The sequence below is a fragment of the uncultured Streptococcus sp. genome, assembly GCF_963528215.1.
GTDB lineage: Bacteria > Bacillota > Bacilli > Lactobacillales > Streptococcaceae > Streptococcus.
Genome location: NZ_CAURVL010000010.1, coordinates 1 through 57671, shown reverse-complemented (window position 1 = coordinate 57671; position 57671 = coordinate 1). Strand labels below are relative to the sequence as shown.

At 41.6% G+C, this 57671-nt stretch carries 47 protein-coding genes and 2 pseudogenes (1 of these 49 running past the window's edge); 8 read left to right on the top strand and 41 right to left on the bottom strand.

What is annotated here, in order from left to right; genetic code table 11:
• The 4 genes in view from RWS24_RS05965 to RWS24_RS05950 are tightly spaced (at most 35 nt apart) and all read right to left on the bottom strand, a layout consistent with a single transcriptional unit that may run on beyond the window.
• A protein-coding gene (locus RWS24_RS05965; protein ID WP_314366106.1) for an L-threonylcarbamoyladenylate synthase crosses the window boundary here: on the bottom strand, nucleotides 1–411 show its 5' portion. Its footprint begins 180 nt before the window's first position; only the first 411 of its 591 coding nucleotides appear in the window; the start codon lies at nucleotides 409–411; its stop codon lies off the left edge, out of view.
• Entirely contained in the window at nucleotides 404–1234 is an 831-nt protein-coding gene (prmC, locus tag RWS24_RS05960; protein ID WP_314366105.1) for a peptide chain release factor N(5)-glutamine methyltransferase, read from the bottom strand. Before prmC ends, RWS24_RS05965 begins: the two co-directional genes overlap by 8 nt.
• Nucleotides 1234–2313 (bottom strand): peptide chain release factor 1, encoded by a 1080-nt coding sequence (gene prfA / locus RWS24_RS05955; protein WP_002895522.1) that lies wholly within the window; start codon nucleotides 2311–2313, stop codon nucleotides 1234–1236. Before prfA ends, prmC begins: the two co-directional genes overlap by 1 nt.
• A 35-nt stretch (nucleotides 2314–2348) precedes the next feature.
• Nucleotides 2349–2921, bottom strand: coding sequence for a thymidine kinase (locus RWS24_RS05950; protein ID WP_314366104.1), 573 nt, complete (start codon nucleotides 2919–2921; stop codon nucleotides 2349–2351).
• 105 nt (nucleotides 2922–3026) lie between these two features.
• Between RWS24_RS05950 and RWS24_RS05945 the strand changes: the two genes are divergently transcribed.
• Nucleotides 3027–3227, top strand: a complete 201-nt coding sequence (locus RWS24_RS05945; RefSeq protein ID WP_260468138.1) for a 4-oxalocrotonate tautomerase — start codon at nucleotides 3027–3029, stop codon at nucleotides 3225–3227.
• A gap of 47 nt (nucleotides 3228–3274) precedes the next feature.
• Here the strand turns inward: RWS24_RS05945 and RWS24_RS05940 are convergent, their stop codons facing one another.
• From RWS24_RS05940 to RWS24_RS05925, 4 genes are read right to left on the bottom strand one after another with little or no spacing between them, the layout of a single operon-like run.
• Nucleotides 3275–4681 carry a glycoside hydrolase family 1 protein gene (locus RWS24_RS05940; protein ID WP_314366103.1) on the bottom strand — a complete coding sequence of 469 codons (1407 nt, stop codon included), beginning with the start codon at nucleotides 4679–4681 and terminating at the stop codon, nucleotides 3275–3277.
• Nucleotides 4678–5985 carry a PTS sugar transporter subunit IIC gene (locus tag RWS24_RS05935; protein ID WP_002915238.1) on the bottom strand — a complete coding sequence of 436 codons (1308 nt, stop codon included), beginning with the start codon at nucleotides 5983–5985 and terminating at the stop codon, nucleotides 4678–4680. The genes RWS24_RS05940 and RWS24_RS05935 overlap by 4 nt, the downstream gene beginning before the upstream one ends.
• 13 nt (nucleotides 5986–5998) lie before the next feature.
• A complete protein-coding gene (locus RWS24_RS05930; protein ID WP_002909758.1) occupies nucleotides 5999–6289 on the bottom strand; it encodes a PTS sugar transporter subunit IIB in 291 nt (96 codons plus the stop codon).
• Nucleotides 6286–6618, bottom strand: a complete 333-nt coding sequence (locus RWS24_RS05925; RefSeq protein ID WP_002895529.1) for a PTS lactose/cellobiose transporter subunit IIA — start codon at nucleotides 6616–6618, stop codon at nucleotides 6286–6288. Before RWS24_RS05925 ends, RWS24_RS05930 begins: the two co-directional genes overlap by 4 nt.
• A gap of 372 nt (nucleotides 6619–6990) precedes the next feature.
• Here RWS24_RS05925 and RWS24_RS05920 point away from each other — a divergent pair, with 372 nt between their 5' ends.
• The 3 genes from RWS24_RS05920 to RWS24_RS05910 all read left to right on the top strand — a co-directional run bounded on the left by RWS24_RS05920 (nucleotide 6991) and on the right by RWS24_RS05910 (nucleotide 10974).
• The gene (locus RWS24_RS05920) at nucleotides 6991–7428 is read left to right on the top strand and encodes a DUF3284 domain-containing protein (RefSeq protein ID WP_125331080.1); all 438 of its coding nucleotides are present in this window, start codon (nucleotides 6991–6993) and stop codon (nucleotides 7426–7428) included.
• A gap of 83 nt (nucleotides 7429–7511) precedes the next feature.
• Nucleotides 7512–9473 (top strand): family 20 glycosylhydrolase, encoded by a 1962-nt coding sequence (locus RWS24_RS05915; protein WP_314366102.1) that lies wholly within the window; start codon nucleotides 7512–7514, stop codon nucleotides 9471–9473.
• Nucleotides 9474–9588: 115 nt separating this feature from the next.
• The gene (locus tag RWS24_RS05910; protein ID WP_314366101.1) at nucleotides 9589–10974 is read left to right on the top strand and encodes an MATE family efflux transporter; all 1386 of its coding nucleotides are present in this window, start codon (nucleotides 9589–9591) and stop codon (nucleotides 10972–10974) included.
• Nucleotides 10975–11084: 110 nt separating this feature from the next.
• Here RWS24_RS05910 and RWS24_RS05905 read toward each other — a convergent pair whose 3' ends face one another.
• From RWS24_RS05905 to nox, 15 genes are all read right to left on the bottom strand, one after another.
• A complete protein-coding gene (locus RWS24_RS05905; RefSeq protein WP_314366100.1) occupies nucleotides 11085–13685 on the bottom strand; it encodes a PRD domain-containing protein in 2601 nt (866 codons plus the stop codon).
• Nucleotides 13686–13928: 243 nt separating this feature from the next.
• Complete coding sequence (locus tag RWS24_RS05900; protein WP_314366099.1) at nucleotides 13929–15188, bottom strand: dihydrolipoamide acetyltransferase family protein; 1260 nt, start codon at nucleotides 15186–15188, stop codon at nucleotides 13929–13931.
• A 13-nt stretch (nucleotides 15189–15201) separates the two neighbouring features.
• Nucleotides 15202–16233 (bottom strand): alpha-ketoacid dehydrogenase subunit beta, encoded by a 1032-nt coding sequence (locus tag RWS24_RS05895; RefSeq protein ID WP_111675830.1) that lies wholly within the window; start codon nucleotides 16231–16233, stop codon nucleotides 15202–15204.
• A gap of 18 nt (nucleotides 16234–16251) precedes the next feature.
• Nucleotides 16252–17325 carry a thiamine pyrophosphate-dependent dehydrogenase E1 component subunit alpha gene (locus RWS24_RS05890; RefSeq protein WP_314366098.1) on the bottom strand — a complete coding sequence of 358 codons (1074 nt, stop codon included), beginning with the start codon at nucleotides 17323–17325 and terminating at the stop codon, nucleotides 16252–16254.
• A gap of 15 nt (nucleotides 17326–17340) precedes the next feature.
• Nucleotides 17341–18681: a dihydrolipoyl dehydrogenase gene (gene lpdA, locus RWS24_RS05885; protein ID WP_314366097.1), complete on the bottom strand. Its 1341-nt coding sequence runs from the start codon at nucleotides 18679–18681 to the stop codon at nucleotides 17341–17343.
• 206 nt (nucleotides 18682–18887) lie between these two features.
• Nucleotides 18888–21131 (bottom strand): ATP-dependent Clp protease ATP-binding subunit, encoded by a 2244-nt coding sequence (locus tag RWS24_RS05880; RefSeq protein WP_314366096.1) that lies wholly within the window; start codon nucleotides 21129–21131, stop codon nucleotides 18888–18890.
• 228 nt (nucleotides 21132–21359) lie between these two features.
• Entirely contained in the window at nucleotides 21360–22703 is a 1344-nt protein-coding gene (locus RWS24_RS05875; RefSeq protein WP_314366095.1) for an MATE family efflux transporter, read from the bottom strand.
• A 114-nt stretch (nucleotides 22704–22817) separates the two neighbouring features.
• A complete protein-coding gene (locus tag RWS24_RS05870) occupies nucleotides 22818–23399 on the bottom strand; it encodes a xanthine phosphoribosyltransferase (RefSeq protein WP_314366094.1) in 582 nt (193 codons plus the stop codon).
• Between the two features lie 65 nt (nucleotides 23400–23464).
• The gene (locus tag RWS24_RS05865; RefSeq protein ID WP_023916215.1) at nucleotides 23465–23653 is read right to left on the bottom strand and encodes a twin-arginine translocase TatA/TatE family subunit; all 189 of its coding nucleotides are present in this window, start codon (nucleotides 23651–23653) and stop codon (nucleotides 23465–23467) included.
• Nucleotides 23653–24369: a twin-arginine translocase subunit TatC gene (gene tatC / locus RWS24_RS05860; protein ID WP_314366093.1), complete on the bottom strand. Its 717-nt coding sequence runs from the start codon at nucleotides 24367–24369 to the stop codon at nucleotides 23653–23655. Before tatC ends, RWS24_RS05865 begins: the two co-directional genes overlap by 1 nt.
• A 4-nt stretch (nucleotides 24370–24373) precedes the next feature.
• Nucleotides 24374–26062, bottom strand: coding sequence for an FTR1 family protein (locus tag RWS24_RS05855; RefSeq protein ID WP_314366092.1), 1689 nt, complete (start codon nucleotides 26060–26062; stop codon nucleotides 24374–24376).
• Complete coding sequence (gene efeB, locus RWS24_RS05850) at nucleotides 26040–27248, bottom strand: iron uptake transporter deferrochelatase/peroxidase subunit (protein WP_314366091.1); 1209 nt, start codon at nucleotides 27246–27248, stop codon at nucleotides 26040–26042. Before efeB ends, RWS24_RS05855 begins: the two co-directional genes overlap by 23 nt.
• Before the next feature lie 4 nt (nucleotides 27249–27252).
• Nucleotides 27253–28125 (bottom strand): iron uptake system protein EfeO, encoded by an 873-nt coding sequence (efeO, locus tag RWS24_RS05845; RefSeq protein WP_314366090.1) that lies wholly within the window; start codon nucleotides 28123–28125, stop codon nucleotides 27253–27255.
• Nucleotides 28126–28243: 118 nt separating this feature from the next.
• On the bottom strand, nucleotides 28244–29800 hold the full coding sequence (locus RWS24_RS05840; protein ID WP_314366089.1) for a chloride channel protein: 1557 nt from the start codon (nucleotides 29798–29800) through the stop codon (nucleotides 28244–28246).
• Nucleotides 29801–29949: 149 nt separating this feature from the next.
• Nucleotides 29950–31326 (bottom strand): H2O-forming NADH oxidase, encoded by a 1377-nt coding sequence (nox, locus tag RWS24_RS05835; RefSeq protein ID WP_314366088.1) that lies wholly within the window; start codon nucleotides 31324–31326, stop codon nucleotides 29950–29952.
• 258 nt (nucleotides 31327–31584) lie between these two features.
• Between nox and RWS24_RS05830 the strand changes: the two genes are divergently transcribed.
• The 3 genes from RWS24_RS05830 (at nucleotide 31585) to RWS24_RS05820 (ending at nucleotide 34556) form a co-directional block, all read left to right on the top strand.
• Complete coding sequence (locus RWS24_RS05830; protein ID WP_314366087.1) at nucleotides 31585–32520, top strand: FAD:protein FMN transferase; 936 nt, start codon at nucleotides 31585–31587, stop codon at nucleotides 32518–32520.
• Between the two features lie 168 nt (nucleotides 32521–32688).
• Nucleotides 32689–33294 (top strand): NADPH-dependent FMN reductase, encoded by a 606-nt coding sequence (locus RWS24_RS05825; protein WP_002906610.1) that lies wholly within the window; start codon nucleotides 32689–32691, stop codon nucleotides 33292–33294.
• 17 nt (nucleotides 33295–33311) lie between these two features.
• Entirely contained in the window at nucleotides 33312–34556 is a 1245-nt protein-coding gene (locus tag RWS24_RS05820; protein ID WP_002895552.1) for an NAD(P)H-dependent oxidoreductase, read from the top strand.
• Between the two features lie 203 nt (nucleotides 34557–34759).
• On the opposite strand, the gene sdbB is transcribed toward RWS24_RS05820, so the two are convergent.
• The 17 genes from sdbB to RWS24_RS05735 form a co-directional block, all read right to left on the bottom strand.
• Nucleotides 34760–35335, bottom strand: coding sequence for a thiol-disulfide oxidoreductase-associated lipoprotein SdbB (gene sdbB / locus RWS24_RS05815; protein WP_314366086.1), 576 nt, complete (start codon nucleotides 35333–35335; stop codon nucleotides 34760–34762).
• Nucleotides 35336–35350: 15 nt separating this feature from the next.
• Nucleotides 35351–36058: a thiol-disulfide oxidoreductase-associated membrane protein CcdA2 gene (gene ccdA2 / locus RWS24_RS05810; protein WP_002913575.1), complete on the bottom strand. Its 708-nt coding sequence runs from the start codon at nucleotides 36056–36058 to the stop codon at nucleotides 35351–35353.
• 220 nt (nucleotides 36059–36278) lie between these two features.
• Entirely contained in the window at nucleotides 36279–37982 is a 1704-nt protein-coding gene (locus tag RWS24_RS05805) for a sensor histidine kinase (RefSeq protein ID WP_314366085.1), read from the bottom strand.
• Nucleotides 37979–38713, bottom strand: coding sequence for a response regulator (locus RWS24_RS05800; protein WP_314366084.1), 735 nt, complete (start codon nucleotides 38711–38713; stop codon nucleotides 37979–37981). The genes RWS24_RS05805 and RWS24_RS05800 overlap by 4 nt, the downstream gene beginning before the upstream one ends.
• 59 nt (nucleotides 38714–38772) lie before the next feature.
• On the bottom strand, nucleotides 38773–39882 hold the full coding sequence (gene msrB / locus RWS24_RS05795; RefSeq protein WP_314366083.1) for a peptide-methionine (R)-S-oxide reductase MsrB: 1110 nt from the start codon (nucleotides 39880–39882) through the stop codon (nucleotides 38773–38775).
• Nucleotides 39883–39897: 15 nt separating this feature from the next.
• Nucleotides 39898–40461: a redoxin family protein gene (locus RWS24_RS05790; RefSeq protein WP_314366082.1), complete on the bottom strand. Its 564-nt coding sequence runs from the start codon at nucleotides 40459–40461 to the stop codon at nucleotides 39898–39900.
• Nucleotides 40462–40531: 70 nt separating this feature from the next.
• On the bottom strand, nucleotides 40532–40852 hold the full coding sequence (locus tag RWS24_RS05785; protein WP_268686685.1) for a hypothetical protein: 321 nt from the start codon (nucleotides 40850–40852) through the stop codon (nucleotides 40532–40534).
• A 27-nt stretch (nucleotides 40853–40879) separates the two neighbouring features.
• Nucleotides 40880–41590: a thiol-disulfide oxidoreductase-associated membrane protein CcdA2 gene (gene ccdA2 / locus RWS24_RS05780; RefSeq protein ID WP_314366081.1), complete on the bottom strand. Its 711-nt coding sequence runs from the start codon at nucleotides 41588–41590 to the stop codon at nucleotides 40880–40882.
• 156 nt (nucleotides 41591–41746) lie between these two features.
• Nucleotides 41747–43075 (bottom strand): branched-chain amino acid transport system II carrier protein, encoded by a 1329-nt coding sequence (gene brnQ / locus RWS24_RS05775; protein ID WP_314366080.1) that lies wholly within the window; start codon nucleotides 43073–43075, stop codon nucleotides 41747–41749.
• A 402-nt stretch (nucleotides 43076–43477) separates the two neighbouring features.
• Nucleotides 43478–44032: a GNAT family N-acetyltransferase gene (locus tag RWS24_RS05770; protein WP_314366079.1), complete on the bottom strand. Its 555-nt coding sequence runs from the start codon at nucleotides 44030–44032 to the stop codon at nucleotides 43478–43480.
• 56 nt (nucleotides 44033–44088) lie between these two features.
• Complete coding sequence (locus tag RWS24_RS05765) at nucleotides 44089–45867, bottom strand: ABC transporter ATP-binding protein (RefSeq protein ID WP_314366078.1); 1779 nt, start codon at nucleotides 45865–45867, stop codon at nucleotides 44089–44091.
• 13 nt (nucleotides 45868–45880) lie between these two features.
• A complete protein-coding gene (locus RWS24_RS05760) occupies nucleotides 45881–47617 on the bottom strand; it encodes an ABC transporter ATP-binding protein (RefSeq protein WP_314366077.1) in 1737 nt (578 codons plus the stop codon).
• Between the two features lie 132 nt (nucleotides 47618–47749).
• Nucleotides 47750–47968, bottom strand: coding sequence for a hypothetical protein (locus RWS24_RS05755; RefSeq protein ID WP_314366076.1), 219 nt, complete (start codon nucleotides 47966–47968; stop codon nucleotides 47750–47752).
• Nucleotides 47969–47990: 22 nt separating this feature from the next.
• Nucleotides 47991–48146, bottom strand: a complete 156-nt coding sequence (locus RWS24_RS05750; protein ID WP_314366075.1) for a hypothetical protein — start codon at nucleotides 48144–48146, stop codon at nucleotides 47991–47993.
• 211 nt (nucleotides 48147–48357) lie between these two features.
• Nucleotides 48358–53922, bottom strand: a complete 5565-nt coding sequence (locus tag RWS24_RS05745) for a ZmpA/ZmpB/ZmpC family metallo-endopeptidase (RefSeq protein ID WP_314366074.1) — start codon at nucleotides 53920–53922, stop codon at nucleotides 48358–48360.
• Nucleotides 53923–54264: 342 nt separating this feature from the next.
• Entirely contained in the window at nucleotides 54265–55476 is a 1212-nt protein-coding gene (locus RWS24_RS05740; protein ID WP_314366073.1) for a tyrosine-type recombinase/integrase, read from the bottom strand.
• Nucleotides 55469–55720 (bottom strand): DUF3173 family protein, encoded by a 252-nt coding sequence (locus RWS24_RS05735; RefSeq protein WP_314366072.1) that lies wholly within the window; start codon nucleotides 55718–55720, stop codon nucleotides 55469–55471. The genes RWS24_RS05740 and RWS24_RS05735 overlap by 8 nt, the downstream gene beginning before the upstream one ends.
• A 354-nt stretch (nucleotides 55721–56074) precedes the next feature.
• Between RWS24_RS05735 and RWS24_RS05730 the strand changes: the two are divergent.
• Nucleotides 56075–56759: pseudogene (locus RWS24_RS05730) on the top strand (transposase); the annotation flags it as partial.
• Nucleotides 56760–56876: 117 nt separating this feature from the next.
• On the opposite strand, the pseudogene tnpA reads toward RWS24_RS05730, so the two are convergent.
• Nucleotides 56877–57302: pseudogene (gene tnpA / locus RWS24_RS05725) on the bottom strand (IS200/IS605 family transposase).
• Nucleotides 57303–57671: the final 369 nt, after the last annotated feature.

Below are 57671 nucleotides of genomic sequence, written 5' to 3'. Positions count from 1 at the left end.
AGTTCCACTGGCTTTTCCAGAAAGATTGGCGGATGGACCAATCAAGGGACCGTACTTGCTAATCAAGTCCAGGGTAACTGGATGTTTAGGAATCCGAAAGCCCACAGTTTCCATACCTGAGTTTATCCAAGCAGGCACTCGGTCATTGGCTTTGAGGATAATAGTCAGCGGTCCAGGCAGAAAGGTTTGATAGAGTTGCTCCAGATAACTGGGCTGATTCTTGGAAAAGGCATAAATCTCTTCCAAGCTAGCCACATTGAGATTAAGAGCCTTGTCACGAGGTCTTCGTTTTAATTCGTAGACTCGTTCAACCGCCTTTTGATTCAAAGCCTGAGCAAAGAGGCCATAAACAGTTTCTGTCGGCAAGACAACCGCTTCGCCTGCTGCCAGAGTCTTTTCTATCTTATCCATTGTCAACCGCCACCATTCTATCTTTGCCGAATTGATCTTTCAGAACTCGGATTCGTTTGTGTGGGAAGGATTGTTTCAGTAACTCCCTGACACCATCTCCTTGCTTGTAACCAATTTCCAGATAGATTTTTCCTTTTGCTGTCAGATATTCCCCTGCCTGCCCTGCTATTTTCCGATAGACAGCATAGCCATCTTCCTCAGCAAAGAGGGCCATATGAGGCTCTGAGGTCAGAACGTTAAGTCCAACTTCGTCTTTATCTGCTTCTGAAATATAGGGTGGGTTGGAGACGACGATGTCAAATTTTCCTTGGATAGCATCCAAGCAATCAGATTGGACAAAAGCAAGGTTAAGGCCGCAAGACTGAGCGTTTTCTGCTGCCAAGGCAAGAGCATGGCCCGAGAGATCAGAAGCAGTAATCTGCCAGTCTGGACGGCTGTTTGCCAGTGCAAGAGCAATGGCTCCGCTACCAGTCCCTATATCCAAGACAGACAGAGAACTTTCAGGATTTTCTGACAAAATCAGCTCCACTAGCTCTTCGGTCTCAGGCCTTGGAATCAACACCCGCTCGTCTACCTTGAGAGTCAAACCGTGAAAATCACTGCTACCAATGATATACTGGGCAGGCTTATGAGCAAGCAGCTGCTCTTGAATCGCTTTTAGGTGGTCACGGTCTTTTTGACTTACTTCTGCCCTAAGTTTGAGAACAAAGTCGGTAAAGGAGAGCTTATTGAGAGCCCGATAAACGAAAGACAGACTTTCCGCTTCTTCTCCTGCTGCTACTAGCTCCTGCTCTAACTCCGCCAAATATTGAGCCATTACCATTATTTATTCAGCTCTTCTAGTTTTTGTGTTTGGTCATAGAGAACCAGAGCATCAACGACTTCATCCAGTTTGCCGGCTAAAATCGTGTCCAGTTTTTGCAGAGTCAATCCGATACGGTGGTCTGTCACCCGGTTTTGTGGGAAATTATAGGTACGAATCCGCTCTGAGCGATCACCTGTACCAATCGTAGACTTGCGCTCCGCATCCTGCTCATCTTGAGCGATTTGAGCGAAATGGTCTGCCACACGAGCTCGGATGATTTTCATAGCCTTATCCCGGTTCTTCTGCTGGGTACGTTCTTCCTGCATTTCGACCTTGATATTGGTTGGCAGATGGACAATACGAACCGCAGTTGCAACCTTATTGACGTTCTGTCCGCCGGCACCTGAAGCGTGGTAGATGTCCACCCGCAAATCTTTAGGATCAATGTCGTATTCTACTTCTTCAATTTCTGGCATAACCAAGACAGTTGCCGTAGAGGTGTGAACGCGACCTTGGCTTTCGGTTACAGGAACCCGCTGTACGCGGTGAGCGCCAGATTCATACTTAAGCTTTGAGTAGACCGACTGCCCCGAAACCATAGCAACCACTTCCTTGATCCCACCTACACCATTGTAAGAAGCTTCCATAACTTCGAAGCGCCAGCCTTGGCTTTCAGCATATTTTTGATACATCTGCAAGAGATCTCCTGCAAACAACTGAGCCTCATCTCCTCCTGCAGCTCCGCGGATTTCAAGGATAATATTCTTGTCGTCATTTGGATCTTTCGGTAAAAGAAGGATTTTTAGTTTTTCCTCGTATTCTTCTTTTTCAGCCTTAGCATCTTTTAGTTCTTGCTTGGCCATTTCCTCCAAGTCCGCATCACCAGAGGCGTCTTTTATCATTTCTTCAGCGTCTGTGATGTTTTGCAGGACTTTTTTATACTCACGGTATGCCGTCACTGTATCTCGGGTGCTGGCTTCTTCCTTAGAAAGCTCCATAAAACGCTTGGTATCACTAACTACATCAGGGTCGCTTAGGAGTTCACCAAGTTCTTCGTAGCGATCTTCCACCGCTTGTAACTGTTCATAGATGTTCATAGATTTTTCATCATCTCCTTTTTTCTATCGTTAGATTATTTAATGTCAGGGTTAAAATAGTGCTTGCGGCAGACTGAGATATAGGTCTCGTGGCCGCCAATTTTAATCTGCTCTCCGTCATAAACCGGCTTTCCGTTATCAGTCCGTAAAACCATGGTGGCCTTACGAGAGCAATATTGGCAAATGGTTTTAATCTCCTCAATCTTGTCAGCTAAAAGCAAGAGGTGTTTGGAGCCTTCAAAGAGTTCATTGCGAAAATCATTTTTCAGACCAAAAGCCATCACCGGAACATCTAGCTCATCCACCACTCTAGCCAAATCATAGACATGATGGCGTTTCAAGAACTGAGCCTCATCAATCAAAACGCAATAAGGCTTTTCAGACAACTGCTGGATATAGCCAAAAATATCCGTCTGGTCTTCAATAGCTATAGCATTCCGCTTCATACCGATACGACTAGAAACGACACCAAAACCGTCTCGGGTATCAACAGCCGAGGTCATGATAACTACGCTCTTGCCTTGTTCTTCATAATTGTGGGCGACTTTTAAAATCTCAATGGTCTTGCCCGAATTCATCGTGCCATATTTGTAGTATAACTGAGCCATAATTTAAATCTTTGCTAATTCACTATCTCCATTTTTACTTCACATTATTTTACCATAATTCACTACTCTTTAAAACCTCATTTGTGATAAAATAATGATAAAGAAATAAAGGAGGCAGAAAATATGCCATTTGTTAGAATTGATTTATTTGAAGGTCGTACTCTGGAGCAGAAAAAAGCTCTCGCCAAGGAAGTAACTGAAGCTGTTATCAGAAATACAGGCGCACCTCAGTCTGCTGTCCATGTCATCATTAACGACATGCCAGAAGGAACCTACTTCCCACAAGGTCAAATGCGAGAAAAATAAAAAAGAAAAGTCAGCAGTTTATATCCCTATAAACTGCTGACTTTTTTCTATGAATAGGTTCTACTGTTTTCTCTTTTGCTCTCAAATTCTTTAATTAATTTTTGATACCAGTAAAAACTATCTTTTCGAATCCGCTCTAGACTACCACCTTCTTCCTCATCACGGTCTACATAAACAAATCCATAACGCTTGCCATAGCCGTTGAGCCATGAAAGTAAATCTGTGAAAGACCACGTATAATAGCCGATGACTTGGCAACCATCTTCTATGGCGTTTTGTACAGCTGTAATATGCTTATCAAGATATTCAATCCGATATGGGTCATGTATCTTTCTATCTTCCGTTAAGGTATCATACTCTCCTAGCCCATTTTCAGTTATCATAATCGGGATGTCATATCTACTGGTAATCCGCCGTAAAGCAATTCGCAAACCAATTGGATCTATTTCCCACTCCCAGCTAGTACGCTCTAAGTGTTCATTTGGCACATGCTTAAACTGGTCCGGCTCACCAGCTTCAGCATTCGGAACATTAGCAGCAAAAGTATGAGATTGGTAATAGTTGACACCAACGAAATCTGGACGGCCTGCTTTTAAAATATCTAAATCTCCTTCTCGGATATCTAATTCTATACCGAATTGATTTTTCAAATAAGCTAAGGCTGTCTTTGGATAACGTCCCAATAGATAAGCATCCATCCAGTACCAAACATTAACATCCAAAGATTTCTCCATGGCTAGAACATTTTCTGGCTGATTATCCAGAGCATAGAGGACAGGAAAAGCAAAGCTTGGACCGATTTGACCTTTTATTTTTAAATCATGGAATCGTTTGATAATCGTCGCATTAGCCAAGTTGACAATGTGATTGACTTGATGCATTCGCTTGATGTCTTTAATCCCTGGTGGGAAATAGCCATCTCTGTAGCCGAGTCCAACAAAGACATTTTGCTCGTTAAGTCCTATCCAATACTTTACTCGATCTCCAAAGTTTTCAAAGAGAACCTCTACATAATACAGGAAATCATTGATTATCTTTCTGGATTCCCAGCCTCCATACTCATCTTGCAGTACTTGAGGCAAATCCCAGTGATAGATCGTGATAATGGGTTCGATATTATATTTGAGAAGTTCATCAATCAGATTTGAATAAAACTCAATACCTTTCTGGTTAACCTCTCCTCGTCCCTCAGGTAAAATACGGGTCCAGGCAATAGAAAATCGATAAGCTTTCAGACCCATTTCGGCCATCAGTTTAACATCTTCTTTGTAGCGATGATAATGATCCACTGCCACATCGCCTGTAGTGTTTTTAAAGGTCCTATTAGGCTGGCGGACAAAGGTGTCCCAGATAGACAGACTCTTACCATCTTCATCCCAAGATCCTTCAACTTGATAGGCTGCTGAAGCCGATCCCCAGAGAAAGTCTCTAGAAAATTTTGTTACATCAATCAAGCTGCTGCACCTCCTTTGGCTTCTATTGCTTCCGCTTCAGCTTCTTGCTTAACCAATTGCTCTTCGTATTTTTTGAAGAATGGATAGTAGATTAACATAGCTGGTAAAATCAAGATATAGTCCCAAACAAAGTTTTGCCAACGAAGGGTGGTCAGATAGTTACTAAAGCCCATTGGCAACTGAGCGCTGACAACAATCCAAGCTGGAATGATAAAGCCTGTTTTGTAAGCAAAATAAGTCAAAATCATCATAATAGGCACATTGAGTACATAAGGGATACAAAGAATTGGGTTGAACATAATTGGCATACCAAATGTTACTGGCTCGTTGATACCAAACCACCCAGGAATGAGTGAAATCTTTGATACGGCACTAATTTGTTTGGATTTTGAACGTAAGCCCATCAAGACCAGGGCCCATGTATTTCCTGTACCACCAACCAAGGCCATGGAAGTGTAGAGTAAGACTGGGAAGAATTGCATTGGCTGACCGTTCGCATGAAGAGCAGCATTGGTTGTTGCCGCTTGAATCCCAAGCGGAGAAATGATTGGAATAATGATGAGGGTACCATGAATACCGAAGCACCAAAGAATCAGCGCTAACATACAAAGCATCACAATACCTGGAACAGATGATACAGCGCCAAGCGGTGCACGCAAGAGAGCCATAAAACCAGACGGAACATTATAAGCTCCTGCTGTCAAGGCTCCAATTCCAACATTCAGCAAGAGGAAGAGAGTGATGGAGAAGAATACCGGCAGAATAGAGCCGAAACTATCTTGCAGGAACTGCGGCACAACATCTGGCATCTTTATTTTAATATCTTTTTCATAACAGAATTTTTCAATCTGTACGACGACAAAGACAATAAAGAAGCTGATAAACATACCTTGTGAGCCGAGGTAGTCTAATTGCAGGCCGGAGAATTCTTCAGTATCAACAAAAGCTCCTGCCACAAGCATGAAAGTAACTGCTGTATCAACAGCTGCCATAATAGGGGATTTTAATTTCAAATTCTTAGCATAATGATAAGCAAAGAAGATAGCAACCCAGATAGAAATAAAATCCATTGAATAACGGAAAGGCAAGGTCAATGTATTATACACTGCATCCCCTGTTTTGAACCAACCTAGAGCAGTTTCATTTCCAATTGCAGCTAAGACTTGAAATAAGGAACCTACGGTAATCAATCCCAAGAGAGAGCCCAATCCAGCTTGTAAAGACTGTATAAACACATTGTTGGCCAGTTTATAACCAATTTCCTGGAGCTTGGTCATGAATTTACTGTTAAAGAATTTTTCCATCAGAAAAACCTCCTTAAGATATTGCTTTAATTAATTGAAAGATATTCTTACAATCTCCCATTGCATAATCCATAGCTGGGATGGTGGCAACAGGTTTTGAAACTGTCTCTTTGACAGAATCAAGTTTATAAGAAACCTGAGGACCTAATAAAATTACGTCATAGTCCTGAGCATAATCTTGATAGTCCATCAATCCGACCGCTTTGATATCGAGGTCAATACCTTGGTCATTTGCATATTGCTCCATTTTTTTCATCAGGATGCTCGTGGACATACCAGCTGCACATATTAATAAGATTTTCATTGTCTTTCTCCTTCTCTATTGGAATACAGCTCAATCATCTCAGTGATAAGGTCAATGGCCAAGAGACTCGTCATAAAATGATCTTGTGCATGAACAAGCAGTATACTCAACTGATGACCGTTTCCTTGTGCTTCTTCCTGCAATAAATCTGTTTGGGAATGATGGGCCTTTAAAATTACACTATTTGCCTCATCCATTAATTCCTTAGCTGCATCAAATTCTGCTAGTTTTGCTTTTTTAAGTGCTTCAAAAGCTAAGGATCGGGCTGCACCAGAATTGGCAATTAAGGACATGGCAATAATCTCCGCTGAACTATTCCATTCTTCCATACAAACTCCTCCTTTCAATTTGACTTCTTACCCAAAGTTTACTATAGCTCTATTCTACTGTCAAAAGCGTTTATATTGTCTTAATATACAGTTTTCTAGCTTAGTGTATCCATTTTCAAATGCCATTCATACTCAATTTATTATAAAAAATTTAAAGCAGCAGTTTCTTACGTGCTCTACCTCTGGTACTTTGCTATTTTTAAGTAATTCCTTTAATATATTTTAGAACCTATCGTAAAATTAGTGTATAAAAATTAATCGTTTTTTATGATAATGTATAACACAAAGCTAAAGAGTATAAAAATTTATTAAAATCCGTCTCTTTTTCCTCAGGGGGTTACTTTCCACAAGAGCTTATTATATACTTAATTTATGAAGATTATTAGAGAACTCCAAGTCACTTCAGATGAATTTTATGACTTCTTGGAAAGCGAGTTTCTGAATCAAATCAATCAAACTGACAATCAAACAAAAAAGATAGATAGGTTAAAGAAAGGACTTCGTTACTCAAAATTGTCAGACAATGTCTATACCAAGACTGATTATGAGATTCTGGACTATCGTCGCCATGAAACCTACGTCATTCAAATCTCGTCCCACAGTGAAAAAACGATTACTTCCTACAAGACCAAGCCTTGCTCAAAAGGGCTTGAGGTTACGCTAGAACAAGAACAAAATAAATTAACAAAAAATTCAAAAAGCAAGCTCATCAAGTGGATGGGAGAGCTTCTCTACTTTGGTCGCCTTTCGGAAAATCTCTATAAGATTCAAGGGGAAATTGAGAAGGCTAGAAAAGCGAAAACTCAGTAAAAGGCAAATCCGATCCATACCTTCTTTTCTGCGCCCAAATTTTTTATGACTCGCAGATATTCAGATAGTTCAAGGAGTAGATCATGAAACAAGGCATCACACCTCAATATTGGAAACAAGAAAACAGCGGTCGCTATTTCACTAAAGAAACTCAAATATTCAGCCCTCTTCCTATTTTGACCGAAACTTTACGGGCTTATCCAATAGCAAGAAATGATAGACAACTAGCTTTCCCTGCTATTCATTTCGTAGAAGAGATTTCCTTAGAAGTCGGACAAGAGGTCATGCAGTCCTTTTCGCTTCCCTATCCATCCAACCCTGAAGCGCACATCGTAAAGGTTGCTCAAAACGGTATTTTCGTTTATGCCTTATCCCAGCGTGGCTTATTTTATGGGGCTATTTCAATTATCCAAATGTTGCAGGATGGCTACTTGCCTTATGGCTTGGCCTACGACGAACCCGTCTGTTCCGAGCGTGGCCTCAAGGTCTTTTTACCGTCTCGTAAGAATATGGATTTCTTCAAGCAATTTGTGGATATGCTTGCTTTCTTCAAGTACAATACCCTCATGATTGAAATCGGCGGTGCTATGGAATATAAAAAACACCCTAAAATTAATCAAGAGTGGATTAAATATTGTGCTGATATGGCTGAATACTCTGGCAAGACCAAAGAAATCCAAGACTATACCTTCCCTTGGTACAAGAATGCCATTCACATGGAAAATGGTGATGGGGAGTTTCTAAGTCAAAATGATGTGAAAAATCTGGTCCTCTACTGTAAGGAACGATTTTTTGAAGTGATTCCTGAAGTGCCATCCCTCGGTCACTGCGATTATTTGATGCTTGGCCACCCAGAAATTGCAGAAATCCCTGAAGATCCTTATCCAGACACTTACTGCCCATCAAATCCTGCCTCTTATGAACTCCTCTTTGATGTTCTGGATGAAATCATTGAGGTCTTTGAACCAGAAGTCATCAATATCGGGCATGATGAATACTATTCAATTGCCATGTGTGAGCGTTGCAAAGGGAAGGCTGGAGCTGATATCTTTGCAGAGGACATTATCAAGATTTATGACCACCTCAAGCAGAAAAATGTCCGAACCATGATTTGGGGAGACAAGTTACTGAAGAACGCTATCGTTCCTGATGCAGGGCCTTTTGGTGGAGCAGAAATCATCATGTACACTCCTCAGTTCAAAAAAGATACAGGCACAAAAGTTGGCATTATGCCGGCAACCTGGCAGGCCATTCACCAGATTCCCAAAGATGTCGAAATTCTCCATTGGCTCTGGAGTTTGGATGAAAAACTGGAAGATGAAGTCTTGGAAGAAGGCTTTAACATCCGTTATGGTAATTTTGAAGGCTATCTCTTTCCACATTGGGCTGAGCACTTGAAGAAGGGCAGCAAGGGAGCTATCATCTCCAACTGGAGCACCTTAAATGAGGTAATCCTGCAGAGAAATGTCATTTTCTTCGGCTTGGCCTATGCATACGAGATGTTTTGGAATCATGACTATCGTGATGAAGACTATGCGACAATCCGTGATAAAACCTTATCATATCTCTTCCATTACCACTATCCTGACCTGCAAAACCACTCGCGCAGCCTTGAAACACTAGCGAATCCTAGCTGGATTGAAATCGGCTATGCTACTGACTATTTTGTGGAATACCAATGGTTTGTGGACGGTGTCTTCCCTGAAATGGAAACCTATCAAATCGGAAATATCCTACTAACCTATACTGATCAAACCGAGTTTACTCTTCCCATTATCTTTGGAGAAAACATTGGCAAAACAAGTGTTGACTGGGATCGGACTACCAATACCAACCCTCTACCTGGCGAACCCATCTATAAGGTAGATGAGCAATTATTTGAAGTCTCGCTTAGCACCAAACCTTATCAAAAAGAGCAACAAACTTTCTTCGCATTTCCTATTCAAAACCCTTATCCTGAAAAGGAATTGAAGAATGTAGAGGTTCAAACAGAAGCTGACAAAGATTGTCAAATTTTTGTTGATCAAATTGCCTATTATCACTAAACTTGAGGCTTATTTCAAGCTATCAGATAGAAATAGCGAAATTTATGAGGAATCAGAATCATCCAATTCAAAAAAAGCAGAAACTTTCTAGATATCAGGTTACTAGACATACTGATTGCTTATCCTATTTGAAACGAAAGGAGGTGGGAGAGTGAGTGAAAAGAAAACATTTCTGAAACAATTCTTACGTCTCAGTCTACCGTTTTCTCTTCAATTTCTACTAGCCAGCGCTGTCAATCTAGCTGATGTTGTCATGATTGGACAGCTAGGGGAAAAACAAATCGCAGCTGCTGGTGCTGCCAACCAGATTTTCTTTCTCTTGACTATTGTACAGTTTGGTATCGGTAGCGGAGCTTCTGTCTTCATGGCCCAATACTGGGGAGCCCAGCGAATTGCTGATATGAGAAAAACCTTGGGATTAGTCTATATGCTGAGCGGGCTCATCTCCGCTTCCTTTACTTTAGTCGCTTTACTCTTTCCCAAGCAACTGATTGGCTTTTATATCCATGATACCGAAGCTATTCAGTTGGGTGCCCAGTACCTATCTATCGTCTCCTGGACCTACCTGATGACAGCTATCACAACCTCCTTGGCCACCATGTGTCGCTGTAGTAACGAAGTTTTCTTACCAACTCTTGCAAGTCTCCTATCCATGGCGACCAATATCATTGGCAATGCCGTCCTTATTTTTGGACTGATTGGGTTTCCTAAACTTGGACTGGTTGGTGCCGCTATTGCCACCTTTATAGCTCGATTGCTGGAGCTTTGCTTGTTAGTATTTGGTGTCTATCGAACAAGGATGGCTGGAGCAACTAGCATAACTGAACTCTTTGCCTTTCATAAAGACTTTGTTTATCAATTTTTGAAAAAAACCTTACCAGTCGTCTTCAATGAAGGCGCTTGGTCGCTCGGAACATCGATTGGCTTGGCCATTATCGGACTATTAGGTACTGAAGTTGTGGCCTCTACCCAGATTGCTAGCGCCATTGCCCAAATTGGTTTTGTCTTTGTACGAGGTGCAGGCAATGCCGTAGCTGTTATGCTAGGCAATACCATAGGAGAGAATCAAGCAGAAAAAGCCTTACAAGATGCCAAGCGCTTCTTACTTCTACTACCTCTTATCGGGCTAATCGTCAGCATCCTACTCATCTGGGCCATGCCCTTAGCCCTGAAACTCTACAATTTAAGTAATCAGACAGAGCAACTAACCATCTTGATGATTCAATTAAATGCCCTGTTGTTTATCCCAAAAGCTTTTAGTGTTGTTTTAATCGTTGGGATTTTACGTAGCGGAGGCGATACCAACTATGCCTGCCTGCTAGATATTTTACCTGTTTGGCTCTTCAGCATTCCACTTGGCTATGTCCTAGTTAGCCTGCAGGCTCCCATTTGGCTAATCTTTCTTGTGATAAATGGCGAAGACATTCTCAAGCCAATCTGGGGCATCCCTCGTGTCTTCTCAGGGAAATGGCTGCATAATCTTGTGCAAGAGCACATGTAAAAAAGCATCTAAATCACAACATTACCACAGAAATCGGAAATGTAAATCCCGACTAAAAAGGTAATGAGAGTTAGGTGCTTTTTATTAGTTTGCGACTCCAACTTACAATTTTATAATTTGCGCAGCATCTGAATTAAAACACTGACCTCTGCGTCATCTACAAGAATCTTAAAGCTTCGCTCCACCGTTCGGATGATTTTCCTCACGTGCTTATAGTCATCAGGGAATTTTTCGATAACACCAGCAATTTCTTTACTACTCTTCTTCAAGCATTCTCCTGAAAGGGTTCGCTCCACTAGACACGCAATATGAACAAACAAACCTATTGTTTGCTCCTCTGTCAGCTGATAATAAAAATCAAATTCATCTAAAATAGCAGGAAGAATCTTTTTAATCTTAGCTAAGGAAGTATAGACAAATTGCTCTTCTAAAAATTGGTAAACTTTCTCATAATCGTAGCTATTGATAGAGGTCGGTACAAACATCAATAACTTATCTAGGTGCTCCTGGGGTTGCTCAAAAACATCTTTAATGGAAATGAAAGGGATACCCATAATTTGGGGATCGAAAGTTCCAACAAAAGCATGAATTTGATAGGTCTTTCTTAAGGCCATCACTTCCTCAATCAACATTTCCTTATTAGCAACTGACAAAGCAATGACACGGTAGCCCAGCTTTGAATACTGATCAAGATAGTGCTTGAGCTGAAGAGAACCGCCTTCGCTGGTATAACAGAGTGTAATGATGATTTTTTCCTGGTCCCGATTTTTATAAAGCTGATTCATTTCCATATGAAAAGCGTGAAAGACACTGTCAATATCATTTTCTATCAAACAGCGCCGTGCAATCCCCATGCCAATCATAGTAATGGGAATTTCAAATTCTCTGATTTTAATCAGAGTTTCTTCTCGAATTTTATCCAGCATTTCCTTAGTCGATCCCATATCATAGAGGACGATGACCCCTAAACCTTGGTCTAGCTTCTCAATTTGCTCTTTTAATTTACAATAGCTTTCCTCTAGAGATTCTTCTAATAGAATATCAAAGCCATACACTTGGCTATTTTTAGTCAGCATCTTGGTTGACTCAGCCAAGGACTTGGCAACCCCTTTACCGTGCAGGACGTAGAGCAAGATAGGTCGTAGACTATCTTGTTTCTTTTCGGATTCAATAATAAACATGGTTAGGATGACGATTTCATCTATTGGAACAGCTAGTTGAAATCTTGTTTCTAGTTGCCTGGCAAATTTAGAACATTGTGCATACTCTATTGGATAATCCCGAATCACTTTCACAATAGCATCATTATCCAACTGCCGGTTTAACGACCCTTTCTGCTGAAGCATCGCATTGACATGAAGGCTGATGCCGTAATATGCCGTCGAATTAAGCTCTATATTGAGTTCTTTTTGAACAGATAGAACAAAGGCTTGTACCAACTGGATTACTTCAGCAGAAACAATCGTCTCAAGCTGATTAAGATTTTCCAACTCATCTTCTTTCTTAACAAAAGGTTTGTATTCAATATAGCTTTGAATATAGTTTCTCACTGCCTCAAAAACATCATCCTGCTCAATGCCTCTTTCTGATAACTGAGAATATTCTGATTTAATTTTGTTATATAAATCATCCGACTCTTGTTCTGGAAAATCCAGCAATCCCAACTCCTTATCATAAATTAGCACCTTACGTTTGCCAATCAATTCATCGATTTTAACTACATTATGACCACCTAAATGACGAATTCCTTGATAAGGAATGGGCAAATCGTCATTACTAAGTGTTAAATCTTTTAGCTCCGACCTCAGACTTCTTACAAAAGCATTGGCACAAGCAGTTCGAACTGCATATTCTAATTCTTTTATATTGCTAATATTCGCTGATAGGATGAAGGAATGAATGACATCACGCGGTACTTGAATATCATGCGCAGAATTCTTTGATTCGATAGCTAAAAAGTAATTTAGTAACTCTAGCTTTTCACTAATCGGTCGATTCAGATAAGAAGGCAGCTGGATTACAACAGGAAGTTTATTGGATAAATGTTCAGATAGCTTAGCGCTACTTCCGATAATTACCAAACCTTTCTTCTGAAGTCTCTTTTGTTCTCCTTCTCTGTGATCCAGCCAGGAAATCAATCTATTTTGATCCGCCGAAGATAGAACTTGTATGTTATCTATAAATAAAATTCCTTCTGCTACTTTCTCAAATACAGACTTCGACGCCTCTGAGCCAAATAACAACTTCAGTAAATCATCCAAAACATCAATATAGTCTAAGCAGTTAATTTTTTCAAACAACTGAGGTTTACTAATTGCTTGATTTTGAATGGCAAACTCCATCATTTTATTAACGAAGTGAGTTCTACCAGTACCGACCTCGGATAAAATGAGTACAGGAAGAGCATGATTTGGGTATAAAATAGCTGCCTGTGCTAACTGGATGGCTGTTCGCAAACTGCCATTTTCACCTATAATGCTTGGAAAATCCAAAGGATTTTCTACAAATATCTCTTTTAACTTGTATTGAACTGGCCGTGTATTTCCTTTAACGAGTATCCCTTCTTTTACCAATTGATTCAAGATAGTGCTCACATTTGAGCGTTGCATTCCTAAAGCAGCAGCAATTACTTTCGTTTCAAGACCTTGCTTATTATTCTTTAGTAATTCTTGTTCTAGATATTCTAAGACTAGTGTTTTGGCAACCTTCATATTCTACCTCACTGATATTTTTCTCCCATTATCGTCATTCAATTTAACTTATACTGCAGCTTTATCCACCTACTTAGAGCCTTAGAACTTACTCCCTATCATCCTGTCATTTCCTTATCTAAACATTATAAATTTGAAGCAAGAGAATGATAGAATACATAAAGGCCAACTGTTAATGAGTGATATAAACAGCTGGCCTTTTTCTTTATCATTCAGGAATGTAATTCTTTATTCATTCTTTTATCAGAAAACCAAGTCGTAAGGAGACTCCAACTTGTCCGCTAAACTGGCTAGAAACTCCGCTGCAGGCTGACCATCTACTACTTGATGGTCAAAAGTCAGGCTGAGCGGCAGGAATTTCTGCTCATAGACCTGTCCTTGGCTGTCAAGAGCCAGCGCCGTTTGCAGGGCACCAACTCCTAAAATGGCCACTTCTGGTGTATTTAGGATAGGAGTGAAATACTCAATCCCTGCTCCCCCGAGATTGGTAATACTGAAGGTTGAACCTGAGTAAAGAGCTGGATCCAAAGTTCCTTTACGAGCTTGGTTGGCCTCTGTTTTGATAGCTAAGCCCAAGTCAGCCAGCGTTAGCTTATCCACGTGACGAATGACTGGCACCACCAGACCATCACTAAGCGCAGTCGCAATACCGATATGAATATCTTCTACTTCCTGATACTGGCCATTGAAATACCAAGCGTTGAGCTGAGGGTGATCTTTCAATGCCTTGGCAACTGCCTTTGTCAGCAGAGTCGTGATGCTGATTTCGCCATTTTCTAGCGGAGAAGCCACCTTATCTTTCATATCCTGTCTAAAGGTCATCAGCTTGCTGATATCCACCTTACGGTGCAAGGTCACCTGAGCCGATGTCTGGAGACTGGTCATCATCCGCTCCGCAATAGTCTTGCGAATGCCTGTCAATCCTGCGCCATAGTCAGCCTGACTAGCCGGCTGAAGGATCGCAGAGATATTTTCAGGTGTTTGGTTTGGGAGCGCCTCTGGTTTATAGTTTTCCACATCCCGTCGGGTAATGCGGCCCTTGCCTCCCGTTCCTGAAATCATGGAAATATCATATCCTTTTTCCTTAGCAATCTTGCGGGCCAGCGGAGTGATAAAAATACGTCCCTGTTCATTTTTTCCAACAGGGCTGGAACTTGCTGCCACAGTTTTTTCAGCTAGCTCTGGCTCTGAACCAACTGCTCCCTTATCACTTTCTGATTTATTCGCAGAAACTTCTTCCGTCTCCATACCTAGAATAGATTCTCCCGCTTCACCAATCCATGCAATTACTTTCTTGCAAGGGACAGTATCGCCCGCCTGACTGATAATTTTTAAAATCACTCCTGCGATTGGCGCCTCTACATCGCTGGTCAATTTTTCAGAACTGATTTCCAAGACAGGCTGACCAGCAGCTACGGTGTCGCCTTCCTTGACCAGCCAGTTATTTATCAGACCTTCGGTCATTGTTAAGCCTAGCTTAGGCATTACAATTTCTGTAGCCATACTTGCCTCCCTTCTATCTCTTCAGATCGTCAATCAATTCTGCAGCAACAGTCAGAACCTTATCAGCATTAGGGATATAGAGCTGTTCCAAATTCACCGCAAATGGTACCGGCACATTTGGCGCGCAGACGCATTTCACTGGACCGTCCAGATAGTCAAAGCATTTGTCTGTCACAGCTGCTGCAATATCCGTCGCGGTGTTATTGTGAGGGTTTGATTCATCAACGATAATCAGCCGTCCAGTTTTCTTGACTGATTCAAAGACAGTCTCCTCATCCCAAGGGGCTACCGTTCTCAAGTCAATCACTTCAACCGAAATACCATCTTTTTCCAAGCGATCCGCTACCTCATAAGCAACATAAAGCATTTTACCGATAGTAACGATAGTGAGGTCTGTTCCTTCACGGCGGACAGCAGCCTTTCCAATTGGAACTGTATAATATTCTTCTGGTACCTCTCCCTTGATACCATAGAGGGTCTTATCTTCTGAATAAATCACGATATTGTCGTCTTCAATGGAAGCCAGCAGTAACCCTTTAGCATCATACGGAGTTGCTGGAACAACTACCTTTATACCAGGAATAGATCCAAAGAGACCGTAATATGAACCCGAGTGTTGAGCTGCAGCCGAAGCTCCTGCCCCATGCATGGTCCGCATTGTCATCGGAACCTTGGCCTTACCGCCAAACATATAGCGCATTTTCGAGCCTTGCCCCAGAATGGCGTCAAAGCAGAAACCGATAAAGTCATTGAACATCAGCTCCGGTACTGGCCGCAAGCCAGTCAGAGCCATTCCAACAGAAGCTGACACGTATCCGTGCTCAGAAATCGGAGTATCAATCACCCGCTCTCGGCCGTATTTTGGCATGAGTCCCTTGGTCACACCCATTACACCGCCCCAAGCATCTTCGTTTTCTTCTTCCAAGTGCTTGATTGTTACACCGCCAGCAATATCTTCTCCCAGAAGGATTACGGTGTCATCTTTTGCCATTGCCTGATCCAGCGCTTCATTGATTGCTTTCATAAATAACAGTTGTCTAGCCATTTGATCAACCTCCTTCTATCAATCAGCAAATACATCTTCCAGCAGAGACTCGGAACGAGGAATCGGACTGTCTTGAGCAAATTTGATAGCTTCTTCTACATCCTTTCGAGACTCTTCTAAGATGGTATCAAGTTCCTCTTCGGTCAAGAGGCCATGCTCGATAGCGTAGTCACGGAAGACATCTAGAGCATCCACATCAGCCCAGTCTTTTTCTTCACCTTCCAGAGCTTTATACCTCTGCTCATCGCCCTCAAAGTGACCATGGTCGCGATAGGTTACAGCTTCAATCAAGGTAGGTCCTTCGCCTCTACGAGCCCGCTCTACAGCTTCCTTGGCTACTTGGTAGACAGCGAATAAATCCTTACCATTAACCCGGATGCCAGGCATGTTATAAGCAGCAGCCCTTTCAGCAATGGTACCAGACGCTGAAGAATACCATTGCGGTGTAGATTCTGCAAAGAGGTTGTTTTCATTGACAAAGATAACCGGCAGTTTCCAAATTGCTGCCATGTTGAGACATTCGTGGAAATTTCCTTCATTGGCTGCGCCGTCACCGAAGAAGCAGACCGCTACACTGTCAGTTTTCAAATACTTGTTGCGCATAGCAGCACCGGTAGCTAGACCAAAGCCTCCACCAACCATACCATTGGCACCGAGAATCCCCTTGTCCAAATCGGCGATGTGCATAGATCCGCCTTTTCCTTTTCCAAGCCCAGTCTCCTTGCCAAAAATTTCTGCCATCATTCCCTTTAAATCACCACCCTTAGCAACACAGTGACCGTGTCCCCGGTGAGTACTGGTAATATAGTCCTTGTCTGTCAGATTGGCACAGACGCCAGTAGCAATCGCTTCCTCTCCAGCATAAAGGTGAACAAAACCAGGAATCTGTCCTGCAGCAAAGAAACGCCGGGTATTTTCCTCAAAATTACGGATATCCCACATGGTTTTATACATGGTCTTGGCTTTTTCTTTTGAAATCTGCTCAACCTCAACTTCGGTAGCATCATGGACTTTTAAATCGACTAGCTCTGATACAGCACTTTGGTTTCTTGTTTTGCTCAACTGTTGTGGTAAATCTTTATAATTTGACATATTTTTACCTCCTCATTAATCGTCCTGAACGATTCTTTTAGCGACCTCTTGTATTAGTTCTGATGTGGTAGGATGAGCAAAAACTGTTTCAAGAACTTGATCCAGCGTTGCTTCAGCCTGCCTCAGCAAAATCAAATTCTGCAGAAGATCTGTACCGTTCGGACCGACGATGACTGCACCTAGTAGAAGATGATATTTCTTTTCTGAAATTAACTTGACATAGCCCTCTGTCTCACCTATAGCGATAGCCCGCCCATTATAAGAGAAAGGCAGCTGCTCGACCAGAACATCATAGCCCGCCTGCTCAGCCTCTTCCTTGCTGAGACCAAAAGAAGCCACTTCAGGATTGGTGTAGAGTGAACGGGGAACACCGAGCGGATCAACTGCTTCTTCAGCCCTCCGGCAGATAGCTCTTACAGCCTTTATTCCTTCTGCACTAGCTACGTGAGCCAGCATATAAGATTCCAAGAGATCACCGATAGCATAAACATGCTCTTTGGATGTTTCGTAGTATTGATCTACCTTGACAAAATTCCGTTCTGTCAAGGCTAATCCCATATCCTTTGCTAGCTCTAGATTTGGTTTGCGGCCAGTAGCGACCAAAAGATGGTCGAAAGCAACCTGCTCGTTCTCAAGTAAGACAGAATTAGCAGTTACTTCCTTTATCTGCGCTCCCTGATAAATCATCACCCCCATTTTCTTTAGTTTCTTTTGAATCACATGTCGCGCTTCTGCTTCTTCAGTCAAAAGGATTTCCGGCGCAACCTCGATAACAGTGACCTCAACACCCAGAGGAGCCATAGCGAAAGCTAGCTCAATTGCGATAACGCCACCTCCGATAATGACCAACTTCTCAGGAAGATCCCTCAAGTCAAAAAACGTATCCGTCGTTAGATAATCAACCTGTTCCAATCCCTTGATAGGAGGCACAAAAGGATAACTGCCAGTAGCCAAAATCACATCTTTGCCACTGATTTCTTTTCCATTGACGGAGAAAGTTCGGTCTTTGACAAACTTGGCCTGCCCTTGGATATATTCAATACCTAAAGACTTAAAGCTAGCATGAATTCCAGATTGCAAACTGGCAATAACTTGATTCTTTCGGTCTACCAATTTCTCAAAATCAATCCTTTCAAGCTTGCTCTCAACGCCATAACGCCTAGCTTCCTCCATTGTCAGCAACCAATGACCGTGCTGGAGATAGGCCTTAGACGGTATACATCCTACATTCAGACAGGTTCCGCCGATAGACTTCTTTTCTACTACGGCGACTTTCTTACCTAAACGAGCTGCTTCTTCAGCAGCCACATAACCGCCCGGTCCAGCACCGATAATCAAAACATCATAAACAGACAAAACAGGCCTCCTTTCATAAAATGCAAAGGGTGCTCCAACAATCAAAATGATTGCTGTCGGCTATAGATACAAAAAACATCTCATTATTTTATGTATACCTAAGACTCATTTCAAAATCTCAGGATAGAGTCTGCTCAGAAACCATGAACCCCCTTTCTTTGTTTTTCTTTGTATATACATAGTAAGCGCTTACTTTTAGAAGAAACTTATACCAAATAATTAAAATCCAGTTGCCTATCCTTCAAACTGACTTGAACTGTCATTTCAGTTGTTTCCTTATTTTCTACCAAATAACGAGCCAAAGGCGTTTCGAGATAGCGCGTAATGCTTCTTTGAATAGGACGGGCACCAAATTCTGGTTGGTAACCTTTCTGGGCTAAAAAAGCATAGACTTCTTCGCTCAGATGAAGCTGAATCTTCTGATGTTCCAACCTTTCCTGAAGTTGCTGGACCATAATTTTTACGATATTGATCATATCTTCTGTCCTCAGAGGATTGAAAACAACCGTCTCGTCAATCCGATTTAAAAACTCTGGCCTAAAGCTATGTTGCAGCAAAGACAGAACTTCTTCCTGCGTTTCAGCAGTCAGTCCCTGTTCACTTTTGAGACTTTCCAAAATCTGCTGGGAGCCAATATTGCTTGTCATAATCAAAATAGTATTTTTAAAGTCGATAGTACGCCCTTTAGAGTCTGTCAAGCGTCCTTCGTCCAATACTTGCAGCAGGGTGTTAAATACATCCGGATGGGCTTTCTCAATCTCATCCAGCAAGACAATCGAATAAAGCCTTCTACGAACAGCTTCTGTCAGCTGCCCTCCCTCTTCAAATCCTACGTAGCCTGGTGGCGGACCAACTAAACGAGCCACTGCATGTTTTTCCATGTATTCAGACATATCCAGTCGGACCATTTCCAACTCATTGCCAAACAGCCGCTCAGCAAGGGCTTTTGCCAGAGCAGTCTTCCCGACTCCAGTAGGCCCCAGAAAGAGGAATGAACCAATAGGACGCTTTGGATTTTGAATTCCAGCTCTCGAGCGTAAAATGGCCTCCGAAACCTTTTGAACAGCTTGGTCTTGTCCTACAATTCTCTGGCGCAGGAGCTTGTCTAGATTTAGCAGGTGTTCGCGCTCATTGTCCATGATTCCCTGCACTTTGATTCCCGTTATACGTTCTACGATACTAGCTATATCTTCACGACTGACGTCTGGTCGTTCTGTTTCCGCTTGAGCTAGCTGGATTTTCTTGACAGCACAAGCCTCATCAATCAAGTCCAGTGCCTTATCAGGCAAATAACGATCTGACAGATAACGAATTGAAAGACTAATCGCTTCCTGCAGAGCTTCATCCGTCAGGGAAACTCCGTGAAAGTCCTGATAATTCTCCCGCAGTCCTTGCAGAATTGTCAATGCCTTATCTTGATCAGGCTCCTCAATACGAATCCGCTGGAAACGCCCCTCCAAAGCTTGATCTAGCTCGAAGCTCTCTCGATAGGCAGCAAAAGTCGTTGTGCCAATGATATTAATCTGTCCTTGAGCCAAGAGCGGTTTTAAAAGATTACCTGCATCTAGAGACCCCTCTGTACGACCTGCTGTCACGATTTGGTGGATATCCTCAATATAAAGAATAATCTTCCTCTTAGCAGCCAGCACCTCATCCAAAACAGCCTTGAAGCGCTCTTCAAACTCTCCTCTATATTTAGTCCCGGCAATCAGTCCGCCTAGATTTAACTTAAAAACTTCCTTGCCCAGTAAATGTTCTGGAACATCATCAGCAAGCAGTCTGCCAACAAACCCCTCCATTACTTTGGATTTTCCAACACCTGGAAAGCCTATGAGAATGGCATTGCTCTTGTCTTTTCTGGAAAGGACACGGATAATATCATTGATTTCCTCTTTGCAGCCTATCACCTTCCTACCGGTCTGGTCTGCTAACCACTGATTAAAGTTAGTTGCATATTTGCTCAGGGCCTGGTAGCGACTCTCCTGACTGGAAGAGACTGCTCGTTTGCCTTGGCGAACCTTATTCAACTTTTTAGCAACTAGTTCCTTATCAATCCCAGCCTGCTTTAAAAAGACAGTTATAGGATTTCGCTGCTGGTGAAATAGACTGAGAATCAGGTGTTCTACTGTTACCACCTCGTCCCTCAGTTCCGCCCTCTCAGCCTCCGCATCATCTAAAAGATTCTTGAGACGCTGGCTATACTGACGTCCAAATCGGTTCGTGTCCGTATGTGAAAATACAGGAATCTTGGCTAGTTCCTGATTGATGACTCTGATAAATTCATTAATATCAAGGTCCAAACCGGTATAGAATTCCAAGGCAAAAGCTTGAGGCTGGGTCAGAACTGTCCAGACATGCGGAATGTCCACTTGATAATTGTGTTTTTGAATAGCTAATTCCTTTGCAGCATTTAGTACTTCTTGCAAAAGATGGGTATAGTGTTCAGTCATATAGTTCCCTCGCTTTTCTTCTGAAAACCAAAGACAACTGCAAACAATATTTTAAAGATTAACCTATTTTAACAAAAACTTGACTTGATAATCTTATGTCCATTATATCATTTTCACAATCAATATACTAGAAAAAATGTAAGCGTTTTTCATGTTTTAATCTAATTTTAACAAAAGATTGTGAAAAAAAGAGCACTGACTTATCCTAAAGGGACAAACCAACACTCTTTAATTTGTAATATTTTTAGCCAAACGATTAAGCCGCCACTGAAAGAGAATGCCGCTCGTCACCAAGCTAGCAATGAGGCCAATCCAATACCCATAAGGACCTAAACTAGTAAAGTGATCTAAAAAGAGTCCCAGGGGAAGCGAAACTCCCCAATAAGCAATCAGACCCAAGTAAAACGGCACCTGAGTATCCTTATAGCCCCGAAGAATGCCCTGCAAAGGAGCCGCAAAAGTATCTGCCAACTGGAAAAAGAGGCTGTAGGTCAGAAAAACAGATGTCATACGTATAAACTCGGTATCCGAACCATAGAGTGCAGCCACTCGGTCTCGTAAGATATAGAGAAAGAGAAAGGTAAATCCAGCAATTCCCAAAGCCGTCAGCCGCCCAAGTTTACAGAATTTCTTAACATCGTCAGGACGATTGGCTCCAATTTCATAAGAAACAATGATGGACATTGAGGTTGAAATGCTCATAGGAAAGGCATACATTAAGTTTGAAAAATTCATGGCCGCCTGATGGCTGGCAATAATTAGTGACGAAAACTTAGCCATGACCAGGCCAACAACCGAGAAAATCACAACTTCAGCAAAAAAGGTTCCGCCGATAGGCAGTCCAAGTCGAATGCCTTCGATTAAGCTCTTTTTGTCCAGTGGTCGAATCTTCCAGAGCTCATAGGCTCGGACTTTTGGATGTTTGACTGCTACTAACAAGGATATGAGGAGCAAAACCCAATAAGCCAAAGAAGTCCCAAGTCCGGCTCCGGCTCCGCCCATTTCTGGAAATCCAAATGCTCCGTATATTAGGGCATAATTAAAAGAGCCGTTCAAGGGCAAAAGTAAGAGCATGAGATACATAGAAAGCTTGGTCAACCCTAGAGCATCAAACAGAGAACGAATGGTGCTAAAGAGCAAAAGAGGAATAATGCCGAGCGCCAGATACCAAAGATAGTTCTTAGCTACTTCTTCTACTAAAGGCTCTAGGCCAAGGTGAGACAAAACCAGAGGAGCGCCCACAAATACCAAGGCAAATAAAATTAGCGATAACCCCAAAGAAAGATAAATAAACTGATAAAAATCAGAAGCAATCTTTTCTTTTTTCCCCTGTCCTAAATGATGCCCGATTATAGGGACCAAGGCCGACACAATCCCTATCAGCAGGTCGAAAAATGGAATCCAAAGACTAGTTGCCATAGAAACACCAGCCAGATGCAAGGTATCATACCGGCCAGTCATGGTCGTATCGACAAAAGAGGCTGAAAAATTAGCCAGTTGGTAGATCAAAATCGGCAAAAAAATAGAAATAAAGAGCCGCATCCGCTGCTGTAAATTATGAGTTTGGTGCATAGAAATCCCTCAAAAACTTTTTCTACCCAAGTAAAATCAATGAGCTTAGATTGTAGAATATCAACTATCTTTACTATACTATAAGCCAGACAGATAGTCAAAAGGAAAAGGAAATCACATATCTGCTTCAGCAAATACAGCTTGCCCCTTCTCAAACCCTGCTATTCGCGCCAAAGAAAGGACACGATAACCAGCTGTTTCCAAAAGTTGACGGCCATCCTGAAAGGATTTTTCAATGACAATGCCAACCGCTTCAACCTGTGCTCCTGCTTGCTCAATAATGGTAATTAAGCCCTTGGCTGCCTGACCATTAGCCAAAAAATCGTCAATAATCAGCACCTTATCATCAGAGTTGAGAAATTTCCCAGCAATCGAAACGGTCGAAGTCACTTGCTTGGTGAAAGAGTATACTTCAGCCGTCAAAATCCCTTCTGTCATCGTGATGTTTTTGGCCTTCTTAGCGAAAATCATTGGTAGCCCCAGTGCCTCTGCTACGTATACAGCCGGAGCAATACCAGAAGCTTCAATAGTCACTACCTTAGTAATTCCTGCATCCTTTACCACATCCGCAAAGACCTGGCCAATCTCTTTCATCAATGAAAAATCAACCTGATGAGTCAGGAAAGAGTCAACTTTCAAGATATTTTCACCTAACACTTGTCCATCTCTGAGAATCCGTTCTTCTAATTTTTTCATTTTTACTCCTTATCACAAGCTATACTTGATGCTAGAAGAAAAACACGGCTATCCGTGCTTTTTCTTTACTCTTTTTCATTTTTATTCTCGGTCTTGTCTTCTTCTCCAGAATGATTGACTGCTTTTTTGAATTCTGAAAACATTTTACCGATAGATTGCCCCAGTTCGGGCAGGCGCTTTGGTCCGAAAATGAGCAGGGCTCCCAGAACAATAATGATTACTCCAGGTACTCCGATGTCTTTTAAAAGTCCCATTAATTTCTCCTCGTTGATTTTCTTTGATAAATGATGCGACTGAGCAGGATGCTGACTTCATAGAGCAAAATCAGAGGCACTGTCATAGACAAGTCGCTGATAAAGTCGGCCGGTGTCAGGACAACAGCTAAAACGAGCAAAATAAAGTAAGCGTATCGTCTATATTTTACCAAAAATTTCGGATTGAGCAAACCGATAGAAGTCAGAAAGGACACAAGAACTGGCAGCTCAAAAAGGCATGCAATCGGAATAGTGGTATGAAAGACGAAACTAAGATAATTCTGTGCTGTCAGCCGAGTCTCAAAGAGACCCTCCCCCAGCGACAGCAACACCTGTAAAATAGCCGGAGTCACAAAGTAAAAGCCGAAAGCCAAACCAAGAACAAAACAGATAAAGGTAGCCGGGATATAAGCGAAAACAGCTCGTGCTTCATTAGCTCGCAAAGCCGGTCGAACAAACTCCCAGACCTGATAAACCAAAAATGGCAAGGTCAGGGAAAAAGCGACCAGACTAGCCAGACTGATATAAATCCAAAGGATATCATCCGGCCCCAGCACCAGCAGCTTATTCTCAAAATTACTAGTCAGCCATCGATAAATATCGGCCGAAAAGAGCAAGCTAACCAGAAAAACCACGAAAAAACAAGCCAATACCGCTAGAAAACGCCGCCTGAACTCTGTCAAATGCTCAATAATAGTCTGTTCTTTTTTATCCATGCTGCTACTCGCTTCTCTGATTTTTAAAGCTAACATAGACAACCAGAAGGATAAAGAAAGCCTGACTAACTACCACTTCTAGGCTTGGATAAATCCCCATCCAGTCTACTGTCACAAAGCCATTGATTAGGTGAGTCGGTAGGATATTGGTCAGCTGAAGGGCATGGATGCTGACGCCCAGCATTTTAAAGGCAAGAGCATAGATTAGCCAGGTCAGCCAGAAGAAAATGCTGTGTGGCTTGAGAAGACCTGAAGCCTTACTCATTATAAATGCCAGCAAGACCAAGACCAGAAGAGCCAAGCCGATTCCCAAAAGGAAATCAGTCATAGTGATACGCGGCAGAATTCCTACATAAAAGAGGATGGTCTCAGCCCCTTCACGGAAAACTGCCAGAAAGCTAAGAGCAAACATGGAAAGAAAACTCCCTGTGGCTGTTACAGCCTTCATTTGACTTTCCATAAAGTCATTCCATTTCTCAATAGATGCCTTGCTATGCAGCCAGATACCAACCAATATCATCATGGCGACAGCGAAAATACCCACTGCACCCTCGATAATCTCACGATTGGATCCAGAAGAAACTGCTGGGAAAAGAAACTGCAGCAAAGCTGCAATCACAGCACTGGCTAGAACCCCACTCGCTGCTCCGGCATAAACCCATTTGAGTCCTTTTTTCATCTTGGAGGCTTTCAGAGTCGTTATCAAAGCCATGACAATTAAGAGCGCTTCTACACCCTCACGCAGCAAAATCAGCATAGCATCAAAGAAATGATAGGAAGCTGTTGTGTCAATCTGTGACAGCTCACTAATCAAGGATTCCAGCTGCTTTTGATACTTCTCTTCGCTCCCCTTGACCATAATAACAGGTGTCTGACTCTCAACCTTGGTATAAAGCGAAGGATTATTGACACTGACATCTCCTTCTATCGTTGGCCAAATGGTGATGAATTCTTTCATCTTAGCAGCGGCCTTTTTATCATCGCCGCTTTGGAAGAGACTCAAAGCCTCCTCTAGCAGCTTAATCCCATCTTTCAGCGTCAGATTGCCAGCAGCTTCTTGGACTTTCTCTCCTTTGACAAAATTATAAATGGCGGTTTTCAAATCATCAAAAGAAGACTGAATCATGTCAAAGTCAGTAGGCTCCGTCTCGATGGCGCTGCGCAGAAATGAAATAGCTGTTTCCACCTTACCGTAATGAGCTGTGCTGTTGTCTCGCACCACGCTTTCATTGCTGGTCCAAGTGCTATTCATCTTCTTATAAGCTTCTCTCGTTGCTTCTAAATCCTTAGCTCTAATAGCCTTTTGTAGATTTTCAAATTTTGGCTCTAGCTTACTTATAAGCTTCTTTTTCTCGGTCTCTAGGTCGACTGGATTCTGCTCTTTCTCAAATTTCAAGAGGGCAGAAGAAATCTGTGTCAGCTTCTCCTCCGTCACCTGACCCGATAAGTCTAGCGCCTTACTTACCTCTTGTCCCGCTGCAGAGTCGTGATTAGCCACCTTTTCAAAGTCAGTCTTGATTTCTCCGACTAGCTGCTTGGCTTTTTCCTGGTCCTTCTGCTTGACTGCAGTGCTGGCATCAGTAATTTTGACGAATAAACTGCTGTAGCTCTCGTCCGCTAAAACCGGCTTAGGCAAAAAGACCAGCAAGAGCCCCAAAATCAAGAGACTTTTATTCAAATAATTTTTGACCAAGGTACTCTCCTTTTTTCACTCCACCAAAGCAAGCAAACAAGCCACTGCCGACATGTGTGACGTATTCATTCATCTTATCTTGAGCGCCTAGATTGGTCTGAACTTTGACAAAGCTGTCTGGATCTTTCTGGAAGGAAAGAAAGAGTAAGCCTGTGTCGAACTGACCAGTACTCTCATCAATCCCATCTGAGTAAGAGTAAGACCGGCGATATATGGGCTTATCAACTTCCTTGGCCAGACGGACATGTGAATCCTCTGGCAGCAAGTCTAAGTCAACCTCGTCAAACTCGTCTTTCTTGCCAAAAGGCGCTCCGCTATCTTTATAGCGGCCAAAAGTGTTTTCCTGTTCCTGCAGATTGGTCCGGTCCCAGGTCTCAAGGAACATCTGGATCCGGCGGACAGCCATGTAAGAGCCGCCCTGCATCCAGTCCTTGCTGTCGCACCAAATGACCTTGTCAAAATCTTTTTCCTTGGTCACATTGGCCGTGCCGTCCTTAAATCCAAAGAGATTACGAGGCGTTGACATCCGGTCTCCGATAGCAGCAAAGCCTGACTGACTCCACTTCATAGTGATGGCATTTCTCCCCTTGCGGACCAGATTGCGGACCGCATGAAAGGCTACCTGCTCATCATCCGCGCAGGCCTGGATGACAATATCGCCACCCGTATATTTTTCTTTGAGCTGCTCCTTTGGAAAAGGCGGCAAATCCCGAAAAGCCTTCGGTCGTTTGTCTGATAAGCCCATTTTTTTCAGAAAAGAGGCTGAGACACCGAAGGTCAAGGTCAATCGGTAAGGGTTGAGACCGACAGTTTCACCAGTATCCGTTGGCGGCAAAAGGGCATTTGAATTATCTTTTTTGACCAATTCTCCATTGACTAGCTTCTCGCTATAGGCTGTCCAGTCCTTGAAGAGCTGGATAATTGTCTCCCTATCTGTCGTATGCAAATCCAAGACAACAAAGTAGATATTCTTCTGCATCGGAGTTGTGATACCCGCCTGATGCTCCCCGTAGAAGCTGATTTTTTCCTCACCGTCAGCGAATTTCTTATCTTCCTTCGCCTGATTAGCTAAAAAAGCAGATGCACCAGAGACACCCAGTGCAAGACCAGCGCCTCCAATCCCTGCTTTTTTAAGAAATTCACGACGATCCATCTTTTTATTAAACCATTTTTCGTCGTTTGTCATAAGATCACTCCCCGTTTAGAATGACTCCCATTTGTGAAAGAGGCTCACCCAGTTTGGTAACAGCTTCCGCCAACTCCTTGGTGTCTTCTTTTGTCAATTCTGTATAGAGTTTGTAGTTTTCCGAGTCAGTCATGTGCTTGTCTAGGAGACTGTTTACATTTTTAAACTCAAGTTCCAAGGTCTTGACAAGCTTCTCATCCTTGTCCTTAATTAATGGCTTGAAGAGCTCAAAAATCTTTTCTGCTCCTTCAATATTTGCTCGGAAATCATAGAGATCTGTATGAGAGAATACTTCTTCCTCACCTGTAATCTTGCTGGTCGCCACTTCATTGAGCAAGTCAACAGCGCCTGTCAACATCATATCCGGAGTCACTTCAAACGTTGCGATTTTAGCCTTTAGCTCCTTGATATCGTTAACCAGCTGATCGGCATAGCTTTCAGTGCCCTTGGTTGTATTTTGCTCCCACATGATTTTTTCAATGCGGTGGAAACCAGACCAGCCTTCTTCGGTCTTGTTTTCGTCCACATAGTCGACTAAGCGGAAGTCAATTTTAACATCTGATTCACCAAAGCTCTCAGCAATCGGCTCCGAGCGCTCGTAGGCCATCCGGATAAGCGGATACTGCTTTTTAGCTTCATCAAGCTTGCCTTCTTTAAGGGTATCACGAAATTTCTCCGTATCTGTCAGGAGTTGATCGATTTGTCCTTGGACAAAAGATTTATAATCCGCTGTCGCCTTGTCCAATTCTTTCTGATTGACAGCAGTTTGGCTGCTGGATGCTTGACTGCTTGAGCCAGTCTTGTTTGAAGAGTTGTTGGCTGCACAGCCAGTCAGTAAAATTGCCGTTGAAAATAGGACGATGCCAAGTTTTTTCATGGTGACTCCTTTGTTTTCTCTCCTAGATAGAGATTATTTCCTGTAAATTATACCAGTTTTTTTTTCATATTTCAAGAAATTGTCTGACAATTTAATCAAAAACTATATATTAAGACCATTAAAGCAGCTCTTCTTTGATTTTTCCGATTTCCGTCTTTTTCAGCACCAAGTAAATCGTATCTCCCAGATAGAGGCGCGTGCTGCCATTGACCGTTTGAGTCTTTCCCTTGTGGACATTCATGGTAATCAAGACCCCATCAGGCAAGTTTAGCTCATGCACCTGCCGACCAGCAATCTTTTCAGAAACAGGGATTTCAATTAAAGTAGTATCTCCTTGATCCTCGATACTGTCTGGCAACATTTTTTCCAGCATGGCTTCATAGACTGGTGCTCCTTTTAGCAGATCCATGATAATGTAAGCAGCCAGAGTGACCAGTCCCAGCGGCATGAGATTACGGATGTCACCGACCATCTCTGTGACCAGAATCATGGCTGTCAGTGGAGCCTTAGAAATGGCACCGAAGTAGCCACTCATACCCAGAATAATGAAAATCGGAAATTGCTCCTGAGAAATCAAACCTAGCTGCAGACAGACCGCCCCCATTGCTCCGCCAAGCAGTGAACCCAGAGCAAGGATAGGCAGAAAAATGCCACCTGGCAAGCCGCTTCCATAACTTAACATACTCCAAAAAAATCTCAGAATAAAAAACAAGAGCAAGGTTCCCACAGTGTAATGACCAGCAGTCAAAGATAAAATCAACTGATTGCCCCCGCCCAGCAAGTGAGGCAGGAAATAACCAATCGGAAGAATCAAGGCAAAGGCCAGAATAGGATAATAGGCTTCTGAAATCCTAAACATTCGCCCAAAAAACTGGTAAACCAGCTGAATGTTCAAAATTACTTTTTCATAAATATAACCTGACAAGCCCAGCAGCAAACCCATGACTAGGTAGATCCAGTACTGCTCCAGCCTCATGACCGGGATATTATCTGGCATGTCCAGCACTGGCGTCAGTCCAAACATGGAGAGTGATACAAAGTTAGCAACTAGACTGGCTGCCAGCGTAGAAACCCAGAAAAAGCGTGAAAAATGACGGTAAACTTCTTCTACTACGAAAAGCAGTCCTGCGATTGGTGCATTAAAAGCTGCTGCTAAGCCTGCCGCCGCACCGCTAGCAATGAGTGCTCTCTCCTCAGCGGCACTCAAATTCAGAAATTTAGAGACGCCTTTTCCGCTCATTGCGCCCAGCTGAATACTTGGTCCTTCTCGCCCCAACATCAGACCGCTAGAAATGGCTAAAATCCCCAATACAAACTTCTTCCAGAGAACACTCCACCAAGAAAGCGACATCAGACCCTTCAGCTCTGCTTCAACCTGCGGAATCCCTGACCCCTTGATATTCTTCTCCGACTTTACCAAGCGAGTATTGAGCAAGACGATGAAAGCATAAAACAACACCAAAGCCAGCAACCAAAGCATAGACTGCTGACTCTTATGGTATAGGTCCATCACTAGATGAAAGATTTTTTCAATCAGAAAGCGAAAAACGCCCACCACCAGTCCAGCAAAAATCCCAACTAAGACACCTCGCAAAACCTGGGAAATAATCGAATGAGTTGTGAAATTAAATTCTTTCTTGATCTCGTCCTCTTGCGAGATAGACTTTTTTGCCATTCCCAATCTCCTCTAAATAGTTACTTTACCAATATTCTAGCACAAAGCAAGCCTGATAAACAGACGAAATATAAATTTCTTATTTAAGATGTCTTTTTAAAGACTCTACACAAAAAAGTCTGGGAATTGTCCCAGACTTACTTATTTTCTTATTTAGCGCGCAAAGCTGCTTGAGTAATGTAGTTGTATGGTTTGTTGAAGTGTGGCAGGAAGAAAAGATCCAGCAAGGCCAATTTATCAATTGTAACCTTTTCCTGAATGGCCAATGAGAACATGTGAATCCCCATAGACATATCTTCTCTAGAAACCATCTGAGCTCCAAGAACTACACGAGTGTCCTTATCATAGACAATCTTGATTGTAACATCATGATGCTCAACCTTTTCAAGGAAGGTTGGTTTTTGAGTGTCTTTAAACTCAACCACAGCTGGGCTGTAACCAAAGCGTTTAGCTTTTTCTTCTGTCAGACCAGTTGAAACCATCTTCAGACCAAAGATTTCGATACCATTAGAACCTTGAACACCGTTTGATTCCAATTCATGACCACAAGCATTATGAGCTGCTACGATACCAGAGCGCAGAGCGTTAGAAGCCAAGGCGATATAGTTTGTATCATTGATAGAGTTATCGTAGACAGTCGCACAGTCACCAATTGCATAAACATCATTGATGCTAGTTTCTTGCTTCTTATCCACCAAGAAAGCACCATTGCGGAATGTTTCCAACTTGCCAGCACCAAGACCAGTGTTTGGACGGAAGCCAACTGCTAAGACAACCATATCTACATCATATCTAGCCTTATCTGTTACAATGCGTTCTACTTTGCTTTCACCCTCAATAGCCTGAACAGTTTGACCGAAGGCTAATTGAACACCATTGTCTTCAAGGTTTTGGCGCATCATATCAGACAAGTCGTGGTCATAATAACCAGCCAAGCAAGTATCCACAACATCAATCAGAATCACTTCTTTACCAAGACGTTTGAAGGCTTCTGCCAACTCAACCCCAATGTAGCCAGCACCTACTACTGCCACACGTTCAATATGTTTGCTCTTGTCTTGCAATTTTTCAATAACATCTGCAGCATTTTGATACAATTTTACGAACTGCAGATTTTCTAAGGTTGACTTAAATTCGCGGCTGTTAGGATCCAGCTCAGCACCTTTAATCGGAGGCAGAATTGGCTGAGAACCTGTTGCTAAAATCAATTTGTCATAAGACTCTACATGCTCTTTGCCATCAACGATAGCTGTAACTTTTTTCGCATCATAATCAATTGACTCAACTGGTGAATTCATATAAACTTTTGCGCCTTTTGCTTCAAAAGTTTCTTTGTCTGCATAAAAAAGTCCATCTGGCTTGCTGATTTGCTGTCCAATCCAAAGGGCCATTCCGCATGCCAAGAATGAAATGTTTGAGTTTTGGTCAAAAATAACTACTTCATTTTCTGCACCATAATTATCCAACATTGTATTAATACACGCTGTACCTGCGTGGTTTGCACCAACTACAACGATTTTACTCATAAGAATAGTCCTACCTTAATTTATAATTTACTAGACAAGTATATCATCTCCTGTGAGCGTTTACAAGAAATTTGCTCGAAATTTTCAAAAATTCTTAGACTACCTAAAAAGCTGTACCATTGCAGTCTAAATACCTCAGAAAAACTACTTTTTGCGAAGTTTCATTTTCTGAAAATATAACAAATTTAAGATTGTGAAACCGGTATCTTTTTGATATAATAAGGTTAGAGAGGTTAATTTTAGAAAGGTTGTGATAATGTGGACTTTGCTTCTCGCTCGCTTCATTTGATGGGGAGTACTATTTGCATCTCTCTCTATCATGAGCGAGCGGAAATACTCTTAGATGAGGCGGTCCAACTGCTTCATGTCTATAAAAATCGCTTTAGTGCCAATGATGAAGACTCTGAACTTATGACTATCAACCATTTGGCAGGAATTAAAAGTGTCTCAGTTCATCCAGAGCTTTTTGAGCTGATTGAGCTGGGAAAATATCACAGCCTAGCAGAAGGCAGCCACTTAAATATCACAATCGGCCCTCTAGTCCAGACCTGGCGGATAGGATTTTCAGACGCCCGTCTCCCAAGTACAGAGGAGATTCAGCAAGCTCTGAGCCTGACTGACCCAAACTTGCTTGAGCTGAATCCAGAAGACCGTAGTGTCTTTTTGGCTAAGAAAGGCATGAAACTGGATCTAGGCGCCTTGGCTAAAGGCTATATCGCTGATAAGATTAAGGACTATTTGCTGAGTCAGGGAGTGACTTCTGCTCTTATCAATCTTGGTGGCAATGTACTAACCATTGGGCAAAATGCAGTCAGCCAGCGCGCCTGGCGGATTGGCATCCAAAATCCCAAGCTGTTACGCGGCAATCACTCAGCTATACTTGCTGTCACCAATCAGTCAGTGGTCACATCAGGAATCTACGAGCGAACCCTTACAGTTGAGGGGCAGAACTACCATCACATTCTGGATCGCAAAACAGGCTATCCTATCGAAAATCGATTAGCTAGTCTGACCATTGTTTCAGACAAGTCGGTAGATGGCGAAATCTGGACAACTCGTTTATTTGGCGAAAGTCCGACATCGATTCTGTCTCAGATTGAAGAGCAAGCAGGGATTGAAGCCCTGATTATCACCCAAGACAGTCAGCTCTTCTTCAGCTCAGGCCTTTTAGAGCAGATAATTCCTGCTTCTTAATTCAAAAGTGATAAATTTGCTGCCACACTAAGCGGTAACACTATCGCTCTAGCTTTTATAAACATGCCCATTTAAAAACGCTCTCTCTTTCTTCTAGGTTTTACTTGCCTAAAGAAAAATAAATGCACACACGAGGGCTCTGTATCTTAATTTCAGAAAGGAAATTTTATGTTAAAACTTATTGCAATTGTTGGAACAAATTCTAACCGTTCTACAAACCGGCAACTTCTTCAATATATGTCTAAGCACTTCGCTGACAAGGCTGAAATCGAGCTGGTTGAGATTAAAGATATCCCAATGTTTAATAAACCTGCTGACAGAAACGTCCCTGAGTTGGTATCAGAAATTGCCGAAAAAATCGATGCTGCGGATGGCGTACTTATCGGCACACCTGAATACGACCATTCTATCCCAGCTGTGCTCATGAATGCTCTGGCTTGGCTTTCTTATGGTATTTATCCACTGCTGAACAAGCCGGTCATGATCACTGGTGCTTCTTATGGTACACTTGGCTCCTCTCGTGCCCAATTGCAGCTCCGTCAAATTTTGAACGCTCCAGAAATCAAGGCAACTGTTCTTCCAGATGAGTTCTTGCTTTCACATTCTCTTCAAGCATTTGACCAAAGCGGAGACTTGGTAGATCTTGACGTTGTAAAAAAATTGGATGCTATCTTTGATGACTTCCGTATCTTTGTCAAAATCACTGAAAAATTGCGCAACGCACAAGAATTGCTTCGCAAAGATGCTGAAGAATTTAATTGGGAAAAATTGTAAGATAGGAGACTGAAAGAATGAAATTTGTTGGAATTGTAGGATCAAACTACGAACAATCATATAACCGAAAATTATTGGAATTCATCCGTCGTCAGTTCAAAATTAAATTTGAATTGGAAGTCTTAGAAATCGATGAAGTCCCAATGTTTAACCAGGATGAAAAATGGGATGAAAGCTTCCAATTGCGGTATTTGTATAACAAAATCACACGTGCAGACGGTGTCATCATCGCAACCCCTGAGCACAATCATACTATCAGCGCTCCTTTGAAGAGTGTCTTAGAATGGCTCTCTTACGAGGTTCATCCTTTCGAAAACAAGCCTGTCATGATTGTCGGTGCTTCTTACTACGACCAAGGAACTTCCCGTGCTCAAGTTCACCTACGTAAAATCCTAGATGCTCCTGGCGTCAATGCTTACACCCTCCCAGGCAATGAGTTCTTGCTGGGCAAAGCCAAGGAAGCTTTTGACAATGATGGTAATATTACCAACGAAGGAACTGTGAATTTCCTTGAAACATGCTTAGATAACTTTATCAAATATGTAGAGGTCGTTTCAAAATTGAAAAAACCAAAACCAATTGAACCTGAAGACTTAGACTGCGGAAAGCCAATCGCTACGACAATTACAGAAGTTGATCCAGATGATCCAGAATGGGTGGAAAAAGTCGCTGAAATCACTGGTGCTGTTTCAGGCGATACTTATGTCAAACTTGACCATGGTATCTTGACTGTTAATCAAATTGATATGTTCTTAAAAGCTATGCCATTTGAATTGACATACGCTGACGATAACAACCAATTCCTCTACTACAACAACGCCCACCAAGACCCAGACACCATGTTTGCTAAACGTGTGCCACCTCAATCAGGTAGCCGCATGTCAACCGTTCATGGTTCTCTCCCACCAGCTCGGATGAAAAATGTAGAGTGGGTTATCGGAACGCTTCGCAACGGAAACCAAGAATACGTTCGTACAATCGTCCCTGGTTCACCTGCAGGTGTTATCAATACCCATAACTACCAAGCTATGTACTATCCTGACGGATCATACGCAGGAATCAATGAAATCGTCTTTAATTTCCAACCATGGCTTGACTGGTACTTAAAAGAAACTGGCCAACGTTTGGTTGGAGGCAGCGGACCATTTGCTCCTGCCGGAGGTCATGGAGACGCAGACGCTACTTCTGGTGCTTCTGATGCTGGGGGCGATGGAGGTCATGGAGACGGAGGAGCTGATGCAACATCAGGTGCTAGCGCTTAATCACATTACAAACTAAAAAGAGAGTGGGACAGAAATCGGTAATTCGTTAGGATTCGATTTCGTCGTCCCACCTCCGCACAGTTGAGTAGGGCTGTGAAAGCTGATGAAATCAGCGTAGTAGAGCCCACTCAACCACTGCGTCTTGCTCGACAATCCAAAGACAATTGAGAGGCTAGGACTTTTGTCCCAGCCTCTTTTTTGCTTTATTTCATTTCTTTGAAAGCTGCTTCTGCATCAGCATTACTGATAGCTCCAAACTGGATTTTACCGATTTTCCCTTGACTGTCAATGAGGATTTCAGTCGGGATACTGCGGATCTGATAGGCTTGGAAAATTTCTCCTGAAGTGTCAAATAGAACTGGTACATCTTTATAACCTTGTTCTTGAAACCATTTTGGAAATTCCTCGACAGATTTCTCTCCTTGGAGACCTGGTGCTACAACTGTCAAGATTTCAAAATCACGATCTGTTTTACCAGCCAATTCGACCAATTCTGGCATACTCTTCTTACAAGGTCCGCACCAAGAAGCCCAGAATTTTAGATAAACTTTCTTGCCTTTGTAGTCAGAAAGTTTGACTGTTTTTCCATCCATAGATTGCAGAGTAAAGTCAGGTGCCTCTTGACCGACAGCTGCTTGGGTGACAGTACTTGTCAGAGGGGTCTCACTAGATGAACTGCTGGTTGTGGGCATAGTCATGGGCTTCTCTTCCTGTTCCGAGCAGGCTGCCAAAAAGACCACTGCTGAAACAGTTGCTAATAAAGTAACGATTTTTTTCATATTTCTTTCTCCTTTTTATCCAAAAAGTCCAGACAGGGCGTTGAGCTGTCCTAGCATCAGCAGAATTCCCATCAAAATAATCAGGGCTCCGCCGATTTTCTTCATCAGGCCCATATAAGGCTTGATTTTATTGAAATACTGCATAACAAAGCTGGATGCCAAAGCCAAGATTAAGAAAGGCAGAGCCATTCCCAAAGTGTAAATCAAGGTCAGAATCGCTCCCTGAAAAGCACCATTCCCACCCGAAGCTGCTAAGGCCAAGACTGAGCTGAGAATCGGACCAATGCAGGGAGTCCAACCAAAACTAAAGGTAATCCCCAGTAAGAAAGCAGACCAAAAATGATGTTTCTGGCCATTCTTTTTGAAAGTCAAACTCTTTTGAATCTGTAACTGGCGAATATTAATTAGTTCCATCTGATGCAGACCTAGCAGAATGATGAGGCCTCCCATCACATAACGAAAGGTCGAACTGTAAATAATTGTTCCTAGAAAGCCTGCCCCAAAGCCTAGCAAAAAGAAGACTGTCGAGATGCCCGCAATGAAAAAGAGTGTCCTAACCATGCCTTGCCAAGCAAGCTCCCGGCCAAATACTTTCAGGGTCTTGACCTCCTTGTCATCCAATAAAATGCCAATATAAACCGGCAATAAGGGAAAAATACAAGGGGAAAAGAAGGACAAAATACCAGCTAAAAAAACTGAAACAAAAAATAAAGGTGATTCCATTTTCTCTCCTCTAACTACTACGTAGAATAAACATTCACTTATCATTATAAATGAATCTTATAGATTTTTCACAAATCCGCTACGGTAATTTTTTTGCAAATTCATGAGAGTAGAAAAAGAGAAAAATTCGCTTGATGAACAGCAAAACCAGTGCATTTTTTCAAACAGTAAAAAGCCGGAGAAAATTCTGCCGGCTTGAATATTTTAAAACTTAATAGACCTAATCATCTGTAACTAGTGGCAAATAAAGACTAATCTGGGTAAATTTATCTGGTTCGGACTGGATTTCCATATGGTAGTCGTCTCCGAACTGCAATCTTAATCGTTGATCGACATTTTTCAGACCAACTCCACCTAAGCGAAGAAGGGTCTTGTCCACTGAATTTTGGAGTTCAAAGCCTCGGCCATTATCATAGATAGATAATATCAGCTGCCCCTCTTCTGCTGCCGCAGTAACGCGAATCATGCCCTGTCGGTCAATTTCCTTGATGCCATGGTAGATGGCATTTTCAACCAAAGGCTGAAGTACCAGCTTGGGCAGTTTATAATCAGCTATGGATTCATCCTCTTCAATCTCATATTGGAGCTTGTCACCATAGCGCTGCTTCTGGATAAAGAGATACTGACGAACGTGATCAATCTCATCTCTAAGAGAAATCTGTTCGTGCCCTTGATTAAGCGCTAAGCGGAAATACTGAGCGAGTGATTTTGTTACCTCAACAACACGCTTGCTGTCGTTAAATTCAGCCATCCAGACAATAGTATCTAAGGTATTATAAAGGAAATGAGGGTTGATTTGAGCTGAGAGAGCTCGGAGCTCATAGCGGCGAACATTTTGTTCTTCAGTCTTGACAGCTTCCATTAGCTGTTCAATCTGGTCCAGCATTTTATTGAACTGCTGAGCCAAGTCAACCAACTCTGGAGAACCCTTTGCTTCTGCCCGAAGGTTTGAGTCACCTGCCCCAATCTTCAGAATGACAGCCTGCAGATTCTGCAGAGGCTTAATCCACAAACGCAGAACAAACCAAATACCAGTCAAGCACAGCAGGAGTGCTAAAATGCCCATTCCCACAAAAGAATAAAGCATCTGTGACTGAAGCATCTGCAACTGCTCTAATGAAGCGACGCCAATTAAAGTCCAGTCGCTGTCCGCAATATCAATCTGGTAGACGAAAGCCTGTTTCTGGTCTGCGTAACCGTCCTTGACTGAGATATAGGGCTGCATCGCTTTCATTTCCTGACTGGATGAATAAACACTCTTCTTAGGATGATAGACAAATTCATGCTGGCTATTGACAATAAAGCTAAAGCCCTTCTTTCCTAGCTGAAGCCTATCCAGATAGGCTTTGAGACTATTGTAGCCGATATCCAGGCGCAAAACACCGAGATTCTGCCCTGCTTCATCCACCACTTCCTGAGTGACGGAAACAACCCACTTCTCCTTCTCTGATGATAGAGACTCCTTGCGAGCAGGAGTCAAGACAGGCATGGCTCTGGTATGAACCGCTTCCTGATACCATTTTTCATTCATCATATCAGAAGATGTCTGCATGCTGATTTGAGTATCTGTCGATACCACGCGCCCGTCCTTGGTAACCAAAACTGCTGACACCAAATCCGGATCTGTCTCAATAATGGTTTTCATCAAAGACTGAACTGACATTTCGCTGTTTTCTTGATTCTGAGCAAACTTCCGAATCGTTTCTTCCTTACTCAGTGTAGATGTAGTTTGCTTTAATTTTTGCAAATAGGAAGCAATGAACTGGCCGCTTTGCTCCATACTATTACGCGTCGTCCGCTCTGTCAGCTGTCGAATAGTCTCCGAGCTAGTCTGATAGTAAAGACTCCCAACAACCCCCAAGAGTAAAAGAACCAGCAGAAAAATATAGACAATCAACTGGATAAGAAGCGGATATCGTTTCATTTCTCCTCTCCTTTTTTAAACTGCCGAGGTGTCAGCCCAACAACTTGCTTGAAGCGCTGAGAAAAATAGTTCATATCTTCAAAACCTACCTGCTCTGCTATTTCATAAATCTTCAAATCTGTAGTTAAGAGTAAGAGTTTTGCTTTTTTCATCCGCTCTTGTATCAGATAATCCTGAAAGGGCTGACCTAATTCTTTTTTGATAAGAACGCTAAGGTAGGACGGACTAAACCCCAATTGGAAAGCCAAACTTTTCAGACTTAATTCTGAATCTGATAGACGCGCATGAATAGCCTCTTCCAACTCAGATTGCTGTCCCTGATCGACCAAGTTTTGAATCTGAGCTTTTTTACGTTCCTTATCAAGCTTGATCTGCAGCTTGGCCAACATTTCCTCAACATCATCCTTGGAAAATGGCTTGAGAAGATAGTCATCTGCACCTAGCTTAATGGCAGTCCGAGCATAGTCAAAATCATCATAGCCCGTCAGAAAAACGATATGGCACTTAGGAGCTTGGTCTCTGACTAGCTTGGCCAGTTCGAGGCCGTTCATCTGTGGCATATTGATATCGGTCAGCAGAATGTCAGCAGGATTTTCCTGAAATTTCTGCCAAGCTTCTCTTCCATTTTCAGCCTGAGCAATAACTTGCATACCAAACTGTTCATAGTCTACCAAGGACGCAATCCCCTGTCTTACCAGATACTCATCCTCTACAATCATAATTGAATACACAAGATTCAACTCCTTATTTATACTGGACTTATTATAGCAAATTTTCAAGGAAAATGCTCTTAAACATAATCTAAAAGATAACCGTAGCCTTTCTCCTCCATCTCAGCTTTTGGAATGAACTTAATTGACAGACTATTGATGCAGTAGCGCAAGCCTCCCTTGTCCTTAGGGCCATCAGTGAAAACATGGCCCAGATGGGAATTTCCAACCCGACTACGAACTTCCGTTCGAGTCATATTGAAACTCTTGTCTTCCTTGTAAGTTGCAACATCTGGACTGATAGGACGGGTGAAACTGGGCCAACCGCAGCCTGAGTCAAACTTATCCTTTGATGAAAAGAGAGGCTCGCCTGTCACCACATCCACATAGATACCAGCATCGAACTTATCCCAATAGCGGTTAGAAAAGGCCCGCTCTGTGTCATTCTTTTGTGTGACTGCGTATTCTTCTGGCGAGAGCTTAGCCTTAATCTCTTCATCGCTAGGCTTAGGATAGCGACTAGCTTCGATAACTGGGTAAGCAGCTTGATTGACATCAATATGGCAATATCCATTAGGATTCTTTTTTAGGTAATCCTGATGATAATCTTCTGCCTTGATAAAGTTTTTCAGAGGTTCTTTTTCAACAGCTAAAGGCTTGTCGTACTTCTTAGCAACTTCATCAAAGACCTGATTAATAGTATCAAGATCAGCTTCATCCGTATAGTAGACGCCTGTCCGATACTGGGTACCCTGATCATTTCCCTGCTTGTTTTTAGAAGTTGGATCAATGATGCGGAAATAGTGAAGCAGAATTTCTTTTAGCGAAATTTTCTTGGCATTATAAGTGATGTGAACAGTCTCAGCGTGACCAGTTTGAGAGACTAACTCATACTTGGTTGTATCATCTTTACCATTGGCGTAGCCTGACACTGCATCAAGTACACCAGGCACACGAGAAAAATATTCCTCTACGCCCCAGAAACAGCCGCCAGCCAGATAAATCTCCCGCTTATCTTCTTCCTTAACGTCTTCTTGCTTTTGTTGGGATACAGCTTCTGTCTTACTCATAGATGCTTTCTTGATCTGTTCTGGAGATGATTGCTTACCATTTCCTGCAATCACATAGACAAGTCCAAAGCAGACAAGCAAGCCAAGCATAACCAGAAGAATTTTCCATTTTCCTTCCATGTTCATTGCACCTTTCTACTTGATTTCCTTTAGTGTTTTCTCAATATCTTCCTTGCTCATGTAGCCAATATGTGTCTTGGCAAGTGAACCATCGCTGCCAACAAAAAGAGCAGATGGATAAGAGCGAATACCGTATTCTTTCAGCAATTCTCCCTTGGTGTCCATGAGAACTGGGAAGTCTTTGTAATCTAAAGACTTATACCATTCCTTGAAATCATCGGCAGACTTTTCTCCGTTAAAAGTTGGAGACACCACCGATAGGACAACATAATCTTTTCCTGACTGCTCCTTAGCCAAATCATTGGTATCTCCAAGTGTGGATAGACAGATAGAGCACCAAGAAGCCCAAAACTTTAGATAGACTTTCTTGCCTTTGAAATCAGACAGCTTGTAGGTCTTGCCGTCTACTCCTTGCAGACTAAAGTCCTTGGCCATCTTGATAGATTGCTCAGAATCAGCTTTTGTTTGCATATTGCTTTTATCACTTTTAGAAATTTCCGAGTTCATTTTCTGATTTGAGCAAGCTCCCAGTAAGCCTGCACAAAGCAGACTAACAGTTAAAATGGATAATTTTTTCATCGTTTTCTTTCCTCTCAAAATAAGGAGAAAGCCGACAAAATTGACGACTTTCTTTCCTATGGTGGAATTCTTATTTGTCAGATGACATTTCGGATGAATCTTTCATTTCATCCTTCATGCTTGAATCACTTGATTTCATATCATCTTTCATATCAGACTTACTGTCGGACATCATAGAAGAGTCCTTCATATCATCCTTTTTCATTTTATCATCAGACATGCTAGAGTCTTTCATATCCTCCTTCTTCATGTCGTCTTTTTTCATATCATCCTTCTTCATCATGCTGCTGTCATCCATCTTCTTCATATCAGAATCTGATTTTTGATTAGAGCAGGCAGCTAGGACAAAGATACTAAGTGCAGCGATTGTAAGTGTAGTAATTTTTTTCATGGTGTGACTCCTTTGATTATATAATTTTTATCCAAATAACGATGCTAGGATGTTGAGATTTCCCAGCATTAGCAAAATTCCCATTAGAATAATGAGGAAACCGCCTATTTTCTTAAGCATTCCCATATAAGGTTTGAGTTTCGCAAATCGCTGTAATACCCAGCCGGAAGCCAAAGCCATAGCTAAAAAAGGAAGCGATAAGCCCAAAGTATAAACCAACATAAGCAAACCGCCTTGAAGAGCGCCGTTACCTCCAGAAGCTGCAATTGCTAAAACAGAACTCAGAACAGGTCCCACACAGGGCGTCCAACCAAAGCTAAAGGTAATACCCAAGAGAAAAGCGTTAAGAAAATCACTCCGATTCCCATCCTTCTTAAACTGCATACTTTTCTGCTTTTGCAGCTGCTGGATATTAATGATTCCCATCTGGTGGATTCCCAGTAGAATGACAATCCCGCCCAGAACATAGCGAAACCAAGGGGCATAAAGGACTTGCCCTAGAGCGCCAGCTCCGTAGCCTAAAACCAAGAATACAGTTGATAAGCCAGCTATAAAGCAGAGCGTCTTAGCTAGACCATACCAGGAAATGTCTCTTCCCATAAATCGAACTGTTTTCGGCTGATCAGAATCCAGCAAAATCCCCACATAGACTGGCATAAGCGGTAAAATACAGGGCGAGAAAAAAGATAGAATCCCCGCCAGAAAAACAGAAATAAAGAACAAAAAACTTGTTGCCATTTCAAAAACCTCTCTATCAATTTCTGACTCTAGTATAAAATAAAAATCTCCCTAAAAATAGAGAGAAAGATTTGAAAAAACTTGAATTTGGTGTTATTTTGCCTGAGATTTCTGGATTTGGCAAAACATCCACCACATTGTGGCGGATGTTATCTATTAGCTCTCCATCTCAAAACGCTCACTCTTCTGCTTGTTAGGCAAAAGAAGAGAAAGCAGGATTCCAACTAGAGCCGGCATCAACCAAGGCAGGGAAGCCTGAGCAAATGGAAGGGCATTTACCATATCACTTACCTTTGTAATATGGAACTGCTGCCCAAGAATGCCCGCAAAGGAAATCAGTGTCACTACTGCTACCGTCAATTGCATACCGACTTTGGACAGTGGCAAGAATTTATTGACAATGACAATCAGTACGATAACAATGGTAATTGGATAGAGAATTTGCAAGACTGGAACAGAATATTGGATAATGGCATTGAGGCCAAGATTGGCAATCGCAAATCCAATCAAAGTAAAGACAGTTGCGTAAACTTTATAAGATACCTTAGGGAAAGTTTTATGGAAGAATTCCCCAGTCGATACAATAAGTCCTGCTGTTGTCGTAAAGCAAGTCACAGTAACCATAGCTGCAAGGAAAATCTGGGCTGTAGGTCCAAAGATAGCCTGTGTCGCCTGCGATAGGACATAAACACCTGGATTGCCTTTGGCAATAATCTCAGCTGGAACTGGGAAATGATTGCCCAGAAACGCCAAACCGATATACATGGCGCTAAAGCCAAACGCTACCATCAAACCAACAACCCAGATGGTTGAAATATATTCCTTTTTATTCTTGAAACCAAGCTGGTTAAGAGTTGTTACAGCAATTACGCTGAAAGCCACGGAAGCCAAGGCATCCAAAGTATTATAACCTTCCAAGAACCCTTGCCCAAAAGCTGACGCAGAATAAGCTTGCGAAGCCTGCTGAGGTGTCGTTGTTCCGTATTTCAAAGCTCCTAGAATGACTAAGATAATAATCAAAACTGCAAAAACTGGCGTCAGAATACGTCCAATCCGATCCAAAATCTTAGATGGATTCAAAGAAATCAGATAAGCCGCTGCAAAGTAAAGGGTCGTGAAAACAATCAATCCCATACCGGTCATATTTTTAGACAGGATAGGAGCGATACCAACTTCATAGGCCACCGTCGCAGTCCGCGGAATAGCAAAAAAGGGCCCGATTGACAGATACAAGGCTACAAGATAGACAATAGCGAACCAAGGCGCAATCTTCTGAGAAATCTCGTGGATATAGCCCTTAGGATTGAGAGTTCCGATAATCAAAGTCAGAACAGCAAGCCCAACCCCAGACAGGACAAATCCTGCAATAGCCGGCCAAAAATGCTGGCCAGATAATGTTCCAAGTGAAGGCGGGAAAATCAAATTCCCAGCACCGAAAAATATTCCAAATAAGAGCAAGCCTATCAAGGCACCTTTTTTAATCACAGGAATCTCCTTTAATTTTTTTCATGCTTTATCAGTATATACAGAAATAGCCCGATACGCAAGACTTTTAACTTTTCACGGTAAGTTGGTTTAAAAAACGAAATAAATCGAAATATTTTTGAAGATTTTTAGCAAATTCCTGACTTATCCACAGATTTAAGGCTTATTTTAAAGTAAGATAAATAAATTTGTTTTAAATCGTATAATTTACCAACCTCTCTTTATTTTTTTTTGATGGTTCACTTTCTTTAAACAGATATACTCAACTATTGCTGAATGCGAGAAAAATACAATATTGTCCTTCCTGATCCTAAGCAAAATAAAAGAGATTTTTTATAGCAAAAAGGTTGAGACATCTTATCTCAACCTTTTAAAAAATGGCTATAAATCATTTAGCAATCTTTACACATCGCTAAATCTTCTATGCTTAATTTCGAATTCAAAAAAGTTCTTCTCTTGCAGCATATGGAAAATATCTCGATAAGCCTCCTCATCAAAATGGTCTCCCAAATACAGGATTTCAAAGCTTAATCCTTCATATTCCAGAAAGGCATTGGTCGTTCGAAAGCCGTTACTCTTATAGAAATCCATACGTGCTTGACGTTGCTCTAAATTATCACATTCTTCATCGACACGTTCTACCTCTAGAACCATGGTTTTTTGATAAAACTCTGTCAGTTTATGAATAATTTCTCCCCCATAGCCATGGCTGCGAAGGTGCGGCATAATCGCAAAGAAGCTGACATAGAACATTTTTTCGTTATAAACTGCAAATGCAAAACCAACAAATTCTTCCTCATTGTAGAAGGCAAAGAAATGAGACCGCTTATCGTTTGTATAACGGAGAAATTCGCTGATAGGTGCCCTTTCCTCTATCGGAAAAGCCTCGCGGTTTAAAGCCTCAACCTTATCCAAGTCAGGAAATTCTGCTGTAATAATTTGACTAGTTAAAGACATTGCTACCTCACTTTGCTTAATATTCTAGCAGTTGTCAAAAAATTTAGCAAGCGTTATCAAGCTTCTTCCGCTTTTTTAGAAAATTGACTCTGATAAAGGTCATAATAAAATCCTTTATCAGCCAATAGGCTCTCATGATTTCCTTGCTCGATAATCTGACCGTCCTTGAGCACCAAAATCTTATCCGCTTCTTGAATGGTCGACAGTCGGTGTGCGATGACAAAACTGGTCCGACCCTGCATGAGTGTTTTCATGGCCTTCTGGATCAAAAGCTCCAGCCGTGTATCAACAGATGAGGTCGCTTCATCCAAAATCAAAATCTTAGGATTGGCCAAAAGAGCCCTCGCGATCGTAAGCAACTGCTTCTGCCCCAGCGAGATATTGCTGGATTCTTGGTTCATTTCCATATTGTAGCCGCCTGGTAGGGTTCGGATAAAGTGGTCCACATTAGCTGCCTTGGCCGCTTCTACAATTTCTTCATCAGTGGCTTGCAGATTGCCAAAGCGAAGATTTTCCTTGATAGTCCCCTCATAAAGCCAGGCATCCTGCAGCACCATACCGAACTGTTTACGGTATTCCTGACGGGACAGATGTCGTATATCATGCCCATCAACTGTAATCGCGCCTTTGGTCACATCGTAGAAACGCATGAGCAAGTTAATCAGCGTGGTCTTACCAGCACCAGTCGGACCAACAATAGCCACCATTTCTCCAGGTTTGACTTCCAGATTGAAATTCCGAATGAGCGGCTTGTCTGCTACATACTGGAAGTCCACATCCTTGAAGCTAACCTGACCTGTCAGATCTTGATCCAGCTTTTCTGTCTCATCATTGACTTCGTCTGCCTCATCAAGCACTTGGAAAATCCGATCCAAAGAAGACTTGGCACTCTGAAGCTGACCTGCCAGCTGAGTTAGATTTTGAATAGGCTGATTAATCTGCCAAACATACTGAACAAAAGCCTGCATATTTCCGACTGTCAAGCGACCAGCAATAACCTGAAGGCCGCCCAGCAGAGCTAGCAAGAGATAAGTCAGATCTGAAATAACATTCAAAACAGGCATCATCAAACCAGAAATAAAGCTGGCCTTAAAACCTACTTTCTGCAATTTTTGCGTAATTTGACGAAAATCCTCCTGGGAGCTTTCTTCTCTGACATAGAGCTTCAAAATATTAAAGCCTGTCAAATTCTCCTGAACAAAGCCATTCATAGCTCCTAGTGCATCTGCCTGCTGTTTAAAGTAAGGCTGGGATTTCTTCACGATAAAGCGAGCACTGAGGTAGGTAATCGGAATCGAAATTACCACAATTATACCCAACTGCAGATTGAGCACCAATACCATGACGATAACCAAGATCAGAGTAAAGACTGCGTTGATAACCTGCAGAAAGGACTGCTGTAAGGCATTGGACACAGCTTCGACATCGCTGGTAAAACGCCCCAGCAAGTCACCAAACTGGTGCTTATCAAAGTAAGAAACGGGGATGCGATTAATCTTATGACTCAGTTCATCTCGCAAGTCACGAATGGTAGCCTGTACTGCATTGGTCATAAAGTAATTAGAATAGTAAGAACCGATTTCATAAAAAATCGCTCGCACAAAATACAAGACCATAACCCAGCCAACATAGGACACATTAATCTGGGCACCAGCCACACCTTTAGCCATATCCAGCAAATTATTTGTCAGTTCTGTAATGGCTAGACCTAAGACAAAGGGCTCGACGACACTCATAACGACGCTGAGGATTTTGAGGAAGATCGCAAAGGAGACTGCAAACTTATAAACTTTTAGATAGCTCCACAGGCGAGCAAAACTAGATGTGTTTTTCATATCAGTCTCCTTTCTATTCCTCTGTCAAAGCTTGATTTTTCAGCTGCGAATCCGCAATTTCACGATAGATATCATTGGTTTCCATCAGCTCTTCATGCTTCCCGCGTCCAACGATTTCACCCTGATCCAGAACAATAATTTGGTCAGCGTCCATGATAGTTCCCACCCGTTGAGCTACAATCAGCACCGTTGCCTGACCTGTCACTTCCTTGAGACGACGACGAAGCACTGCATCCGTCTTATAATCCAGAGCAGAAAAAGAGTCATCAAAGATATAAATATCCGGCTTTTTAACCACTGCACGGGCGATAGAGAGCCGCTGCTTCTGCCCACCAGATAGATTACTGCCTCCCTCGGCCAGATGAGTCTCAAAACGCTCTTCCCGGCTCTCGATAAAGTCCTTGGCTTGAGCAACCTCAGCTGCCTGACTCAGCTCCTCTTGGCTAGCATCTTCCTTTCCGTAGCGTAGGTTCGTTGCAATGGTTCCGGTAAATAGCAGAGCCTTCTGCGGAATAAATCCAATCTTCTGACGCAGTGCCTTCAGATTGTACTCTCGGACATCCACACCATCCACTAAAATCTTGCCCAGTGTTACATCGTAAAAGCGAGGAATCAGCTGCACCAGTGTAGACTTACCAGAACCAGTAGAACCGATAAATGCAATAGTCTCACCCGGCTTGGCTTTGAAGGAAATATTATGCAGTACAGGACTCTCCGTCTCACCCGGATAAGCAAAGGTTACATTATCGAACTCCAGATAACCCTTCGTCTCTGTTTCGGTTACACCATCTTCATTAGGATTGATTGAAATGGGCATGTCCATGACTTCCTTGAGCCGCTGGCTCGATACCGCAGTCCGCGGATACATAGTAAAGAGATTAGCCAAGAAGAGGAAGGACAGCAGGGCGTGAAAGCTGTATTCGATAAAGGCAACAAGATTTCCGATTTCAAGACTTCCATCCCGCAAAGGATCTAGGGCAAACCAGACAATGGCCACAATCATCGCAATAATAATCTGCACAAAGAGCGGCTCTGTCAGACCAGTCAGCTTAAAGAGCTTATTGGAGTTTTGCGCGTAGACCTCATTTTCGTCAGCAAAACGCTTCTCTTGAAATTCCTCTCTTGCAAAAGCTCGAATAACGCGCAGACCAGTCAAATTTTCCCTCACATACTGATTAATCTTATCAAGGGTCTTCTGCTGCTTTTCAGACAAGGGCTTAGTTTTAACCGCCACATAAATGACCACAACAGCCAAGAAGGGCACTGAAACAGCTACAATCCAGGCCAGAGACGGACTGGTCAGAAAAATCATGAGAATACTGGACAGCATCATCATGGGAGTAATGACACCCATTTTCAGGGTTTGCTCTGCAAACTGCATAAGAACATAAGCATCCGAAGTCAAGCGAGTGACCAAAGAGGATACACCGATTTGCTCATACTCATGATGAGAATACTCTTGCAGCTTAGCATAGAGATCATTGCGCATGTCCTGCACCATGGTCGTCGTTAGCTTCCCGGCCGCATAAGCCAGAACGATTCGTCCCAGCACTCCTAAGATAATAACGCCAAACATCACCCAAGCCCAGAAAAAGAGCCGGTCTGTCTGCTTAGGATTGATTCCCTCATCAATCATCCGAGCCAGCACCGTTGGCAGACCTAGATTGACGATTACAAAAAAGATTGCCGCGACAAAGTCCAAGACCAGCCACTTAGGATATCTCTTCAAATAAGACCAAATGTATAACATAAGTCCTCCTTCACCATCTATTCAAAAATAATTCACTCTAAAGCACCCAAGTGCTTTCTAAACACAGAAAAGAGCGCGCAAACGCACGCCTTACTATAGATATTATAACAAAAATATGAAAGCGGGTAAAGGTTATTGGGGACTTTTTTCCTGTCTAGTATCAACCTCATAACTGACTGTCAGCAACAAACTGCCTGAAAACAGACCAGCAACTGTTTTAATGGTGTCTCCCATAAGAGGAATATGGTAGACATGAGCCAAAACAAGATTTGACAAAACCAATAAAAACAGTAATGAAAGAGCGAAAATACTGATTCCTCTTAAAATCCTAGTTATAACATTTCTTGACATAAGAACACTTCCTCTCAATACTCTAATGGCTCAAATAATAGGTAATCTGGCCAGCGTACTCACCCAAATGATAGATTAGCTGGGCAAGAACAAATATAGCTGCTATGACAAATAGAGTATCAACTACACGCAAAGTATCACTATTTTGCTTAACAAGTGAATGATGGTCATCCATCATAATACACCTTCTTTCCTTACAATCCTAATGCTATTCTGACATCATTATAGCACAAAAAATGAAAGCGTGTACATTGTATAAAAAAAGAACCTAGTTCTCACTAGGTTCGTCATTTCTTATCTGCAAGAAGGTCTGAGTCTAAGAGTAATTCAAGCTCTGCCCTAACATTTCAGAATTGCAACTTTGCAGACCATTTGACAGCTCAAATCCATCACTTCTGGTTTTCAAAGATTGATTTTCTGAAATCATTGGTCTGATCGAGGTAAGCTTTGAAGACTGCTTTTTTCAGCTTATGCACAGCACTGTCATGTTCTGGTTTATAGCCGCTCCAAGAATACCAATTATCATTTGCATCTTTGAGAACTGCTTCATCCATCAAGGTTTGCAACTCTTCTACAGTACTTATAGTCTTAGTAGCATAACTTGTCCATGGTTGTCTCGTATCATCAAATGTGACCTTGTTCAAGCTGTCGAACTTGTTTTTCCGTTCCTCATACATAGCCTTCTTAAACTCGGCCCAATTATTAAACTGACCATTGAAGACCTTACGTAAAACCAAGTCATCTGTTACCAGACCTCTGGTCTTACCATAGATACTGATCGTTTTTCCATTTTGCTTGGCATCATCTTCATACTGGTTAGAGATATAAGGAACCATACCATCTTTAAAACCTTTGGCTGCTAGAAGTTCATAAGCCATACGCCTTCCCATAAGATCTCCAGGCGTTCCTTTTTCACTGCTTAATGCCGAATAAATCGGAGAGAAGAGTTTAATCGTATGGTAGCCGTTTCTTTCTACTTCGCCATTTTTGTACTCACGCGCTGAAAGAATATCATTTTCAATGAGACTGTCGAATGAATTTAATTTTTGCGCATCCGCCATTGTAATATTTTTTATCACATTGGTTGCGTAAACATCATTTCCATCAGCATCTCGAACATAGTTATTCTCAATTTTTCTCAGCGCGTTCACTTTCTGTACATCGGACAGACGGTTTACGATTGACATCCCTTCTAGGTACTCCAGCATATAAATGACATCAAACATGTTGTGAACGTAGTTTTTCAAATCATCCGCATCTCTAAATCGTTCAGTTGGATCAAGGACTTGCAAACGAGATTTTTCAGTCGCATCTTTCTTGTCATATTTGAGAATGGAGTTGACCGTGATTGTCGCATCATCTGAATGATCCGGCGCTTGCAACAAGCCCTTGGCGAAGAATTCTGGACCAAGACCGCTTCTTCTTCCATATCCGCCTAAATAGATTTCATTATCAGAATCATGCGTCATTTCATGGGTATAGGTAATGGCTCCGTCCTTGTCCAGCATCCGATAGCCCATGTAGTAAACCCCGTCTCCAGTAGCATAAGCACCATGCTTATTGTGTACAACCTTGTTTCCAACAGGTCCAAAGAAATACTTCATAGCTGGATTAGAACTGTCAAATTGCGCCTCCGCTGTAGCTTTGCCAACAGTAGTGTCATCGCCAAACTTATAGGCATCATAGACCAAGATATTTCGATAGAGCTTTTCACGCCCCTGCTCGTCTAATATTCTATACCAATAATCATAATGATCGCGTTGGCGTTTTGCGGTTTCCTGAGCATTATCCTCAACAAATTTATTAAGTTCTGCCCCTGCTCTGTGCTCATTATTTCTATATCTATCATAGGCCCCAAAGCCAAGACTGGATATAGTCGATATGACAAAGATAGATCTTTCAGGCATTGTCAGCAATGGTAAAACCATATTTCGGTATTTCCAAGTGTCGCTGGTAATTCGATCATAAACCCCGATAGAGTATTTGCTGCCAGCCTGCTCTTGTTTGACCCTCACCTCATCAATAGCTGATTTTTCTTCAACGATATAAGCCTTGGTTTGCTCTTTGAACCATTGATTATTTGTTTTATTTGGTAAAAATACTTCTCGGTAATTAGCAAGCGTGCTAAACAAATCTTTTGTTGCATTATTGTTTGCAAGGCTAATGCTATAGGCATCTACGTTGTTCTTGGCCAGAAGATTGCTAAAGCCTGATTTACCTAATTCAATGATTGTGTCTAGAGGTGATGCATTGCCCTTACCAAAGAAATCCATGTGATACATGACTATGTCTTTGACATTCACGTCACCATAGTTAAAGTTGTACCAGCGCTCTAAATAGGTCAAACCTAGAAGCAAGGCTTCCTTGTTGCGTTTGATTTTATCAACGACATAACCATTAATCGTTTGATTTTCGCTAGTAGTAACTGCATCGGCAGACAAAAGTTTTTCCAGTGTATTTGCTATATTTTCTTTCGTTCTGGCAAACTGCTCTTCTAAGTATAATTCCGTTAATGAAACTCCTGAAGAAATACCTAAGGTGTTTCTGATAGCCTCTGACTGATAATCGACCGCTCTCAAATCAGGCAAAACTTCATTGATGATCGAACTATGACTATGCAAGAATTGATTCGGCGTATAGATGAGATCAGTATCGCCGACACGATATTCTGCTAACTTACTAAAGTCAGATTGGTAGGTGATATCTAGTATTTCAGATGAATGATCCTTATAATGAAGCAAGAGCTTATTAGCCACCTCTTTATGCGAAGCAATATCTGTAATTACTTCATTATCCTTCATTATGACTGCAGACAGGACTTCTTTTTCATACAAAGCGCTATCTTCTTTTACCAGATTACCGTATTTGACAATGGTTGCCTTATTATAAAACGGCAGTAATTTTTCGATATTCTTATACGCTAAAACTCGACTAGCTTGATAGTCTTCTATCTTAGAAAAATCACTTTCTATATTTCTGCTAGTCAGTAAGCTTTCGACTTTCGGTACGGCAAGAGAGTTGATTTCAGATTTCTTACTTGGGATTTGAGCAGCATCAATCAATGTTCCTCTCTCTTCGAGCGATTCCTTGGTGACAACCTCATCCTTTTCAAGAGTCACTTTGTAGACTCTGTTCTCCTTGTTGCTATATGAGTCAGTTATTCGCATTCCTCGATAGTGATAGCCACTAATCGCATTCCCATTCATAACATTGACATCACTAAGAACATTATGCAATCTTCCAGCGTGTCTCTCTTCACTAGAATCTCTATCCCATAAGTAGCCAGCCACACCAGCAACACTTCCAAAGCGCTTCGCATTATTAATTTGGCCCTCAGCGTAACTATTGCTGATAAGCGCATCCTTCTCGACAAGACCTGCGAGACCACCGACTGTTTGGTTTGTGCTATCCGCATTTGACGAGATGGCAATTGTAGCTTTTGACTTGTCAACTACTGCATTGATCCCAGTCAGTTGACCTACTAATCCTCCGATATTGTATGGTGCCCTTGTTTCATAGGAGTTGACAATTCTTCCCTTGAAACTGCTGTTCGCAATCTTAGAGTTATCAGCCTTCCAAACCAAGCCACCAATGCCACGTTCGCCAGCCAGAACACCATCTACATGGACATTATTAATCCTTGTTGCATTATTGACTTCATTTGCAAGAGCCCCAATATCATTTTTCCCTGAAATATTTACATCTTTAAGAGTCAGATTTTCTACAGTAGCAGTGTTCAAAGTGTTAAATAAAGGCTTCTTCAAATTATAGATAGCATAATTTTTTCCGTCTTTGCTGCCAATCAGCTTACCAGTGAATGTCCCATTGATATAACTGCTAGAACCATTTTCTAGTTCGACCTCGTTGGCATTCAGACTAGCACCTAAATAATAGGTTCCGCCAAGGTCATTATTTATAGCTTGAACCAGGTTACTAAAGGACGTAAAGTTTGTAACTTCTTTCTCTGCCTTTTTGGCAAGGTAAAAAGTATAGTTGTCCTCGTATTTATTGTCAATGTCCTGTTTTAATTTTTCAGCACTTGCAGTAATTTTATAAACTGGCTGACCATCTTTTGTGCTATCAACTATTGAAGAAATCGGCAAGAAAACATCTTTAAATTTAGATGATTTCACTTTAACGAAATAATTGTCTTGATTGCTTGGAACTGCATCCAGAGAAACGTGTTGCTTGTATTTTCCATCAGTTAGACTATACAGCTCTACATCAGATACATTTCTTAGCTCGATATTCTTTTCTGGTTCTTGCTTCTGCTCTTTCGGCTCTTGAGCTTTTTCAGTAGGATTTTCCGTTTCTGGAGCTGCTGGTTCGATGTTTCCAGTATACTCTTGCGGAGGCTCTACCTGCTCAGGCTCAACTATTGCTCCAGCTTGAGGTCCTGTGTATTCTGGTAATGAAGACACTTGTTCGGGTGCCACAACTGCACCTGATTGAGTTCCCGCATACTCTGGTAATGGAGCGACCTGCTCAGGTTCCACTACCGCTCCTGATTGTGTGTCTGTATATTCTGGTAAGGGAGGCACTTGTTCAGGTGATACTACTGCACCTGCCTGAGTCCCCGTATACTCTGGTAAGGGTGTAGCTTGTTCTGGTGACACTACTGCACCGGCCTGCGTTCCTGTGTATTCAGATAAAGGCGTCATTTGCTCAGATTCGACTATTGCACCCGATTGAACTCCTGTATATTCAGGCAACGGTGCGACTTGCTCAGGCTCGACTATTGCACCGGATTGGATGCCTCCAATCTCCGGTTCAATTTGTTCAGGCTCAACGATGGCTCCAGATAATGTACCTGTATACTCAGGTAAGGAAGCTACCTGCTCAGGATCAACAATTGCGCCGGATTGGACGCCTGTGTATTCTGGCAAGGGAGCGACTTGCTCAGGTTGAACCAAGTTAGCACCCACTGGCTTTTCACTTGGCGCTTCAACCTTTTTAGTCCCTTTTTCCACTATTTTAGGAGTCGCTTCCTCTATTTTAGTCGAAAGAACCTCTCTAGAAACTTCCGCATTATCTACAGTAAAAATTCGAACGACTTCGATTTTACGGCCTGGTTTGCCTTCTTGTTTTACTCTTACAGTACCTTCAGCTAAATCAGGATTCTCTTGTATTTGTTCTCCAAAGGCTATCTCAGTTTCAACGGCCTCTTCTTTGTATAATAGTTCTGGCTTAGCTACTCGGCCAGACAAGACTTCATCTTGAGGCTCAATTGTATTGACGCCAAGAGTTTGATTTTTCAGTCCATTCTTATCAAAAGAAACAGAATAATCTAGCTTCTTATTTCGGTTTAAAGCTTCTTTATCTAGATTAGCATTCTGCTGATTATCAAGAATCTTATTGTCTAATAATTTCTTAATCGATTCATCTTTAATGTAGCCGACATAGGTATAGCCTGAGATTTCACTTGGTGACGGCAGACTTTCCCCAGCTGACACTTGATATTCGGCATTATACTGCAGCAAGATCCCATTTTCCAACGCATCGACGGATAGTATCAAACCTCCTCCGACACCAGCACCCACCAACACAGTCAATAGGAACTTGCTTTTAACCTTTCCTTTTGACACAACAAAAACAACCAATCCTATCGTCGTTAACAGACCAGCCGTCATCATAGTATTGGAATTGTTATCATCGCCTGTATTCGGTAAGGTTTTTGCTCCAGCATTTGAGTTTAGCCTATAGACAAGATAGTAAGTCTCCTCGTTGCCTTCAGGCCTTTTAGGAAATCCACTTACAATCAACTCCTTTTCTTGCGGAGTCATTTCAGTATCTGTTACATATTTATAGTGAACATTGAACTTTTCCTGCGCTTGAACAGAGTAAACCCCAACGATAGACACAAAAAATAAACTAGAAATAGCAGCCGAAACAAGCCCGACAGCTAATTTCCTAAAAGCAAACCGAGTTTGCTTCTCCCCAAAAAACTTTTTCATTAAAATCCCTTTCAAATTATTCTAAAAAGAATAACAAATCCTTTAACCAGAGAATGAGCAACAGTAAGCTATTGCATTCATTCATCTGGATCCCCCTAACAAAAATTCCCTAATCAACAATCTCATATAATTTTTATCTTATTCATAATATCTCCTAAATCGCAATAATCTGTCTAAATTATATCATACAATCCTATTTTTTGTTAGCGTTTTAACATAAAAATGATTTTGGGATACAAAAAAACCAAGTCTTTCGACTTGGTTGATTTCTATGCATGGAAACTCTATTATTTAAGAGTAACTGAAGCGTCGTTGCTTTAGTTGTTCTCACACAGCTATTTTTTACTTGGTTTCTTTACTTGGCGGGATTGTGGCGGGATTTGCAGTTAGTCCGAGCTCTCCTAACACCTCTGTTATTTCAGCACCGCAAGTAACAATCTGTCTATCATAGAAATGAGAATAGGTGTTTAGTGTTGTAGCTTTGTCCGTTCTTCCTGAACGAGCCGAGACATACAAAACATCTTTTTTTAGAACGTTTATCATAAACGAATCATGACTATGACGTAGACCTTTCCCAGTAATAACCGGAACCTTAGCCACTAGTGCATGCCTTTTTAACATTCGACTTAAGGTAGATTTGTTCATGGGAGTGTTAAACCGTGCTAATACGAAATTATCTTCTCTATTATACACTTGTACAGTTCTCCAATTTTGCAACACTTTAACAGTTTCGTCATCTATTTCTAAGAAACACATTCCTGCCCTAGTTTTTGTCTGCTCTTTTCGAACGTATTTCCCATTCCCTTGATATTCTAGGGTAGACTGAATATGAATAACCTTATTTTTAAGATCTATGTCTGACCACTTTAAACTAAGACCCTCAGAGACTCGCATCCCCGTCATAAAATAAAGCCAGATAGCCGTATAAAACTGCCTCTCTTCATAAACTGTCTGATCAAAAGTTTTTAATACCTTATCAAGTTCCTCTACAGTCCAAAATTCAGTTTTCGGTTTTTCTCCTTTAGGATTGTCTAACTTTCGACAAGGATTAATCTCGATGTATTCCAAGCGTTCTGCATAATTTAAGCACTTCTTCAGTTTACACCAAAGTCCTTTTGCGTAGTTTGGAGAGTAGTCTTCCATTAAAGATAATCTAAAATCTTCACATTCCCGAACATTGATTTCAGACAATTTCTTGTCAGCAAAAACTTCAATAAAAGTCTTATACTGAGGATAAGCTGTTTGAAAGGTTACGGACTGAACAGTTTTCTTATAATAAGGCAAATAAACATCTTCCATAAATTTTGAAAATGGAATATCTAATTGTGGTCTTTTTGCACTAACACTAGCTATTTTAGCATTGTATTCAGTTCTTATCCTACAGACTTCGTCAAAGGCTTGCTTTTCTGTTTTAAAATCAATTCCAAATTGATCTTTATAAGATTTAACCCTAAACCTCCTTCGGTCACCCGTAGTTGGATCTACACTGAATTCAACCTCATAGTAAATTTTTCCTTTCTTATTTCGACTTACGCATTTATATTTTTTACTCATTTTGTTCCTTTCTTTCAGAAAGCAACTTAAAGCCGAGTAATTCTTCTACAATATACGTAGGAGCTAAATTAAGACGTGAATTATCAAATGGTGATTTACTTAATTCTACCACATTATTTGATAAAGCTCTAGATTCTTCAAATTTTCGAACATCAATTAACTTTGCTTGTCTTATAATATCCCGTGCCGTATGTTCAGGAAAACCTAATTTCATTAATTCTGTATGATTTATTGTTTGCATCATCTCTTCTTTCTACTTTTTATTGCATAGATTTCAATCTTTTGATTAAGCTTAGAATGGTTCAACAAGTTAGATCATTAACAAAAAGTCTTAAACTACTTTTCTATAAAATAATTGTACATAGCATAATAGTCAAATTTCATCTATATTTTCGAAATGATAAAGTAAAGGTATCTTGTAAAGTCGTAGGGCTCTATGGCGCTAGATGTCGTTTTACAAATCGGCAAGAGACCTGTTTTAGTTCAAATTTTATCAAAGTATGTGGGATATGCCGGACATCATATTGGAAATGAAATCACTAAAATAAGGAATCCATTCAAGACAAAGAAGTAAACATGATATGGATAAGTTTTAGGAATTGATGTGAGTAAAGCAAACTCTGAAGTAGCTATTCTTATCAACGGACAAAATATACATGGTTACTACTCTATGCCCAATGGTACGATTGGATTTAATCACCTACTGAAAGACCTGAAAACAGAGCAACACAACAGATATTATACTCCAAGCTACGGGTGTCTATTCTCACCGTCCTCAAGCATTTCTAGATAATAATGGATACGCTTATATACGTCTTAACCTTCTGGAAGCTAAAAACAGTTGAATAGTCTGCGAGCACGGAAAATAGATAAAATTGATGTAGATAAATTAGCTTCCTCACAAATTTGTCTTAAATCGTAAAACAACTTATAGTGACCCCAGCCGATTCTATCAGAATCTGACAGAAGATATCGTTAGGCCTAAGAAAATAGGTTACACAAGGTTCTTCAAGTTTCCTTCCCAGAAATCGAGAACTTGCTCTCTATACCTACAGGATAGCAATATTGGAATCTCTTGACGGTCTTCCCAACCAAACAATATCTTTATTAATATTGATCTCAAACACTTTTAATCTGGTGATTATCTGGCACAGGAACATATTACCAAGCGTAGTAATCCTTACACTAGAAAAATCCTATATAAATATATTCATAACATCGCTTCAGCTAGTCACACCAATCCATATCACATTGCAGACTTCTATGAGAATCAAAACCACCAGTGTAAACTGGTGGTTTGTTCTGCGGCTGTAAGCCGCTTCTACCGGTCAGGGGTAAAAGCCCGCCGAAATAGCTTCCTCGCGCACCACTTTCCCGAGCAGGTACTTAAGCACCTTGACTTACTTTCTCCTATTCATTTCGCCAGTAAACGGATCTACTGCCTCGAATAAAGTAAGCTGGTCTGCTACTCTGTCTTCTTGTAATTGATTTTGAATATATTCAGCTATCACTTTCTGATTACGGCCTACCGTATATACATAATAGCCTCTGCACCAAAACTTTCGATTCTCATATTTGTATTTTAAATTCGCATGCTTATCAAAAATCATCAAGCTGCTATTTCCCTTTAAATATCCCATGAAAGCCGAAACACTGAGTTTGGGCGGGATACTGACAAGCATATGAATATGATCGAAACAAGCATTGGCTTAATGGATGGTCACACCTTTTCGCTCACATAAGTCACGTATGATTTTTCCGATACTAGCTTTATATCTGCCGTAAATGATTTGACGACGATACTTTGGTATATGATAAACTTTCATTAGCCTCTCTCATGAGATATCTCCTTTGTGATGTTTAGTAGTGGCGGGGAAACAACTTCTATCTTATCAGTTTAGGAGGTTCTTTTCTTACCACGCTAAAAGCTATCCGGAACCACTAGCATAGCTAGTGGTTTTCAAGAGACAACAAAGAAGACAATCGCAGACGACTTTAACTAAGCCACATGCGATTGTCTTAATACATCAACTCATCAGGATAATGTATTACCTTGTAATGCATAACAAACTTTACAACTATACTTCAACTTAAAATCATTAAAGTCAACTATGCCCTATCATTGTAACAGCTCGAACTTATCCTTAAAATATTACCTTAATACTCAATGAGAATATATTTTGAACTGGAAATCC

Coding starts and splice junctions, on each gene's coding strand:
- sdbB (WP_314366086.1), bottom strand. CDS start 35,335: ATGAAAAAAATCGTTACTTTATTAGCAACTGTTTCAGCAGTGGTCTTT.
- RWS24_RS05790 (WP_314366082.1), bottom strand. CDS start 40,461: ATGAAAAAATTATCCATTTTAACTGTTAGTCTGCTTTGTGCAGGCTTA.
- RWS24_RS05920 (WP_125331080.1), top strand. CDS start 6,991: ATGAAGATTATTAGAGAACTCCAAGTCACTTCAGATGAATTTTATGAC.
- RWS24_RS05750 (WP_314366075.1), bottom strand. CDS start 48,146: ATGATGGATGACCATCATTCACTTGTTAAGCAAAATAGTGATACTTTG.
- RWS24_RS05770 (WP_314366079.1), bottom strand. CDS start 44,032: ATGTCTTTAACTAGTCAAATTATTACAGCAGAATTTCCTGACTTGGAT.
- RWS24_RS05825 (WP_002906610.1), top strand. CDS start 32,689: ATGTTAAAACTTATTGCAATTGTTGGAACAAATTCTAACCGTTCTACA.
- RWS24_RS05880 (WP_314366096.1), bottom strand. CDS start 21,131: ATGACTGAACACTATACCCATCTTTTGCAAGAAGTACTAAATGCTGCA.
- RWS24_RS05930 (WP_002909758.1), bottom strand. CDS start 6,289: ATGAAAATCTTATTAATATGTGCAGCTGGTATGTCCACGAGCATCCTG.
- nox (WP_314366088.1), bottom strand. CDS start 31,326: ATGAGTAAAATCGTTGTAGTTGGTGCAAACCACGCAGGTACAGCGTGT.
- RWS24_RS05785 (WP_268686685.1), bottom strand. CDS start 40,852: ATGAAAAAAATTACTACACTTACAATCGCTGCACTTAGTATCTTTGTC.
- RWS24_RS05915 (WP_314366102.1), top strand. CDS start 7,512: ATGAAACAAGGCATCACACCTCAATATTGGAAACAAGAAAACAGCGGT.
- RWS24_RS05900 (WP_314366099.1), bottom strand. CDS start 15,188: ATGGCTACAGAAATTGTAATGCCTAAGCTAGGCTTAACAATGACCGAA.
- RWS24_RS05755 (WP_314366076.1), bottom strand. CDS start 47,968: ATGTCAAGAAATGTTATAACTAGGATTTTAAGAGGAATCAGTATTTTC.
- ccdA2 (WP_002913575.1), bottom strand. CDS start 36,058: ATGGAATCACCTTTATTTTTTGTTTCAGTTTTTTTAGCTGGTATTTTG.
- msrB (WP_314366083.1), bottom strand. CDS start 39,882: ATGGAAGGAAAATGGAAAATTCTTCTGGTTATGCTTGGCTTGCTTGTC.
- tatC (WP_314366093.1), bottom strand. CDS start 24,369: ATGGATAAAAAAGAACAGACTATTATTGAGCATTTGACAGAGTTCAGG.
- RWS24_RS05950 (WP_314366104.1), bottom strand. CDS start 2,921: ATGGCTCAGTTATACTACAAATATGGCACGATGAATTCGGGCAAGACC.
- RWS24_RS05805 (WP_314366085.1), bottom strand. CDS start 37,982: ATGAAACGATATCCGCTTCTTATCCAGTTGATTGTCTATATTTTTCTG.
- RWS24_RS05925 (WP_002895529.1), bottom strand. CDS start 6,618: ATGGAAGAATGGAATAGTTCAGCGGAGATTATTGCCATGTCCTTAATT.
- efeB (WP_314366091.1), bottom strand. CDS start 27,248: ATGACAAACGACGAAAAATGGTTTAATAAAAAGATGGATCGTCGTGAA.
- prmC (WP_314366105.1), bottom strand. CDS start 1,234: ATGGTAATGGCTCAATATTTGGCGGAGTTAGAGCAGGAGCTAGTAGCA.
- efeO (WP_314366090.1), bottom strand. CDS start 28,125: ATGAAAAAACTTGGCATCGTCCTATTTTCAACGGCAATTTTACTGACT.
- RWS24_RS05735 (WP_314366072.1), bottom strand. CDS start 55,720: ATGATGCAAACAATAAATCATACAGAATTAATGAAATTAGGTTTTCCT.
- RWS24_RS05865 (WP_023916215.1), bottom strand. CDS start 23,653: ATGGGACTTTTAAAAGACATCGGAGTACCTGGAGTAATCATTATTGTT.
- ccdA2 (WP_314366081.1), bottom strand. CDS start 41,590: ATGGCAACAAGTTTTTTGTTCTTTATTTCTGTTTTTCTGGCGGGGATT.
- prfA (WP_002895522.1), bottom strand. CDS start 2,313: ATGAACATCTATGAACAGTTACAAGCGGTGGAAGATCGCTACGAAGAA.
- RWS24_RS05890 (WP_314366098.1), bottom strand. CDS start 17,325: ATGTCAAATTATAAAGATTTACCACAACAGTTGAGCAAAACAAGAAAC.
- RWS24_RS05760 (WP_314366077.1), bottom strand. CDS start 47,617: ATGTTATACATTTGGTCTTATTTGAAGAGATATCCTAAGTGGCTGGTC.
- RWS24_RS05870 (WP_314366094.1), bottom strand. CDS start 23,399: ATGAAAAAATTAGAAGAACGGATTCTCAGAGATGGACAAGTGTTAGGT.
- RWS24_RS05765 (WP_314366078.1), bottom strand. CDS start 45,867: ATGAAAAACACATCTAGTTTTGCTCGCCTGTGGAGCTATCTAAAAGTT.
- RWS24_RS05875 (WP_314366095.1), bottom strand. CDS start 22,703: ATGCACCAAACTCATAATTTACAGCAGCGGATGCGGCTCTTTATTTCT.
- RWS24_RS05905 (WP_314366100.1), bottom strand. CDS start 13,685: ATGAAGGTTGCCAAAACACTAGTCTTAGAATATCTAGAACAAGAATTA.
- RWS24_RS05740 (WP_314366073.1), bottom strand. CDS start 55,476: ATGAGTAAAAAATATAAATGCGTAAGTCGAAATAAGAAAGGAAAAATT.
- RWS24_RS05935 (WP_002915238.1), bottom strand. CDS start 5,985: ATGGAAAAATTCTTTAACAGTAAATTCATGACCAAGCTCCAGGAAATT.
- RWS24_RS05745 (WP_314366074.1), bottom strand. CDS start 53,922: ATGAAAAAGTTTTTTGGGGAGAAGCAAACTCGGTTTGCTTTTAGGAAA.
- RWS24_RS05840 (WP_314366089.1), bottom strand. CDS start 29,800: ATGGCAAAAAAGTCTATCTCGCAAGAGGACGAGATCAAGAAAGAATTT.
- RWS24_RS05895 (WP_111675830.1), bottom strand. CDS start 16,233: ATGGCTAGACAACTGTTATTTATGAAAGCAATCAATGAAGCGCTGGAT.
- RWS24_RS05820 (WP_002895552.1), top strand. CDS start 33,312: ATGAAATTTGTTGGAATTGTAGGATCAAACTACGAACAATCATATAAC.